Genomic DNA, 51,497 nt, shown 5'->3' on the forward strand with positions numbered 1-51,497 from the left:
TGCGGACGACGCCCCATCGGCGTCACGGCCATGGGCCCTCACCAACGACACACAGCACAGGAGGCTTCGCGATATGGAGAAGAAGATGGACATGCGGCGCAGGGATCGGCAGTTGAGCGAGGAGGAGACCCGCGAGGTCCTGCAGCAGGGGGAGTACGGCGTCCTCTCGACCGTCTGCCCGGACGGGACGCCCTACGGCGTGCCGCTCAACTTCGCGCTGGAGGACGGGCGCATATACCTGCACTGTGCCAACGCGGAGGGGCAGAAGATCGTGAACCTCCGGCACTGCCCGGACGCCTGCTTCACCGTCGTCAGCAGCACAAAACTTCTGCCGGAGAAGTTCAGCACGCTCTATCGGTCCGCCATCGTCTGCGGACGGGTCTCTACCGTGGAGGACGACGAGGAGAAACGTCAGGGCCTTGAAGCGATCCTTCGCAAGTACTCGCCGGAATTCATCGAGAGCGGGCTGAAGTACATCGAGGCCGCCTTCAAGGCGGTGCGCGTCCTGCGCCTGGACGTCGCGTCCATCTCAGGCAAGGGCCGGAAGCAGTAGTCCGGCAGGAAGGGAACACAGCCCTCATGAACCGAATCGCACCGGAAGAGAACGCGGCGCAGCCGAGGGGCGGCGAGGGCTTGGGCGCGCTCTGCGCCATCCTGTCCGCGGTGTTGTTCGGCACCATGCCGCTCATCACGAAGTTCGCCTATCAGCACGGCGGCAACGCCTGCACGGCCGTCTTCGGCCGCTTCGGGACGGGAGCCCTGATCTCCCTCCTCCTCCCGCTCTTCATTCCGGGCTTTTCGCTGCGGATCACGCGCCGTCAGATGCTCGATGTCCTGAAGCTCTCGATTTTCTACGCCTTGACGCCCATCTTGCTCTACCTGTCCTACAACCACATCGGTTCGGGGCTGGCCACCACGCTCCACTTCACCTACCCCATCATGGTCATCACCCTGATGGCGCTGTTCTTCCGTTCGCCCCTCACGGGGCCGAAGTTGCTCTGCGCCGCGCTCTGCACCGCCGGTGTGCTCCTCCTCTACAGCCCCTCAGAAGGCGTGAAATCCGAGGCCATGGGGATGGCGCTCGCCGTCGCCTCCGGCCTCACCTTCGCGCTCTACATCATCCTCCTAGGGCACAGCTCTCTGGGCTCCCTTCCCGCGACGGCGGTCACCTTCTGGCTCTCGGTCTTCGCTGCGGCGGAGGTCGGGGCCTTCGGCCTGCTGACGGAGGACCTGCGCCTCTTTGCTCCGTGGCAGGCCTGGACGGCCTACTGGATGTTGGGCCTCTTCGCCACCGTCCTCGCCATCTCCCTCTTTCAAAAGGGCGTCTTCCTGTGCGGGGAGGTGAAGGCCTCGCTCCTCAGCAACTTTGAGCCCATGACGGGCGTCGCCATCGGCATCCTGCTCCTGGGGGAAACCTTGACATCGAGGTCCGCTGCGGGCATCGCCTGCATCCTGATCGCCGCCGCCCTGACGAGCCGCATCCGGCGTTAGGGCCGCTGCGTCAGGTATAATAGGCCCGGACAAAAAACAGCCTGGGAGCCGAGGATGAAGGGGGAGACAGCGTGAACGAACGTATTGCGGTGCTCTGCGGCGGGGACGGCGCAGAGCGCGAGGTATCGCTGAGGAGCGGGGCTGCGGTGACCGCGGCGTTGGCCGAAGCGGGGTACCGGGCGGAGGCCGTGGACCTGCGAACCCTCGAGGAGGCGCGCCACTCCCTCAGGGGGTTCGACGCGGCCTTCGTGGCCATGCACGGCAGCTGGGGCGAGGACGGGCGGCTTGAGGCACAGCTTGAGGCGATGGGGTTGCCCTACACGGGGTCCGACCCCAACGTCTGCGCTCTGGCCATGGACAAGGGACGGTCGTGCGCCGCCCTTCGCGCGGCGGGCCTGACCGTGCCGAAGGGAATCCTGCTGCCGAAGGGCGCGCCGGACCTCGAGGCCGTGCGGGCTGAGCTGGGTGACGCCGTCGTCGTCAAGCCCTGCTCCGGCGGCAGCACTGTGGGGATCACGATCCTGCGGCACGTCACGGCGGACGCCCTGAGGGCGGCCGTGGCTCTGGCACGACAGGAGTACGGCCCTGCGGTCCTCATCGAGGAGTACATCGGCGGGCGCGAGCTCACCGCGGCCGTGTGGGAGCGGGACGGATCGCCCGAAGCCCTCCCCGTCATCGAGATCATCCCCCACGCCGGGTTCTACGACTACCGGAACAAGTACACGGTCGGGGCCACGGAGTACCTCGTGCCGGCGCCCCTCGCGCCGGCCGTCGCGGAGCGCGTCGCCGGCTCGGCCGTGGCGGCCCACCGCGCCCTGGGCTGTCGCGACTACAGCCGGGCGGACTTCCGCCTCTCAGAGGACGGCACCCCCTGGATCCTGGAGGTCAACACCGCCCCCGGCATGACGGCGACGAGCCTCGTGCCTAAGGCGGCGCGGGCCGCCGGGCTGGAGTTCTCGGAGTTCGTTTCGCACCTCGTCCGCGCCGCGCTGAGGCGCGGGGAGCAGGCATGACGACGGCCCAGCCCCGTCTCCTGGTGGCCGCAGCGGCAAGCGGGTCCGGCAAGACAACAATAGTCTGCGGCCTCCTGGCGGCGCTGTACCGACGGGGCCTGCGTGTCATGGGATACAAGGTCGGGCCGGACTACATCGACCCGGGGTTCCACCGCGCAGCAGGGCACTGCGAGGTCCTGAGCCTCGACACGTGGCTGACGCCTCCCGCGGTCATGAAGGGCCTCTTCGCCCGCACCTCCCGTGGGGCGGACGTGGCCGTGGCAGAGGGCGTGATGGGCCTCTACGACGGCGGTCGCGGCGGCGTCAGCAGCAGCGCGGAGATCGCGAAGCTCCTGGGCCTGCCCGTCGTGCTGGTCGTTGACGCGCGCTCCATGGGCCAGAGCGCCGCGGCCGTGGCATTGGGGTTTCGGGAGTACGACAGGTCGGTGGACCTCCGCGGCGTCATCCTGAACCGCCTGGGGTCGGCCTCGCACCGAGACACGATCGCGGAGGCGCTGGAGCGCGTCGGCATCCCTCTGCTGGGGGCCGTGATGCGCGACGAGGCCCTCGCCCTGCCGGAGCGCCATCTGGGCCTCGTGCCGGAGGCGGAAACGCACGACGCCGCACACCTGGACCGCATCCGCGAAGCGGTGGAGCGCGGCGTGGACGTCGACGCGCTCCTCGCCATCGCACGGTCCGCACCGCCCCTTTCCCTGCCGCCGGAGGGGACGAGGTCCCGCGCCGCAAAGGACGTGCGGATCGCCGTGGCGCAGGACCTGGCCTTCTCCTTCTACTACCCGGACAGCCTGTCGGCCCTGGAGGATCGGGGGGCGGAGCTGATCCCCTTCAGCCCCATGCAGGACGAGGCGCTGCCGGAGGCGGACGGCGTGATCCTGGGCGGAGGGTTTCCGGAGCGATTTGCGGGGGAGCTCGCGGCCAACGCCGCCATGCGGCGGAGCGTGGCCCGCGCCGCGGAGCGCGGCGTCCCCATCCTGGCGGAGTGCGGCGGGATGATGTACCTGTGTCGCTCCATCACCGACATGGAGGGCGCCGCCTTCGAGATGGCGGGCGTCCTGCCCGCGTCCTGTCGGATGCAGCACCGCCTCGAGGCCGTGGGCTACGTGGAGGCCCGCGCCCTCCGTGACACCGTCCTCGGCCCGGCGGGGACGCTCCTGCGAGGGCACGAGTTCCACTTCTCCGCCATGACGCCGGAGGCGGAGGACTTCCCCTGGGCCTTCCGCATTGAGAGGAAGCGCACGGGCGCGGCCCACAGCGGTGGGTACGCCCGCGGGAACGTCCTGGCCTCCTACCTCCACCTCAACCTGGCAGGCCTGCCGGACGCGGCAGAGTCGTTCCTCGCCCGCTGCCGTGCCTTCCGCGGCGCGTCGGCGGGCGGACGGTGACCTAGGCCAACCCCTCTCGAATCCAGTCCGCCAGGGACAGGGCGAAGTAGGTGACGACGATGTCCGCGCCGGCCCGCGCCAGACAGACGGCCGACTCGCACACGACGCGCCGCTCGTCCAGCCAGCCGTTGGCCGCCGCAGCCTTGATCATGGAGTACTCGCCGCTGACGGAATAGCTCCCCACGGGCACGCTCACCCGCTCCTTCACCGCGCGCAGCACGTCCAGGTAGGGCAGGCCCGGCTTGACCAGGATCATGTCGGCGCCCTCCTCGACGTCCAGCAGCGCCTCCCGTATCCCCTCGCGCACATTGCAGGGGTCCATCTGGTAGCCCCGCCGGTCCCCGAAGGAGGGGGCGGACTGCGCCGCCTCGCGGAACGGCCCGTAGAACGCGGAGGCGTACTTCACCGCGTAGGAGAGGATCGCCGTTTCCGTCAGGCCTGCGTCGTCCAGTGCCGATCGGATGGCGCCCACGCGCCCGTCCATCATGTCGGAGGGCGCCACGATGTCCGCGCCGGCCTGGGCCTGAGACACGGCCGTTCGGGCCAGGAGCTCGACCGTCGGGTCGTTGTCGACCGTCTTTCCCTTCAGCACTCCGCAGTGGCCGTGGGACGTGTACTCGCAGAGGCACACGTCCCCGATGACCGTCAGGTCGGGGAACTCCCGCTTCGCCGTGCGCATCGCCCGCTGGACGACGCCGTCCTCCGCCCAGGCCTGGCTCCCCGTCTCGTCCTTGTGGTCCGGAATGCCAAAGAGCAGCACGCCGCCGATGCCGGCTCCCGCGGCCCGCTCCAGGATGCGGGGCAGCGTGTCCGGGCTCCAGCGCATCTGGCCCGGCATGGCCGAGAGCTCCTCCACGACGCCCCTGCCCTCCCGGACGAAGATCGGGTACACCAACATCGAGGTCGCAAGCCTCGTCTCCCTCACCATATCGCGAATGGCTGCCGTTCGGCGCAGCCGCCTTGGACGAACGATCACGATGATCCCTCCCCTGCGCCGCCCCTCATCGGGCGGCTGCGATTTGACCCCGCGCGGCCACGGCCGCGGCGAGAAGCGCCTCGAGCGTCGCGGAGCCCGCCGTGAAGACCCGCGCGAAGCCGGCCTCCCGCGCAGCGCGCGCCGTCTGGCGCCCGATGCAGAGCGCCGCGACCTCGGTCCAGCCCCTCCAGCCCGCCGGAGCGCAGGCGGCGAAGGCCCGGACGGTCGAGGCGCTGGTGAAGAACGCCATGTCCAAGTTCTCCGGCAGTTCCGGGCGAAGGCGGCAGGTGCGATACAGCGGCACCTCCCGAAGGGAGACGCCGGCAGCCCGAAGCCCCTCCGTCAGCTCCGGTCCGTGCTCCTCCGCCCGCAGCAGCAGGACCTTCTCCCCCGCCTTCACGCGCCCCGCCAGGGCAATGGCCAGGTGCTCGCCGTCGTAGATGTCCGGCATCAAGTCAACCCTCAGGCCACAGACCCTCAGGGCCTCCGTCGTCGCCGGCCCGATGGCCGCGAGGCGCGCGCCTCCCAGCTCCCGAACGTCCCGCCCCTCGCGGGCCAGGCGCACCGTCAGGGCCTCGATCCCCGCCGCGCTGGTGAAGACGGCCCAGTCCGCACCCCCGATGCGCGAAAGGGGCTCCTCCAGCGGCTCCGTGGCGATGCAGGGGACCTCCAGGACCTCCGCTCCCGCGTCCCGGAGCATCCGCGACAGGCGCCCCGCGCGCTCCCGAGGCCGCGTCACGGCGGCGCGCACCCCGGAGAGCGGCAGGGCGGCCCGCCAGTCGAAGCGCTCGCCCAGCGCCGCCACGGCCCCAACGACGAGGACCGCTGGAGGGCAGACCCCCGCGTCGCGCATCGCCTCCGCCAGCGTCCGAAGCGTCGCGAACACGCGGCGCTGGCGCGCGGAGGTCCCGCGCTCCACGGCTGCGGCGGGGGTCTCCGGGGCCATCCCCGCCTCCATCAGTCGGGCGCAGAGTTCGGGCGCACCCTCCACCCCCATGAGGAAGACCAGCGTCCCCTCCAGGCGGGCCAGCGCCTCGAAGTCCAGGTCCGGCAGGCCCCCCTCGCGGCTGTGCGCCGTGACGACGTGGAGCGACGAGGCCAGGCCGCGGTGCGTCACCGGGATGCCCGCCCAGGCCGGAGCGGCCACGGCGGAGGTGACGCCAGGCACGACCTCGAAGGGGACGCCGTGCTGCCGAAGCGCCTCCGCCTCCTCGCCCCCGCGGCCGAAGAGGAAGGGGTCGCCCCCCTTCAGGCGCACGACCCGCCTGCCCGACAGCGCGAGGCGCACCAGCAGCGCCTCGATCTCCCGCTGGGGCACCGGATGACTGCCGCCGCTCTTGCCGACGTCCACGCGCTCCGCGCCCGACGGGATCATGGCCAGGACGCCGTCGCCCACCAGCCGGTCGTAGACCACCGCCTCCGCGTCCTGCAGGACCTCGCGGCCCCGCAGCGTCAGGAGCCCCGCGTCCCCCGGCCCCGCGCCCACGAGCCACACCCGGCCAACCCTTCCCTCGTTCATGCTCCGGCCCCCTCTCTCAGTACCGCGTTCGGCGCGAGGCGCGCGGCCAGGCGCCGGCCCAAAGCCTCCGCCCTGTCGCGGGGCCCCACGATGCTGCCCCGCCGCTCCCCCACCCGGGCGTCCAACAGGCAAAACCCCGTGAGCGTCAACTCCTCGCCCCTCACGGAGGCGAACGCCCCCACGGGCTGCGTGCAGCCGCCCCCCAGCGCAGCGGCGAAGCTTCGCTCCGCCCGCGCACAGTCCTCCGAATCCCGGTCCCGCACGGCGTCAAGGAACTCGTAGGCCTCGTCCGCACGCCCCTGACACGCCAGGATGCCCTGTCCCGCCGCCGGGACCATCTCCTCCACGCCGAGGATGCGCGACGCGCGCGCCTCAAGCCTGAGACGCTTCAGCCCCGCCGCGGCCAGCACCAGCATGGAGAACTGCCCCTCGTCCAGCTTGCGCAGGCGCGTCGACACGCTGCCCCGCACCGGCTCCGTCGCCCGCCCCGGAAAGAGGCGTGCCAGCTGCAGGCGGCGACGCAGCGAGGAGCACCCGATGGCCCCGCCCCCGTCCTCCAGCGCCCGACCGTCCGCGCCCACGGGCAGCACCAGCGCGTCGCGCGGGTCATCCCGCCGCGAGTACGCCACGATGGGCAGGCGGGGGTCCTGAACCATGGGCAGGTCCTTCAGGCTGTGTACCGCCAGGTCGATGGTTCCGTCGAGCAGGGCCCGCTCCAGCTCCAGCGTGAAGAGCCCCTTGATGCCCGCCGGATCCGAGGCCTCGGCGAAGGGCTTCATGTTCACGTCCCCCGTTGTGCGGAACGTCACCAGCTCCAGCTCCAGCTCCGGGTGCGCCGCGGCGATGGCGGACATCACCAGACGGCTCTGGGCCACGGCCAGATGGCTGGCCCGCCCGCCAACGCGCAGCTTTCGTTTCGTCGACATCAGTCGCACCCTTCCGTCCCGCCCTTCTCCCGCTGCAGCGTCGCTCTCTCCTCCGCCACCCAGCCCTCCCACACCGCCCGCAGGCGGTCCGAAAGCCGTCGGGTGAGGGAACAGGAGAGTCCGGCGCTGGAGACGGAGGCCGCCGCCGCGCCCGACGCGATGAGGGACGGGAAGAAGAAGTCCCCCTCCGCCGCGTTGTCTGCGACGCTGACGGGGATGCCGCGCTCCCTGGCACGGCGGGCCGCCTCGCGGTTCGTCGTGCGGCTGCTCGAGGCTGCCACCGCCAGGAGGGCGCCGTCCAGGTCCTCCGGCGCGAAGGTTCGCTGCAGGCGCTCTGCCACCTCGGGGAAGTCGTCGCAGAAGCGGGGGCTGACGGCCCGCACCCGCGCGCCGCACCGTAGGAGCGTCTCCGCCCTGCGCCGCGCCACGGCCCCGCCCCCCACCACCAGGACGAGCCGCCCCTCGATGTCCCGCATCACGGGGAAGAGGGGGGGCCGGCTCAGTCCCAGAATCCGCCGCGCCCACAGGAGGGCCTCCTCGACGGAGACACCGCCGTCCACCGGCCGCGCCACCAGAATAACCTCGACGCCCAGCCGGCGTGCGGCCGTCAGCTTCGCCTCCATACCGCCCGCGGGGCCGCCGTCCTTCGTCACCAGCGCGGTGGCGCCGACGTCCCTCAGCATGGCCAGGTTCATCTCAAGCGAGAACGGCCCCTGCATGGCCAGGACGTGGGCGGGGTCGAGGCCGATCGCCGCGCAGGCGCGCAGCGACTCCTCCGCCGGAAGGACCCGCGCGAAGAGGCGCCGCCCGCCGTCCCGAACGGACGCGAAGGCCGGAAGCTCCTTGCTTCCCACCGTCAGCAGGACGGCCCCCTCCCTCGCGTTCAGGAGCTCCGCCGCCGCAGCACAGGAGGGGACGCGCGTGACGCCCTCCGCCCCGGACGGGACCCCGCTCGCCCGCAGCACGCGCAGCAGGGGCGTGCCCGTGCGCTCACAGGCGGCCCGGACGTTGGCCGTGACCTCCCTGGCGTAGGGGTGCGTGGCGTCGATGACGCAGGGGACCCCTTCGTCCCGGATCAGGGCCGCGATACCCTCCACGTCGAGCCGCCCCGGCCTCGCCTCGACGTTCGGCAGGCCGCGGACCAGGTCGGCGCCGTAGTCCGTGGCCGCGCAATAGATCGCGGGCAGTCCGCGCTCCAGGAGCTCCCGCGCCTCCGTCGTCCCGCCGAACAGGAGGAGGCGTCCGCCGCTCAACGCTCCGCCTCCTCCGCGCTTCGGTAACCGCGCCGCGTCACCATGCGGCCGCCCTTCACGAAGGTCGCGGAACAGCCGATGACGGCCGTGCAGAACATGTCAAGCTCCACGTCCCGGATCGCCCCAAGCGTCGTGACGCCGTGTCGCTCCCCGCTGCGGCCCGCGTTGCGGACCCAGCCCGCGGGCGTCTCGGGCGGCCTGTGCCGCAGGACCAGGTCGCAGGCGCGGCGAAAGTGCTCCGGTCGGCCCCGGCTCGCGGGGTTGTAGAGGCAGAGGACGAAGTCGGCGCAGGACGCCGCATCGATCCGCTTCTCGATCGCGTCCCACGGCGTCAGGAGGTCGCTCAGGCTGACGACGGCGAAGTCGTTCATCAAAGGCGCGCCCAGGACCGCCGCGGCCGAGACGGCCGCCGTGATGCCCGGAACGACCTCCACCTCCACGTCCTCCCCCGCCAGCTCCAACAGGAGGCCGGCCATGCCGTAGACGCCCGGGTCCCCGCTCGAGACGATCCCGACGGCGCGCCCCGACGCGGAGAGCGCCAGCGCCTCGCGACAGCGGTCCGCCTCCTGCCTCATGGAGGACGCGCGATACTCCTTGCCCGGCAGCACCGGCTCGATCAGCTCGACGTACGCCCTGTACCCCAGGATCACGTCGCAACGCGAGAGCGCCTCAAGCGCCCTCGGCGTCATCTCGTCCCGGCCTCCCGGCCCCAGCCCTACCACCCGGATCATTCTTCAGTGCCCCCCAATTCTTTCGCACCCCTGGCCCGCGCCAGGGCAAAGGTCATGCCGGGGTACCGCGCCTTACTCCGCAAGAGCACGGCCCCGCCGCCCTCCGACGCGGCCAGCACCGCCGCCCGCTCACAGACGTTGTCCACACCCGTGACCTCGCGCACCCTCTCCGACGAGGAGAAGCGCCCCGGCACCGCGGCAAGCTGGTCCGCGCCGAACGTCAGGAACGGGACGCCGTAGGCGTCCGCCAGCGACAGCAGGGCCGCCTCGTCCCGTTTCAGGTCGATGGAGGCCAGGGCCCGAAGCGACAGGGGCGAAACGCCCGCGCCGTCCAGGAAGTCCCGCGCCGCCTCCCGAACCTCCCCGGCATCCGCGCCCCTGACGCACCCGACGCCCAGCGTCAGCACCCGGGGCCGAAGCCACAGCGTCACGGGCCAGGGGGCGGGCTGAAGCTCATCCGTCACCGCCACGCCCACCCTCTCCCCGGCCAAGACGGCCGCGGACACCGCCTTGATGGCGCGCGGGTTCTGGATGGCGCACCGATTCTCCACGGCCCACTCGTCCACGGCGGTCACGCCGTTCACGTCCGTAGCCGTCGTCACGACGGCCGCACCGCCCGTGAGGTCCGCGACGCGGCGGGCCAGCCGGTTCGCCCCGCCGATGTGCCCCGACAGGATGGGGATCACGAAGCGCCCCGCCTCGTCCGTCACGACCACGGCGGGGTCCTGCGTCTTAGCGCGCACCCAGGGCGCGATGGCACGCACCGCGATGCCGCACGCACAGACGAAGACCATCGCCCCCGCGCGCTGAAACCAGTCCCCCGCCCATCCCCTCACGCCGCCGTCGGGGTCGAGCCGCTCCGCGCCCGGCACGAGGCAGCGATCCGGCGCAAAGGCCCTCCCCCCCAGCCGTTCAGCCAGCCGCACGGCCAGGGTCGCCCCCGCCTCGGTGAAGGCGACCAGCACGACGGGACCGTCCCTCATTGGGAGGCCCTTCGACAGCCGTGGGAGAAGGAGGCGTCGTAGAGCCGCGAGAGGTCGTACTCGTCCCCCAGGAAGCCCCCCACCAGGACGAGGGCTGTCTTGCTGATGCCCGCCTCCTCCGCCATGGCCGGGATCGACGCCAGGGGACCGCGCAGCACGCGTTCGTCGGGCCAGGAGGCCTTGTACACCAGCGCGGCCGGGGTCTCCGGCGGATACCCCCCCGCGATGAGTTCACTGGCAAGCTCCTTCAGCATGGCGCTCGACAGGAACAGCACCATGGAGGCCCCGTGGGCGGCCAGAGAGCGGATGCCCTCGCGCGCCGGGACGGGCGTCCGGCCCTCCATGCGGCTGATGATGAGAGTCTGGCTGACGCCGGGCAACGTGTACTCCGCCGGAATGGCCGCCGCCGCCGCGCAGAAGGAGCTCACCCCCGGCACGACGCTGAACTCGACGCCCTCCGCCCGAAGCCGGTCCATCTGCTCTCGGATGGCGCCGTAGAGCGACGGGTCCCCCGTGTGGAGGCGCACCGTCGTCAGCCCGCGCCTCTCCCCGTCCAGGAGCTTCTCCATCACCTCGTCCAGCGTCATGAGCGCGCTGTCGTACACCTCGCAGCCCTGGGGCGCGTAGTCCAGAAGCGCCGGGTTGACGAGCGAGCCCGCGTAGACGATCATGCCCGCCCTCCTCAAGAGCTCCGCGCCGCGCAGGGTGATGAGGTCCGGCGCACCGGGCCCCGCCCCGATAAAGTAGATCATCTCACAGCCTCCGTATCCGTATCATCAACAGCGCTTCCTCCGGCGGAGGGCACGGGCCTCAGCGCGGCCCGGACCAGGCGCCGAGGAGCGTCACGGGGTTGCTCCCCGCCATCAGAAGGCCCTGCCCCAGGGGCCGGCTCGCGGCGACGGCGACCTGCACGGCCTCAAGCCCATGCCAGAGCGGCCCCCTCAGGATCGTCGCGGCCTGCGCCAGCGTCTCAAGCGTCACGGCGGACACCAGCACGCGACAGCCGTCGAAGGTCGAGAGCCGGTCCAGCAGGCCCTCCAGCTCACCGCCGCTGCCCCCGACGAAGGCGTGGGTCGGGCGGGGCAGCCCGTCGAGGAGGGCGAGGGCCCGACCGGCGTGGATCGTCACGTTGTGCAGGCGAAACCGCTCCCGGTTGCGCTCCAGGAGCTCCAGGGCCTCCGGGACGCACTCCAGGGCGTGGACCTCCCCGTCGGGGCAGGCCAGCGCCGCCGCGACGGAAACGGAGCCCGTGCCCGCGCCCACGTCCCACAGGACGGCATCCGGCGTCAGCTCCAGCCGGTCCAGGACGACGCTTCGCACCTCCGCCCTCGTCATGGGGGGCCGGCCCCGCACGAAGTCCTCGTCCTTCGGCCGGCCGAAGGGCGGCGTCCATGGCTCGGAGTTGCGCAGCAGGACGAGGGAGAGCGGGTCGAAATCCCGCCCCGTCAGCTCCGCCGGACGGCCCCGCGTCACGCGCTGGTCCGGGTAGCTCAGGCGCTCCCCCACGATGGCCTCCACGCGCTCCCCCAGGCCGCCCACGGCACCCGCCAGCGCCTCGCAAGCCCAGCGGGGCGAGCACTCGTCCCCGCAGAAGAGTGCGGTCAGACGACCCCGCTCCACGGCGTTCAGGAATCGGGAGGCCGTCAGAGGCCGCCCGTGCCCCGACAGGATGGCCGCGTCGGCCCACGTCTCCCCCGCTGCGGCACACAGGCTCTGAAGCGAGCTCACGCCGGGGAGGACGCGCAGCGGCGCGGCAGGGAAGCGGCGCTTCAGCAGCGGCAGAAGGCTGTAGAGCCCAGGGTCCCCCGAAACCAGCACCGCCACCGTGCCACGCTCCAGCTCCTCAGCGACGCGGTCCAGCGTCTCCGAAAAGCGCCCCAGCGTCAGGACGTTCGCGTGTCCCGCGACGAGGGGCAGGTGCCTCGGTGCGGCGACGGCACAGCCCGCGCCCCGTACGGCCTCCGCCGCCGCGGGCGTCATCTGGTCCGCAGCGCCAGGCCCCACCCCAACCACGATCAGTTCATGCTGCATTGCATCGCCTCCACCGTCGGGCGTCACACCGCAGGCCCCTGCAGTCCGCGGAAGGTCCCGGCGCCGGACGTCTCGCCCAGGATCGCGCCCTCGTTGTCCACGAACGCCGCCTCGATGGGGAGCTCCCCGAAGGAGCGATCCGTCGCGCGGCGGGCCGCGACGGCCGCCAGCGTCGTCCAGAGGCCCTTCAGCCCGAATTCCTCCAGGAGGTCCATGGCGTTCTCCGTCGTGCGGCACTCGTAGAGCCGCCGCACCGTTTCAGCGGGCGCGCCCGCGATCGCCGCCTGAGTGCAGAGCGCCTCGAGCCGTCCGTCCGCGTCGCGGTTGTGCGTGCGGAACGACCCCGCCGCCACCTTCAGGAGCTTGCCGGGATGCCCTCCCAGCAGGCCGCGCTCGAACCCCATGCGGTGCGCCTCGTCCAGCACGAAGCCCGGATAGTTCCCCGCCTGAACCACGCAGCGCCCCTCGAGGCCGAAGGCGCGGCGCAGGGCCTTCTCCCCCGTGCCGCCGAACGTGATGACCAGCCGCCGCACCCCCAGGGACTGCATGACACTGAGCTCCATGGTCATCGACGCCAGTAGCGCCCCCTCGTCCATGGGGCGCACGACGCCCGTCGTCCCCAGGACGGAGAGCCCGCCCACGACGCCGAGGCGCGGGTTGAAGGTGCGCCGCGCCACCTCCTCGCCGCCGGGGATCGAGATCGTGACGCGCACGGCGCGGTCGCCCAGAACCTCGCGCAGCGCGTCCGCGATCATCCGCCGGGGTCCGGGGTTGATGGCCGGCTCGCCCGGCGGGACCTTCATCCCCGGAAGCGTCACCGTGCCCACACCGGGGCCGGCGACAAAGACGACCTCGCCCGGCTCCTCCGACACCTCAAGCGACGCGCACACCGTCATCCCGTCCGTCGCGTCGGCGTCGTCCCCCGCGTCCTTCACCACGGCGCACCCGCCCGGCACCGCGTGGACATCCAGGGTAAACTCGCGCCCCGTGGGGCCCGTCACCGTCACCCGCTCCGGCAGGCCCTCCGTCAGCAGGAGGGCCGCCGCCTTCGCGGCCGCCGCGGCGCAGGTTCCGGTCGTCACTCCTTCCCGAAGCCCTGCTGCGTTCACCGGTCCTCCATGCCGTAGAACAGGGCGTTGAGGATGGCTGCAGCCACGGTGGAGCCGCCCTTGCGCCCCATGGCCACGATCTGCGGCACGTCCATCGCGGCCAGGACCTCCTTGGACTCCACGACATTCACGAAGCCCACCGGAACGCCCACCACCAGCGATGGGCGTGCGCGGCCCTCGCGGATGAGCTCGCACAGGCGCATGAGGGCCGTCGGTGCGTTGCCGATGGCGAACACCGCGTCGGGCGTTGCCTCGACGGCGCGCTCCATGCAGACGACGGCGCGCGTGACGCCCCGACACCGGGCCTCCTCCCCCACCTCCGGGTCCGCCATGCGGCAGACCACCTCCACGCCCCAACGGGCGGCCGAGGGCTTGCTGACCCCCGCCGCGGCCATGGCCGTGTCCGTCACCACCGAGGCGCCGCGCCGCAGCGCCTCACGCCCCAAGTTCACCGCGCCCTGCGAGAACGCGAGCGTCCTCACAAAGTCGAAGTCCGCCGTCGCGTGGACGACGCGCTTCACCACGGGCAGATCCTCCGCCGCTCCGCGCCATTCCCCCATCTCGCGCGCGATGATTTCCATGCTGGCGCGTTCGATCTCCTCAGGCCTCATGCCCTCGCTCCCCTTTCTCCAATCCTTCATGCCCGCAGGCCCGCCCGGTGGCGCCGCGCCGCAGGGCGATCATCCAAGCGGCACCGCGGCCAGGAGCAGGCTCAACAGCACGAGCGGCAGCATCGTCCCCACGTTCCAGAACAGCATCGACCGCGCCAGGTCCGGCGGGAAGAGCCCGAAGTAGTACCCCGCGTTCTGCCGCACGGCGCGGGTGAGTATCCCCAGCCCGTTGCCCAGAAGGAGCGCAAAGACGGCCTGCGCCGGGCTCAGGTCCCCGGACGCCAGGCCGCCCCCCGCCAGCGACAGCGCGGCGGAGACGTGAGCGATGGACGCCGCCGCGACGGCCCAGCCCGAAAGCGGCAGGAACGTCCCCCCCATGAACCAACGCTGGAACGCGCCCTCCAGCCAGGGGACCAACGCGTAGGCCGCGGCGAAGAGCGCCCAGGCCAGGGGCAGCGTCCGCAGGAGCTTGGCGCGAAGGTCCCTCAACAGGCTCCCGCGCCGCGCCGCGCGCCCCTCCGCCGTCCATTCGTCCGGCTCCGTCTCGCAGCCTCCACCCCGGCGCAGTAGGGCCAGGGCCAAGGCAAAACGGGCCGCGCTCCGCAGGAGGAGCACGACCGCAAAGACGGCGCCCGCGCCCCCCGCCATGGAGGCGCAGAGCGCGAACGTCGCCGGCCAGCGCCGCAGGTAGGCGGGAAACGCCAGGGCGAGCGTGCCCCACAGCGCCGCCCTTCGGTCCAGCCGCCCCTCGTCCAGCGCGGAGGCCAGGATGGCCGCGCCCGCCCTGGAGGAGCCGAGGCTGACGGTGAGGGACAGGCCCACCAGCGGCCCGATCCCGTGCCGCCGCAACCAGGGCGTGAGGCGGGCCATCAGCCGGTCCGCCAGCCCCCAGCGCAGCACGGCTCCGCCGATGGCGAGCCCCAGCAGGATGTCCACCGTCAGCCACGCCTCGCCCTCAAGGAGAGCTGCCAGGTTCATTCCCCCGCCCTAAGCCTCCAGAGCAGCAGCACCGACAGGTACTCCTTTGCCGGGGCGAGGGCCTCGGCGCCGCGCAGGATGCGCTCCTCCGGCAGCCCCGCCCGATCCACCCGGATCGCCTCGCACCACGGGCCGGATTGCGCCACCAGGCCGGCCAGCTCCTCCCCCAGGGCGCTCGGCTTGTAGAGCGCCGCGGCGTCCGCGGCCTTGAGAGCCGCCTCGATCTTGGAGGGCTCCGCCGTGCCGGGGACGACGCAGAGAACCTCCTCGCCCAGCGCCAGGAAGCGCCGTGCGCAGGACGCGGCCAGCGAGTGGGCCGAAACGCCGGGGACCAGCTGCAGCTCCAGGTCCGGCACGAGCTCCCGCCAGACGCCGTACAGGTAGGCCCCCGTGGCGTAGAGCGCGGAGTCCCCGATCACGGGCAGGGCAACGGTTCGGACGCCCTGCCACCGGGGCCGAAGCCCCTCCAGCTGGACCCGCAGCTCCGCGTCGCGCCGCGCCGCGTCGTAGACCATGGGGAAGACGATCGGCACGGGGTCAAAGGCGTCCCCCAGGCGCTCCGCCAGCGCCCCTTCCGCCACGCCGGGCTTCCCGACCCCTGAGCGGGGCACCAACGTCAGTTCCGCCTCCTGAACGGCCCGCAGCGCTCCCACCGTCATGTGGTCCACGCCTCCGGGGCCGACGCCGACGACGACGAGCTTCATTGGGCCGCTTCCCCGTAGAGGACGTCCATCAGGAACCGTCCACCGCGCTCCAGACCCAGGAGGGAGGGCCGGCTCAGGAGCCTCTCCGGCATGGCCGCCAGGCGGGTGCGCTCCAGGGCCCCGGCCCAGGGCCGGGCCCGCACCGCCTCCAGCGTCGAGGCATTCATCGCGCCCTGCTGGACGAGGTAGACGTCCAGCCCATCCTCCAGGAGCTTCAGCACCCGCTCAAGCCCCCAGGGGGCCAGCGCGCTGCCCTCGCGAATGGGCTCCGCCTCCCGCGCCGCGTTCTCGCCCCCGGCCAGCTCGATGAGGTGTGCCGCCCAGGAGCCCGGCGCGCAGGTGTGCAGCTCGCGTGCCGTGGCCTCCAGGAAGACGCGCGGCGCCCTCCCTCCGGCGGTTTTCCGCCTCGCGGCGGCCTCCTCCTGGATCGCCGCCCTGGTCGCCTCGAGCCGCTCCACGCCCGATTCGGGGTCCAGGCCGAGGATGCCGGCCAACGTCCGCAGGTAGTCCGCAAAGCCGTCCCAGGAGGGCGGGTCGATGGACTCCACCCGGACGCCCGCCCGCTGCAGCACGTCCGCGAGGCCGGGGTTCGCGCGCTGCGTCAGGCCCCGCATCAGGACGACGTCCGGCGAGAGCGCCAGGATGGCCTCAGCCCCCGTTTCCTTTGAGAAGCGCGGGAGGTTCGGGAGCAGGTCCGGGTCGTCGTTCTCCGACAGCCCCACCAGCGACTCCGCCCCACCGAGGGCCACCACGTTGTCCGAGTGCCCCGGATAGAGCGAAACGACGCGAAGGGCCAGCGCAGGCGCGGAGAGGCCTGGGGACAAAACAAGGGTTAACGTCAGGAAAAAGAACAGCAGGGACCGTGTCATCACTCGCAGAGAGCGCGCCACATCACGTCCCCCCTTTCTGATCGGTAAGATAGAAACGGCGCGCCGTAGAGGGACTCCAGGACGCGCCCGTCCAGGGCCTCGACGGGCCCCTGAGAGCAGAACCGCCCTTCCTTCAGGGCCAGGTAGTCGTCGATGAAGGGAAGCGCTGCGTTGACGTCGTGCACCGCGGCGGCCACCGTCCGCCCCTCCCGCGCCAGCTCGCGCAGCAGGCCCAGGACGCGGGCCGCCTGATGGGGGTCCAGGGCCGAGGTGGGCTCGTCCAGCAGCAGCACGGGAGGGTCCTGGACCAGCACACAGGCCAAGACCGCCCGCTGCGCTTCGCCGCCCGACAGCGACGTCACGTCGCGCGACAGGAGGGAGCGAACCCCCACGCGCTCCGCCGCCGCCTCGATGAGCGCCTCGTCCTCCGCGTTCAGCGGCCGGGCGGGAAAGCCGCGGTGGGGCAGCCGCCCCATCCCGATGACCTCCCAGACGGAGAAGGGGTAGAGCGGGCGAAAGTGCTGTGGCACGACGCCCACCAGCCGCCCGAACTGCCGCCGGGAAACGCCCCGCACCTCGCGCCCCAGGAGCGTCAACCCGCCGCCGTAGGGCAGGAGGCCAGCCATCGTGCGCAGGAGCGTGCTCTTGCCGCTGCCGTTGGGGCCGATCAGCGCGGTGAACCGCCCCGAGGGCAGGTCCGCGGTGAGGCCCCGCAGGACCTTCCGGTCCCCGTAGCCGGCGGTCAGGTCCGCGAGGCGAAAGCAGGGGGCGCTCATGACCGCCGCCCTCGCCGGATCAGGAGCCAGCAGAAGAAGGGCCCGCCGATCAGCGCGGTGAGCACGCCGACGGGCAGCTCCCCAAGGGCCTGAGCCACGCCGTCCGCCGCCGCCAGCAGGCAGCCTCCGGCCAGGAAGGAGAGCAGGATCAGCGGACGGTGCGCCGGGCCGACGGCCAGCCGAAGCAGGTGCGGCACCACGAGGCCCACGAAGCCGATGATGCCGAAGAAGCTCACCGACGCCGCAGCGCCCAGGGAGGCCGCCAGGAGCAGAAGGCACCGGAGGCGCCCCTCGTTGACGCCCAGCATCGCGCCCCGGCCGGAGCCCAGGGACATGGCGTCCAGCATGGGGGCACAGAAGAGCCCCGACGCCAGCACCAGGGCCGCCGCGCCCCACACGGCCGCCCCGCCGGAGGCTCCGGCCCCCGAAAAGCTCCCCATCATCCACAGGACGATCGCGCCCAGCTTGTCGTCCGCCACCGCCTTGACGAACGTCACGCCCGCAGACAACACCGCGTTGGCGACGATGCCCGCCAGCACCAGCTGTCCTCCGCCCGCCCGCCAGGCGATGAGCCCCACGAGGCACAGGCCCCCACGGCCCCCGCGAAGGCCGCGGGGATCACCGCCGCAGTGCCCAGCAGGAGCCCCAGCGCCCCGCCGAAGGCCGCTCCGGCGGCGATGCCCAGCGTGTAGGGCTCCGCCAGGGGGTTCGCGAGGATGCCCTGCAGGAGCGCGCCGGAAACGCTGAGCAATCCGCCCGTCCCCAGTGCCGCAAACAGGCGGGGAAGCCGCACGGAGCGGATCACGAGCGCCTCCGGCAGGGAGGCCTCCGCCTCCGGCAGGCGCGGGGACAGCAGATACAGCACGCGGGGAAGCGGGATATCCCACTCCCCCAGCGTGACGCGCCACACGACCGTGCAGGCAAGAGCGAGGAGAAGCGCCCCGCCGACGGCCCAGGCCCTGCGGCTCTGCGCCCTGCGGCAGGCCGCGATCTCAGTCATCGAGGAAACGCGCCCGCGCTACATCATCTCGCGGATGCGCTCAACGAAGCTCTTCGCGATGTTCTCGTCCTGTCCCAACCCCACCAGGTAGGGTGTGATGTCCTTGTAGCCCGCCTTCTTCAGCACGTTCAGCCAAGACTCCTCGTCGTCCGCGCCGGCCAGGTCGTTGTTGGCGTGGTCGCCCGCGACGATCATCAGCGGGGAGATCACCAGCTTGCGGACGTCCTTGTGGCGCTTGAGGGCGCGGATGACGTCCTCCACCTTGGGCTCGGCCTCCACGGTGCCGAGGAAGAAGCGACCGTAGGCGACCTTGTCGAGGGAGAACTGCAGCTGGCTGTACATGGCGTGGGCAATGTGCTCCGGCGTGCCGTGCCCCATGAGGACGATGGCCGTCCCCTTGTCCTTCAGCTGCTTCTCAAAGCGGGTCATCAGGAGCTTGGCCATCTTGTCGCAGTCCTCCACGCCGTTCAGGCAGGGGGCGCCAAGGGCGATCTTCTTGAAGCCGTACTTGCCCTTCAGGGACGCAAAGGCGTCCACGACGTTCTGCATCTCGTCGTACTCCTCGCCGGGGATGATGTGCGTCGGCATGACGTACACGTGGGTGAAGCCCTCGTCGTTCATCGCGGCAAGCGCCTGCACCGGCGTCGGCACGACCTCGTTGCGCTCGTGGGCGATCTTGCGGCGGATGATGTTCGACGTGAAGGCGAGGCGGACCTCCGCGTCGGGGAAGGCCTTCTTCGCCGCCTCCACCAGGTTGTCGATGGCGGGACGGGCCTCCGGCATGGACGTGCCGAAGGACGACACCAGGATTCCCACCTTGTCGGGCTTCGCGTCGTCGTGGCCGGACCACGCCGGGGAAGCCGAAAGCAGCGCCGCAGCGACCAGCATTACGCAGACAAACTTGTTCATGACACATACCTCCATCGTGATAAGGATACCCCTGCCCTCGCAGGGTAGAGCACAGCCTGGTGAAAAGGCGTGAAAAAAGGAGGCACGGCATCGCGCCGGGCCTCCTTCGCCGTATGCGGTTCGCAGTCTGCGTCCTGCAGCAGCACCGGAGGGTTGCCCACGCAAATGCCCATCGGTCCTCGTGCAGGGTCAATATCCTGACTTCCCTTCCTCCTCGTCCGCGCCCTTCCCAAAGGGTTTTCTTCAGTGGGCCTTACCTGCGGACTCGTCCGGGTCACAGTGGCGGGGCCGCGCGGGGTTTGCACCCGCTTCCTGGCCCTGCGACGCCTTATTTAAGGCTATTTAAGCACATCGCCCCTCCGCTGTCAAATCCCTGCGGGGGCCACTGGCGCGGCTTTTATTTTTCCTCCCCTCGTGTTAAGATGACGGCACAGTTCAGGTCAAGGCCGTGCGGCAGCGCGCAAGCGCTCCAAGAGGGAAGGGGGTGCGAGTCCCCCGCAGCTTCCACTACTGTAAGCGAGGACGAGAGGACATCACGCCACTGTTCCGGCAGGACGCCGGGGCGGGAAGGCGTCCTCGAGGAGGAATCGCAAGCCAGGAGACCTGCCCCACGCGCCGCAGCAGGAACTCCCGGGACAGGGGAGCGGCGGCTTTTTTCCAGGATCTTTGCGTTCGCGCGCCGAGGGACCCCGTCCGTGGAGGGCGGGGCCTTTTTGTCGTGCGCTTCGCGCTTATTTTTATAAGAAGGGGGGTGGCGGTGGAGGGAGGGTCCGCGGCGTCTGCGTTTTTCCGTTTGCGTTTATGATCAGCGAATCGAGGAGGAAATCTTGATGAAAAACAGGTTCTTTGCTTTTGTGCTCTGCGCGGCGGCCGCGCTCCTGCTGGCTCTGTCCCCGGCGGAGGCCGCGCGGACGGAATACCCCGTCACGATCGACAACGGGGACCGGCAGGTGACGTTCGATAAGGCGCCGGAGCGGGTCGTGACCAACGGCGACGGCAACATCATCGAGCTGATGTTCGCCCTGGACCTGGACGACAAGCTCGCCGGCTACGCGGGCTTCCCGGAGTACGGCGGCCAGGTCGCGCCGGATCACCAGGAGAGGCTCAAGAAGATTCCCGTCGCCGCGCCGGGCTACATCACGCTTGAGGTGCTGCTGGGGCAGAAGCCAGACCTTTTCCTGTCCGGCTACCAGTACGGGACGAGCGTTCCGGGTGACACGTCGGCCGGGGCCATCACGCCGGACGAGCTGGAGAAGCACGGCGTCAAGTGCTACAACATCACGGAGTCCCTGATCCGCGTCATGAAGAAGCCGCCGGTGAGCCTCGAGGACACCTACACGGACCTGAGGAACCTGGGCGTCATCTTCGACGTGCAGGACCGCGCGGAGCAGCGCATCGCCGCCATGAAGGAGCGCGCCGCCGCCGTGGAGGCCAAACTGGCGGACGTGGACGCAGCGAAGCCGATCGGCGTCTTCATCTATCAGACGTGGAACGCGCCGGACCAGCCCCCGCGCACGGTGGGCGGCCAAGCCATGCCAAGCGCCCTGATGAAGATGGCGAAGGCCCGCAACGTCTTTGACGACATCGACGACAGCTACGTCAAGGTCACCTGGGAGGACGTCGTGGGGCGCAACCCGGACGTCATCCTGATCCTGGAGTGCGGAAACGCCAACGGCGCGGAGCGGAAGAAGCTCCTGATGGAGGACCCCGTCCTTCAGGGCGTGAAGGCGATCCAGGACGACCGCGTCATCGTCATGCGGGTTGAGGAAACGTATCCGGGCCCCCGGGCCGTCGACGGCCTCGAGGCTATCGCCCGGGCGCTCTACCCCGACCGGTTCTAGCCGCACCCAGCCTGCGGACCCCTCATGAGCCCTCTCTCCCCCTTCAGGAGGACGGGCGCTCCGGCGCTCGTCCTCCTCGCCCTCCTGCTCCTGACGATGACCTTCGGCGTTTCCATCGGCCCGGTGCCCATCCCCTTCGGAAGGGTCTGGGGCATCGTCCTGCATCAGGTCTTCCCCGACTGGCAGGCCGTGGCTCAGGACTGGCCGCAGAACGAGGTCAGCATCGTCTGGCAGCTCCGGCTCCCCCGCGTGCTCCTGGGGGCCATCGTCGGGGCCGGGCTGATGATGGCCGGCGCGGCCATTCAGTCGCTGGTGCGCAACTCCCTGGCGGACCCCTACCTGCTCGGCATCTCCTCCGGCGGCTGTGCGGGCGCGGTGGCGGCCATCCTGCTCCTGGGGAAGGTCTTGGGCAGCAGCTACACCGGCCTCTCCACCGTCTTCATCCTGGCCTTTCTCGGCTCCCTCCTGGCCTTCGGCCTCGTCCTCCTCATCGCCGCGCAGGGGGAAGGGCTCACGCCCATGCGCATGATCCTGTCGGGGCTGGCCATCAGCTACATGTTCACGGCCCTCACGAACTTCATGGTCTACCTCAATCAGCGGAGCGGGGCGGAGAGCGCGATGTTCTGGATGCTGGGCGGCCTGGGCGGCGCGCGGTGGGACCGGCTTCCGATCCCCCTCGCGGTCACTGCGGCCTGCCTCGTCCTCCTCGTCCTTCAGGGGCGCTCCCTCAACGCGCTGATGCTGGGGGACGAGAGCGCGGCGGCGCTGGGCGTGGACGTCCGGCGCTTCAGGCGCTTCCTGTTCGCGCTCACGTCGCTCCTGACGGGAACGCTGGTCGCCGTCAGCGGCTCCATCGGCTTCGTCGGGCTCGTGGTGCCGCACGTCATGCGCATGACCGTCGGCGCGGACCATCGGCGCATCCTGCCCCTGGGCGCGCTGGTCGGCGCCATCTTCCTCATCCTGGCGGACGCCTTCTCCCGCGCGGTCCTGGCGCCCCGTGAGCTCCCCCTCGGCGTCGTGACGGGCTTCGTCGGCGCGCCGTTCTTCATCTGGCTCCTCAGGCGGAGCGGGCGGCAGGGCCGGCCATGAGCGCAAAGCTCGAGGTCGAGGCCCTCCGGTGGGGCGCGGAGGGTCGCCCCATCGTCCAGGGCGTTTCGCTCACGGTGGAGGAGGGCGAGTTCGTGGGCGTCATCGGCCCGAACGGCAGCGGGAAGTCCAGCCTGCTGCGCTGCATCTACCGCGCCAACCGGCCCCAGGGCGGCACCGTCCTCCTGGACGGTCGCGACCTGTGGCGGATGCCGGTGAAGGAGGCCGCGCGGCACGCTGCCGCCGTGCCGCAGGAGATGCCGACGCAGTTCGAGTTCACCGTCCGCGAGATCGTGGCCATGGGGCGTTATCCCCACAAGGGCCCCTTCAGCGGCGCCGACGCACGGGACGAGGAGCTCGTCGAGCGGGCGCTCGATTACGTCGGGATGTCCCCCTGCGCCGACCGGACGTTTGCGTCGCTGTCGGGCGGCGAGAAGCAGCGCGCGCTCATCGCGCGGGCCATCGCCCAGGACGCCGGCCTTCTGCTCCTGGACGAGCCGACGAACCATCTGGACGTCTACTATCAGCTGGAGATACTGGACCTGATCCGCAGCGCCGGCGTCAGCTGCCTCGTCGTGATGCACGACCTGAACCTGGCCGCGCAGCACTGCGACCGGCTGTACGTCATGCACGACGGGCGCGTCGTCGCCGGCGGAAGGCCGCGGGACGTCCTGACGCCGGAGCTGATCCGCCGCGTGTACCGCGTGGAGGCGGAGGTCACGACCGCGCCGGGCGGCGCGCCCCACGTGCTGTTCCTCCGCGCCCTCAAGCCGCAGGGACGGATGGAGCGTAAACCCAATCGCGTTTAAGCGTGCCCTGCCTCCCCTGAAAGAGGAGGCTCCCCTTACCTGGACACGCGGATGACGCCGCCGCGCCGGTCCTCGCCTGAGTTCCACATCCGCCGCAGGCTCAGCCAGTGCGGCTTGCCGTAGGTGACGGCCTCCACCATCAGGTCGTCCCCCGCCTCCTCGTACCCGGCCAGGTTGAACCAGTGCCACTCAAAATCCTCCAGCGCATCGTCCTGGTGGCGCAGCATCAGGTAGGGGACGGGAAGGCCGCTCCTCAGCTGCTCCCGGATCACCCCGCGCGCCTCCTCAAAGGGCACCGTGCCGGACAGCCCCTCCAGGCGCCGGCCGCTGCCGCCCGTGTCGCGCCAGTACTGCGACAGCCCCTCGATATAGATTTCGAGGAAGTCGATCCCGTGGGAACGCGGCGACAGGTAGGGCTTCATGTCCCTGGCGAAGCGGACGAAGTCCTCCCGGTTGAGGTGGCGCAGGTCGTAGGGGTAGAGGCTCGTGGCGTCCTCGCGGAGCGCCAGGTAGATGCACAGGTCGCACGCCGTCACCGCGGCGCACCCGCCGTGGTACATGTCCCACTCCGGAAACCAGTCCTGATTTCCCCCCAGCCCATCCTCGATTTGAATGTAGTCCAGCTCGTTCTTCATCGTCCACCTCCGGCGCGCGGCGTGCCCCCTGAATTTTTTGCAGTATTTTTTTATTGTATCTCTTTTTTCGTCCTTTTGTCCCCCACGCTCCGGCTTTTTCGCTCTTTAATCCCCTGCCGGACGTGCGACGCCTGCCGCCCTCCCCAACCCTTCACCTTCACTGCGCGCTATACTATAATACGAGCGTTCGCCGCGGACGGACGAGGGAGGAGCGTGGAGGCATGGCAGGGGCGGTGTCTTTCGTGATGACAAGTCGGGAGGCGCGCCGCTTCGGGGACGGGCCGGTCTTTTGTCGTACGCCCCGCGCCACGCGGCGGATGAAGGCTGTCCGCCGCGCGTTCTCGCTGGCGGAGGTCCTGATCGTCCTCGCGATCCTGGCCGCCCTGGGGGGCTCCGTGCTCTCGGTGGGAGCGATCTGGGGAAGGCCGACGGCGGCAAAAGAGGCGGACCGCGCCATGCGGTGGCTCTACAGCGTCGTCGCCAGGGCGGACCTTGCGGGCCGGCCCTTCGACCTGAGGGTCGACGAGCGCGCGCAGCGCCTTCAGGTGCGCTGGGAAAAACCGATGGACGTGGAGCAGCTCTCCGCGCGCAGCGGCTGCACCCTTCAGCGGATCGGGGCCAGCAGCGCGGCGGGGCACGCCCACTACGCCCCCCAATGGGGGACCTTCAGCGCCGCCCTGACCGTCCTGGTCCGCGACGCGGAGGGCAGACGCCACTTCCTGATCCTGTCGGGACAGGGGCAGATTCGGACCTCCGCCCACCCTCCGGCCGCGAGGTGAGGGCGGGCACGCCGGCCCCGATCGGGGCGCCCTATCGGACGTGACTCTTTAAAACAAGGGGGGAGCTGCATGATCTCGGTCCTGAGGACGAACACCAACCAGAAGAACCCCGGACACGAGGACCTCAGCCTCGACACGCTGCGCCACGGAAGCTGGATCAACCTGGTGGCGCCCACGCGCCAGGAGCTGGAGGACGTGGCACGCATCGCCTCGGTGCCCCTCGACTTCCTCACGGCGGCCATGGACGTCGAGGAGTCGAGCCGCATCGACGTGGAGGAGGCGGACGAGGACAGCGGGTGCGACACCTCGCTGCTGATGGTCCTCAACATCCCGAAGCACCCGAAGAGCTTCAGCTTCGACACGCTGCCTCTGGGCATCGTCATCACGGAGTCCGCCTTCATCACCGTCTGCCTCGAGGAGAACGTGATCCTGCCGGGAGCCGCCGGCGGGGTCAGGGGCTTCTGCACCTGGAAGCACACGCGGTTCCTGCTGCAGATCCTCTACAGGACGGCGGGCGCCTACCTTCAGTACCTGAACGAGATCAACCGCATGTCCAACAGCATCGAGCAGGCCATGCGCCAGTCCCTGCAGAACGAGGAGCTGTTCCGTCTGATGGACCTGGAGAAGGGACTGACGTACTTCACGGGGTCCATCCGCAGCAACCGCGTGGCCATCGACAAGCTGCTGCGCGTGCTGAAGAACCCGCAGTATCAGGAACTGGTGAAGATGCGGGAGGAGGACGAGGACCTGCTGGAAGACGTGATCGTGGAGTACGATCAGGCCTACGACATGGTGCGCGTGTACAGCGACGTGCTGGGCGACACGATGGACGCCTTCGCCTCCATCATCTCCAACAACCTGAACATCGTCATGAAGTTTCTGGCCTCCGTGACGATCATCCTGGCCATCCCCGCCGCCGTCTCCAGCTTCTGGGGGATGAACGTGCGGCTGCCGCTGATGGACAACCCCAACGGCTTCTTCTGGGTCTCCCTGATCGCCCTGTTCCTCAGCGTCGTGGCTACCCTGTGGCTCTGGAGGCGAAGGATGCTGTGAGGCACGGCCCCGCGGATGGGGAGGACGGGACGCGGGACGCATTGGGGCGCAGAGGAGCCGCTTGGCTCCCTGCGCCCCAATGCGTCCTTGAGCGTCAAAAAAGTCGTGGACCGGCCTTCAGCGCGCCCTTCGGGTGAAGATCCAGACGGCGGCCAGCAGGGCCAGCCCAACCGCCGTGACGGCGGGCCACACGGAGAGGACCAGCACTCCCGCGACGCACAGGACGACGCGCGTCGGGAGGTTCAGCGGTCCGTTCATGTACCCCATCCACATGCTGGCGAAGGCGACGACGGCGGAGACGCCGCTCAGGAGCCCCCAGCCGACGGCAGCCGGACCGCCCCGCATAAGGAGCCCCGGATCGTAGCAGAAGGCAAAGGGCACGACGTAGGCCATAAAGCCGAGCTGCATGGCGTGAAAGCCGGTCCTGTTCGGGTCTGCGCCGGCGATGGAGCTGGCCGCGTAGGCCGCCAGGGCGACGGGGGGCGTGATGTTGGAGATGATGGCGTAGTAGAAGACGAACATGTGCGCAGCGATGGGCAGGAAGCCCAGCTTCACCAGGATGGGTGCGCCCAGGGCCGCCGCCAGGATGTAGGCGCCCGTGGTGGGCAGGCCCATGCCCAGAAAGGTGGCGATGAGCATCACGAGCACCAGCGCCAGGAAGGGCGCGTCCCCGGCGAGAGAGATGATGAAGCCCACCAGCTTGCCGCCGATCCCCGTCAGGGACACGGCCCCCAGCACGATGCCCGCCGAGGCGCAGGCGACGCACACCAACGGGATGCCCCGCGCGCCCCGTTCCACCGCGTCGATGACGTCGCGCACGTTCATGCCGGGGTTGAACCTGGAGGCCACGAGGAGGAAGGCGCCGATCAGGACGAAGAGCAGGTTGGCGTTGACCTTCGCGACGAGCTCGGGCCGCAGGGCCAGGAGCGCCGCGAGGGCCGCGGAGATCGCCGCCGCGACGCAGGCGGAGCGCTTCTCCGAAGGCGTGCTGTCCGGCCTGAAGTTGAAGAACGCCACGAACCAGGCCAGCCCGATGCCGATCAGGGCCGCCCTCATGGGGGTGTAGCCGGCCAGGAGGAACGCCACGAGGCCCACCAGGGGCGCGATCATGTAAAAGCGTTTCAAGACCTCGCGCTTTGAGGGCAGCTCGTCGGGGGAAAGCCCCTTGAGGCCCCTCTTCAGCGCGCGCAGGCGCACCATGACGAAGAGCGCGCCGTAGTAGAGCAGGGCCGGAAAGAGGGCCGCGATCATGACGTCGCGGTACGGCACGCCGAGGAAGGACGCCATCAGGAACGCGCCCGCTCCCATGATGGGCGGCATGATCTGACCTCCCGAACTGGCCACGGCCTCCACCGCTCCGGCGAAGTAGGGAGCGTAGCCGATCTTCATCATCAGCGGGATGGTGAAGGTCCCCGTGCCGTAGACGTTGGCCACGGCCGAGCCGCTGATGGAACCAAAGAGGCAGGAGCTCACGACGGCGATCTGAGCCGGTCCCCCCGGCGTGGCGCCGGTGAAGGCCTGGGCCACGCTCATGAACCAGTCCCCCGCGCCGCTCTTCTCAAGGAAGGCACCGAAGATCAGGAAGATCATGACGAAGGTGGCGGAGACGCCCAGCGGCATGGAGAAGATGCCCTCGTCCGTCAGAAACAGCCCCTCGACGACCTCCGAGTAGGAGAACTGGAAGCCACGCATCAAGCCCGGCAGCTTGTAACCGTAGAGCATGTAGACGGCGAACAGGCCCGCGATGAGCGACAGGGGCAGCCCCACGATACGCCGCGTGCCCTCCAGGAGCAGGACGACGAGCAGCGACCCCAGCACGAGCTGCGTCGTCGTCAGCGGGTCGATCTGCTGGATGCGCTCCGTGATGGCGGTGTAGTTGATCATGGAGTAGAGCCCCGGCGCAGCGGCCAGGGCCGCGAGGGCCCAGTCCCAGAGCGGCACGCGGTCCATCGGCGAGCGCTTCGTCATGGGGTAGAGCACGAAGGCCAGCGGCAACACCCAGGCCAGGTGGATGCTGCGCTGAAGGTAGGCCTCGAAGTTCCCCGCCGCCGCCGTGTAGAGGTGGAACAACCCCATCAGCAGCACGTAGAGGTAGACGAACGTCCTCGTCCTTCCGCTTAACTTTCTCAAGGTATCATCCCCGTTCGGCGGGCGACGCCCCCGACAGGGCGGGCCCGCAGAAAATTTCGGGAGAGGGGAAGAACGAGCGCTCTCCCCCTCTCCCCTTCGGCCCCGACTCGGACGCAGGCCGCGCTATTTTGTCACGGTCTTCCAGAAGGCCTCGGAACCAGGGTGCGACGGCACCCGCGCCGGAACGGCCGCTGCCGGGTCCAGCTCCTCCATGTCCTTCACGGCCGCGACGAGGGAGTCCTTGTGCTCCCACAGGGCACGGTTGAGCTCGGACACCAGGGAGTCCGGAAGGTCCCTGCGGATGACGATGCAGGTGTAGTCTCCAACGGTCTTGACGGGCTCAGCCCCCTCCGGAACGGCCTTGTAGATGCCGGGGTCGATAGTGAAGGTCTCCGTGCCGTAGGCGGCGGACAGCTTGTCCAGCGCCTCCTGCCCCACGGGCAGCAGCACGACGTCCAGCTTGCTCTCGATGTTCATGACGATCGAGGCGATCTTGCCCACGGAAAACGCGAAGCAGTCCAGGTGGTTGTCCGCCAGGAGGTCCGCGCCGCCCTCGTAGGACGCGTACTCCACCGTGCCACCCCACTCCTCGAAGGTCTTCTTGTAGTCAAATCCATACCCCTTGTCGAACAGGGCTTTGACGATGAACTCCGACGACGTGCCGGGCTTCAACGTGGCGAAGCGCATCTTGAGCTTCTTGTCGATCACGTCTCCAAGGGACTTGACGCCGTTCTTCTCGGCGAAATCCCGGCGCATGATGAAGTAGGTGTACTGGGTGTAGAGGTTCGCCATGATGACAGCGTTTTCCATCTTCTGGCCCTTGGTGAAGTCCACGCCCCCCTCCTGGGTGGCCGCCCCGACCATGGAGGTCACGGAGAAGCCCAGGTCCCCCTTGGCGTTGTTGGCGTTCACGATGTTGGCGACGCCACCGCCCGAGCTGCTGGTGGTCTGGGGCAGGCCCGCGCCCGTCCACATGTCCGCCAGGGCCGTGCCCAGCGCAAACCAGTTGCCCCCAGGAGGTCCGGCCATGAAGCGCAGTTGGTCGGGCCAGCCGGCCTTATCGGCACCGGCCGCCGGCCCCACGGCAAGGGCCAGGGTGGCCAGGATCAGGAAAGCGAAACGAAAAGACCTTTTCATCGTGCGATCTCCCCTCTCTTGCGCGGCGACGCGCGCACCTTTGCCGAATCGGCCCTCCTCTCCCCTGCGGGGACTTTCGCCCGCGAGGGAGGTCGGCCCGAACGGCACCAACGGATGGAATCGACAGCATCAGGATAAAGCGTTTCTATTTTATCACAGTGCGGGCGCGCGCCGGCCTTTCGGGCTGCTCCGATGACCCGCTCAAAGGTAACAGAACGCGGGGGCCCTGCCTAAGCAGGCGCCCCCGCGCTGCAATATCCCCTCCTGTCAGTATTTTAAAGAGTACGTCACAGCCCGTTGACGACGTTCACCGGCCTGCCCTCCAAATAGGCCTTGACGTTCGAGACCGTACACTCCATGATGCGCCGCCTGCTCTCGATGGAGGCCCATGAGATGTGGGGCGTTATCACGCAGTTCTTCGCTGACAACAAGGGGTTGTCGCCGCGTATGGGCTCGCTCGACACGACGTCCAGGGCCGCACCGCCCACCTTGCCGCTGTTCAGCGCGTCGGCAAGGTCCTGTTCGTTGACGAGCTGGCCGCGCGCGTTGTTGACGATCAGCACGCCGTCCTTCATCTTTGCGATCGTATTTCTGCAGATGAGGCCGACGTTCTCGGACGTCAGGTTGCAGTGCAGCGAGATTGCGTCGGATTGGGCAAGGAGTGCGTCCAGCTCGACGTACTCCGCTATCCTCCTGCCTGAGTCGTTTGGGTAGAGGTCGTAAGCGAGGACCTTCATGCCCAGCGCCCTCGCGATCGCGCCCTCCCGCTGGCCGATCCTGCCGAAGCCGATGATCCCGATCGTCTTGCCGTCGAGCTCGATCTGCGGGGTCTCCCAGTAGCAGAAGTCGGCGCAGCGCTCCCATCGGCCCTCGTGGACGGTCTTGTCGTGGAGCCCGATCCTGTGGCAGAGCTCAAGCAACAGCGCTATCGAGAACTGGCTGACCGAGGCCGTCCCATAGGCGGGGACGTTCGACAGCGGGATGCCGCGCTCCTTCGCGTAAGCCGAATCGACGACGTTGTAGCCGGTTGCGAGCATGGCGATGAACTTCACGTTCGGACAGACGTCGATGACCTTCTCCGTTATCGGCGTCTTGTTGGTCAGCACGATCTCCGCTCCGCCGATGCGCGCAATGGCCTCGTCTTCATCGGTCAGGCTCGTGCGGTCATAGACCTTCAGCGCGCCAAGCTTCTCCAACTCTCCCCAGCTCAGGTCTCCGGGGTTTTCCGTGTATCCGTCAAGGACGACGATTTCAGGGGACATGGAATCGGAACCTCCGTTCTTTTTCATTATCTCTTAATATTATCTTATATTGCTGCTCGGCCTTGGAAATTGCAGACCGCTATCCCCTCGCGCTCAAAGGCTTTGCGGATTTTTCTGACGAAATCGAGAGCCTTCGGACCGTCGCCGTGCACGCACAGCGTGTCGCCCTTGATCTCGAGCTCGCGGCCGCTCAACGCCGTCACCCTTCCCTCCTTGACCATGCGGATGCACCTCGCGATCGCGACGTCCTCGTCAGTGATCATCGCACCCGGCGTCTTGCGCGGCACGAGACTCAGGTCATCCTGATAAGCCCTGTCCGCAAAGATCTCGGCCTTTGCTTCGAGCCCCGCGCTCTCCGCCTCCTCGCCAAGGACCGCGCCGGCGCAGTAGTAGACGATCAGCGAATCGTCCACCTCGCGTACGGCCTCGCAGATCGCCCGCGACGCGTCGCGGTCGTATTGGCATAGATTGCCGAGCGCACCATGCGGGGCGACGTGCTGGAGCTTCATCCCTTCGGCCTCCACAAACGCCTTCAAAGCGCCGATCTGATATTTCATATCGTTCTTTATCTCAAGCGGGGAGAGCGCCATCTTTCTTCGACCAAAGCCCTGGAGGTCGGGATAGCCGGGGTGCGCGCCGACCGCAACGCCCCGCTCCCTTGCCATTTTAACCGTGCGGTCCATCACCATCGGGTCGCCGGCATGGAAGCCGCAGGCGACGTTCGCCGAGGTGACAAATTTTATCACCTCCTCATCGCCGCCGATGGTGTACGCTCCGAAGCTTTCACCCATGTCGCTGTTCAAGTCTATCCGAAACATCGCTTCAATCCTCCTTTCTTTCGATGGTGACGTTGTACGCCCTGCCGTCCACGGTGACCTTGAAAGAACGACGCGCCGGACGCCTGGAGCTCTTTTCAATCCTTGCGGCCAAAGCATCCAGCTCACGACGGCTCGCCTCGGCCAGGCGTTCCGCCTCCTCGACGCTCGTCCTCACAAAGCGAACCGCGTCACCTGCCTTGCACTGTCCGAGGACCGGCAGGTCCACGGTGATGACGGTCGCTATCTTCGCGTAGCCGCCGACGGTCTGGTGTTCGGCCATCATGACGATCGGGTCTCCGGAGGTCGGCACCTGAACGGAGCCGAACACGATGCCGTCCGAGATGATGTTGCCGTCGGTAACGTGCCGAATCTTCGGCCCCTCCAACCGATAGCCCTGCCTGTCGAAGTCCGCTCCAATCGTGTAGCGCGAGCTCAGGAACGTTGCGATCCCCTCTTCGGTGAACCTGTCGTCCTGCGGCCCCAAGATCACCCTCAAGGCGCGCTCACCGGATGGGATCAGGTCCGGCTCGGCGACCCGCCCGGACAGGTCGGGGAAGCAGGCGGCGTCCTTTAGCAGGCCGACCTCGTCTCCCTGCCTCAGCCTGCGGCCCCTGTACCCGCCAAAGCCCTTGCCGACCATCGTGCTCCTGCTGTTCATCAGGAGGGGGACATCCAATCCGCCCGCAAACGCCAGATAAGCGCGACATCCGACCCCAGCGGCGCCCAACCTCAACGTGTCGCCGGGGCACACGGCGAAGGCGCGGTAATTGAGAACCGGAGCGCCGTTCAGGAGCGGGCGCATATCGGCCCCGGTAATGGCCACGACCGCGTTCTCGGCGAATGAGATCAAGGGCCCGATCACGGTTACCTCAAGGCACGCCTCGTTTCGATCGTTGCCGACCAGGACGTTGGCTATCTCAAACGATCGCCTGTCCATCGGACCTGACGGCGAAACGCCGAACGCTTCGTACCCGAACCGCCCGCCATCCTGGACCGTGGTCAAAATTCCTCCATTCTCGATGATCACGGGGTCCCCTCCTTCTCGTATGTCCTGCAGACGTACTCGGAGAGCTCAACTCGGCGTTTGATGTCGAAGTACTCGTCGCGACCGATCGGGATATGGCGGATCCATTGTCCCGCCTTCAGCAGAAAAGGGTTTTCCCTGCGATAGTCGCAGACAAGGACCGGCGTTGTCCCGATGATGTTCCAGCCGCACGGCTGGTCGAAGGGGATTATGTTGCTCAGCGCGAGTTGAACGACAACGCTGCCCCCGTCGATGCGCACGCGCGGACTCTCACGGCGCTTGAACGAGAACGGGTTCTCGAAACGCGCCGTGTACGGGTGTCCGGGCGCGAAGCCCAGCATGTAGACGAAGTAATCGCTGCCGCTGTGTATCCTTATGACCTCCTCGACCGTCTTGTCCTCAATCCTCGCTATCTCCTCTATGTCGGGCGCAAACTCCGGGTCATAGATCACCGGGATCTCCGTGATCACCGGCTTCGGAAGCGTCACACTCCGGAGGTTCGCAAGGCTTTGACCTACGAACTCCCTCACCGCACCGCTCTTTACAGCGCAGGGATCGTACTGAATCAGCAGAGAGCGATAGGCCGGAGTCAACTCGCGCATCCCGGCGAAAGGGCGCCGTTCGAGCGAGAACATCAGCGAGCGGACCTTGGCGTTGGTCTCGATCCCAATCTCGTTCTCGAACTCAACGAGGACTGCGGAATCCCCTGCCTGTTTTATCGCAACGTCCTGCATCTTTCACTCAGTCCACGAACTCGAAGCCGACTTCCCTGAGTTTTTCGTCAACCCACGGGCGCGGCCATCCGCCTCCGGAACGGATCCCCTCGAGCTGGCGAGCCTCTCCGGCATGGTACTCGCGCGCCCTTCCAGCGATCTCCCTCGCGATCTCCGGGGGCACGACGATCACGCCATCTCCGTCGCCGATGACGATATCGCCGGGATGGATGACGACACCGGCAAAGGAGACGGGAAAGTTCATCTCGCCCGGACCGTTCTTGTAGGGGCCGTTGGGCGTCACCCCCTTCGCGTATACCGGGAAGTCGAGTTTCGCGAGGGCGCGGCTGTCCCGGACGCAGCCGTCGATGATGATCCCCGCAAGCCCGCGGCTCCTGGCGTAGCTGCTCATGATCTCGCCGCACAGCGAGCGGCTCATGCTGCCCTTGTTCGCGAGGACGATCACATCGCCCAGCTCCGCCATGTCGAGAGCCTTGTGAAACAGCAGGTTGTCGCCGGCCGGAGCGTTGACGGTGAACGCCACGCCAAGCAGGCTGACGTTTGGGTTCAACGGATAAACGCCCGCGTCCACGGCCGCGATCCGCCCCATGTTGTCGTCGATGTTCGCCACCGGTATGCCGCGAAACGCCTCGACCAACTCCCTGGAAGGCCTCACAAAATTTCTCCTGATCCTGCAACCTGCTGGCATAACCCGTCCCCCCGTGCAATAGAATTGGCGGCGGCAAGAAGCCTGCCGCGGTATCGATGCAGATATAATATAGTGAAAGTTTTTGATTGCAAAATGAATAAATTTTACTATGATAATAAATGAAATTTATGTTTGGGATGGGGAGGCGGATCGAATGAACCTTGCGGACATAGAGACCTTTCTCACGGTCGTCAACACAAAAAGCGTTACGCAAACCGCAAAGATGCTGTTTTTGACCCAGCCGACGGTCACGCACAGGCTGAACTCCCTCGAGGCGGAGCTGGGCTTTCCTCTTATGATTCGCAAAAAAGGATGCAAGCAAGTCGAGCTGACCGAGCGAGGGCTGGACTTCATCCCGGTCGCCGAGCGATGGGTCTCGCTGTGGAAGGAGACGCAAAACCTCAGCGGTGCCGAGGACAGGGTTCCCCTGTCGATCGGCTGCACGGACAGCATGAACGTCGTCCTCCTCGCGCCCCTGTACGAGGGGTTTCTCAAGACGAAACCGCAGGTGAACCTGACCGTCCATACCCATCAGTCCAGGGAACTGTACGGGCTCCTGGCCAATCACGACATCGACATGGCATTCGTCTACCACAACCTGCCGTACAAGAACATCCGGTCCGACAAGATCTTTGAAGAGAGGCTCTACCTCGCGCAAACGGACGAGCCGGTCGTCTCGAAGCCGGTCGTTCGCATGAACGAACTCGATACCTCAAAGGAGATCTTCATGAGCTGGGACGACAATTACCAGATTTGGCGCGGGATCTGCGCAGGAGGCGTGTACCGCCCAAGGGTTTCGGTGGATACGGTGGCGATGCTCGACAGGTTGTGGAGCCAGCCCGACCATTGGGTGATCGCCCCGGAATCCGTCATTGCCGAGCTGGCGAGGGGGCGGCGCCTCTACGTCAGCGAGATAGAAAGCGCCCCTCCCAACCGCAGCGTTTACAAAATAAAGCGGCAGGCTCCAAAACTGACGCGCCACAGGGTCGTAGCCCTCTTTGAGAGCGCCGTCGAGGAATACCTGGGGGACCTGAAATTCCCGATAAAGATCGGGGAGGTCTTTGGCGGGAGGGACTGACGGCCCGTGAGCGAGAGCGAACGGCTGCCGGAAGGCTCTCCAAAGGGGGCGCGCGGCCCCACCGCCGCGCGTCGCTCTCCCCTGGGTGGCCAAACGACTAAAATCAGAACCACTATATACCGCAGTTACGCAGGCGTTCCCCTGTTTTCCTGAAAATATCCCCCACTTTTCCTCCACATTATCCCCCACATGTGGTAGGATAAGCGGCAGGGGTCAACAGGACAACCCAGGAGCGTGAACATGAAAGATTACAGGAAAATTGTCAGGGAGCTGACGGCTCATCCATAAATAAAATGGCGAGGAGCGAGGAACCTGAAAAGATAAAATCGTTGCAATGAACAGCTTAGCGAAAGTTGCTACTGCTCCGCACTGCGGGCTTGATGATGATATCGTGGAAATCATAGACGAAACAGAGAAAGGCGGCGCGGAGTCATGACAAAGAAGAAAGTTAGCGAAACGATAACGGAAAATATTTTTCGCGACTTTTATGGAGCAAGCACTTTCATAGAAAAATCAGCTATACCGTCCGGCTATGGCTTTACTTCAAAAAAGGGTACGTCTTATAGTGGATACCCTGATTTTTTCTGTGATAGCGGAGACTATTGCATTATAGTTGAGGCCAAAGCTACAGATCACGCAGCAGCACAAGACGAAGTACAGTATTACATGATAAACAATAAGATACATAAGGATATTATCGGTATAAGTGTATCTGGACAGTCACAGGAAAACATCCTTGTGACTTATTACTTGAAACTTATGGGAATGACTGAAATTAAATCGTTCCCACAAGAAAACACTCTGCTTTCTATTCCGGCGATCAAAAAGCAGTATGTCAAGACAAAATACGGCAAAAGTGTTACGACTGAAGCCCTTATAACAGTGTTAAAGGACTTAAATAAGCGTTTTAACAATAATAATAAGGTTCGCGATACCGACCGTAGCTTGTTCTTTTCCGGACTGATGATAGCGTTAAAAAATAATAATTTCAGAAGTACCTACAAGAACATTCAAGCCCCGTCAAAAGAGGAAGTTGCTACAACAAAAGCAACAGTTCTTGAAGCGCATAATCTTAATAAAGCTATCCTTGAAGCTATAACGACTGAACTTGAAAGCAAAATCAACAGCCTGTCTAAAGAGTTTAGCTGGCGCGACAAGTTTTCGTTTATCAAGAATATTGACTATACCCTTGAAGAATACAAGAAAATCATAGATATTATTGAAAAAAAAATTTTCTACCCTTTTCAAAATGAAGAAAAGCAGGATATTTTAGCGCGTGCATATAAAATCTTTCTTTCCCGTGCGGGGAAAGTAGATAACAAGAACATTATCTTAACACCCGACCATATAAAGGAACTAATGGTTAGATTAGCGCGACTGTCTGTAAATGATGTGGTATTAGACACTTGCGCAGGTTCTGGCGGTTTTCTTATGGAAGCTATGGAAACAATGATCGCGCTTGCAAAAGGCGATGAAAGGAGAATTACAAACATCAAAGAAAAGCAACTTATCGGCTTTGAAATTGACTCTGTTCTTTTTGCCCTTGCGTGTTCAAATATGTTCCTGCATGGCGATGGCAGAACTAATTTGCTATACAGAAGTAGTCTGCTTGATGAAACGCAAGGCGGAATTGTAAATAATAGAGACAAAGAACTACTTGAATACATTTGGAGCATGAAGCCAACAAGGGTTATTATCAATCCACCTTATGAGAATAACAACCCTATCAAGTTTACAATTCAAGCATTGAAGTACCTTGAGCCGGGCGGCAAACTTGTTATCATTATGCCCACACCTACCATGACACATAATCAAGGAGATCTGACTGAAAAAGTTTTATCTATGGCAAAGCTGGATTATGTTATTAAAATGCCTGACAAGTTGTTTTCTGAGCAAAAACGGACTGTGAACACGTCTATTTTTGGTTTTACGAAAACGCCGCATATTGAAACTGATGACGTGCTTTTCTACAACCTTGACGATGACGGTTTTGTAAGCATTCAGCATAAAGGGCGCATTGATAAAAATGGAACGTGGCCTGAAATAGAGGATACAATCTTTGACGCAATATCTAATTCAAGAGAGATAATGGGGGTTTGCCAAAAGAAGAAAATATACAAAGACGGTATTTTGAATTGTGCAGGCGTTCAAACGCGGCGAAACAGCAATTACGAAATGGTAAAAGTTAGCACGCTATTTCATGTTACTAAAGGAACGCTTGCGAGTGAAAGCAATATTGACGGCGACTATCCCTTCGTAACTGCAGGCGAAGAATGGAAAACACATACAGATTATGCGCTTGATACAGAAGCGATTGTTTATGCAGTTAGCGCAGCGGGTTCTTTAGGTCGCAGTCACTATGTCAATGGAAAATTTATTGCAAGTAATCTATGTCTTGTTTTGACAAGTAAACATGACCCAAAATATCCGATTAGCTTAGAGTTCTACAATTGCTATTTTGCTTCAATTAGAAAACAAATCGTTTCTGACTTAGCGGACGGAACATCAAAGTTGACTATATTGCCGAATATGTTCAAGGATTATTATGTTGATTATATTCCCTATGACGAACAGCAAGCCTTTGTTCAAACAAAGTTGAAAGACTTCCTGACACTTCAAGAGAAGTATAGAAAAGCGCAGGAACAGCTTTCACACGATATAGCTAATCTATCAGATTAAAGTCTGCATCGTTTGTTATCGTTGAGTAACCCCAAGCAGATTTAAGCGACAAATAAGTGGTGCTATACTAGTCGTGTTAACACAAAAGCAAGAGATCGAAAACAAAAACAAAAAACAGGAAGCCCAGGAAAATAACATCCAAATCCAACTTAATCGTACCGCGTAGCAATACGACGAAACCTCTTGTCCCTGCAGAAAAGACGTTCGACCTCGTTCCGTTTCTTGTAAAGCCCTACACCATACGACCATGGTTTCTTCGCGTTGCTCTTGGGCGGAACGACCGGCTCCAACCCACATTCTTCCGAAAGACGACGTGTCACCATTCCACAATAGGCCTTATCCATGACCCCTTTGACATCTTGCGTGAAGACAACTTAGATAAATTTCTTGAATATTTCACAAAGAAAAAATCAATTTTCCTTAAACCAAAAACCCTGTTATATTGGGCATTACGGTCACAAAACCATATCCAAGGGGGATGCGGCAAATGAAGGGAAAAACCACTATCGTTCACAGGATGCTCATTGCGCTCGTTTGTGGTCTTGTCGTCGGCATCGGGTGCCTGTTCCTGAGGGAATACCTGTTGTCAAACGGCGGCGAGGGGACGTGGAAGCTCATCAACGGCCTGCTGTTTCAGGACATCACGCGCCCCGAAGGCGTCCGATCGCTCGGACTGTTCTACATCATCGGCCAGGTGTTCATGAACGGCCTCCAGCTTGCCATCGTTCCGCTGGTCCTCGTTTCGATCAGCCTCGCGATGTGCAGCATCTCCGAGGCCGCGAAGCTTGGACGCATTGCCGTCCGTTCGTTGATCGGCTTCTTAGGCTTTTACGCCGTCGGGTGCCTGATAGCGGGAGCGATCGCCTACGGGGCACGGGGGATGGGGTGGTTTACGGTGGTTCTTCCGGGCGGCGAGGTCACGAAGACGGCCCAGATCGCTCCATACAACCCGCTTGGCGTCATCGTCGATGCCATACCAAACAATATCGTCAACGTCATGGGCGTCAACACGCGAATCCTTGCGGTCGTGGTCATCGCCATCATCCTGGGAATCTGCATGAACAAGCTTGGAGAAAAGGCCCAGGCGCTCAAAAACGTTCTGGAGGGCCTCAGCGACGTCATCAACATGTGGCTGACCTTCCTGCTCAACAAAGTGGGGCCGTTTGCGATCTTCTGCATGATCTCCCGCACGTTCGCCGTCTACGGCGTTGAATACCTGAAACCGGCCGCCGCCTACATGGGGACCGCCATCTTCACGCTCTTCCTGGTGCTCTTGACGGTCTACCCGATAGGGATTTTTCTGCTGACCGGCCTGAACCCGTTCAAGTTCATCAGGAAGATGGCGAAGGTCGGCGTGTTCGGCTTCGCGATGAACTCGTCGGCGGCGACTCTGCCGATCAACATGCGCACGAACCTCGATGAACTCGGATGCAGCGAAGAGATAACGAGCTTCGTGCTTCCGCTGGGCATGACGATCAACATGAACGGAACCTCGATCATGCACATGGTGGCGGTGACGTTCATCGCAACGAGTGCAGGCATCCCGATAACGCCGGCCACGCTCGTCATCATGGCGGTCCTGACGATATGCGCAGCCGCGGGGACGCCGGCCATTCCGGTCGCAGGAACGACGATGATCTTCACCGTCATGGCCGGCCTGGGGTTTACGACCGAGGCGTGCCTGGTCGGCTACGCGCTGGTCGTCGCGATCAACCGCCCGGTCGAGATGTCGCTCCTCACGCTGAACGTCATCGGTGACGCGGCGGTCAACGTGATCGTGAACGCCAAAGAGGGAGCGCTGAACCGCGATGTCTACAATAGCTGACGGCAAGGAGGAGACGGCAGTGAACTACGTTACGGCAGAACGGATGAACTTTTTGCCCTTCTCCGGCATACGCAAGATGATGGAGAAGGCGACGAAGATGCAACAGGCGGGTGAGCGCGTGATCCACCTGGAGATCGGCCGTCCGGATTTTGATACGCCGGAGAGGATCAAGCGCGCAGCGGCCGAGAGCCTGGCTCAGGGACACGTCTTTTACACGTCGAATTATGGGACGCCAGAGCTGAGGACGGCAATCGCCGACAAGATGCGCGAGAAGAACCACGTGAGGTACGACCCGTCCGAAGTCCTGGTTACCGTCGGCGTCGGAGAAGGAACCTTTGCCGGCATGGCGGCGTTTCTGAACCCGAGCGACGAGGTCCTCGTCCCCAATCCGGTGTGGCTGAACTACATCCACGTTCCGGAATCCCTGGGAGCGGTTCCATCGACGTACAGCCTCAAGGAGGAAAACGACTATCAAGTGGACTTCGCGGAGCTCGAGAGCAAGATAACGAGCCGAACGAAAATGCTGGTCATCGTTGATCCCAGCAACCCGACCGGAGGCGTTTTTTCGCGCGAAACCCTGGACCGCCTTGCCGAGACGGCACGGAAACACGATCTGCTGGTCCTGTCGGACGAGATCTATGAACGGCTCATCTACGACGGAGTGGAGCACGTGAGCATCGCTTCGCTGCCAGGAATGAAGGAGCGGACGATCACGTTGGGCGGCATGTCCAAAGCGTACTCGATGACGGGATGGCGCCTTGGCTATCTGTGCGCCCCGCGCGAGATCGTTCAGGCGTGCGTGCGCGTTCATCAATACACGGTGACGTGCGCGCCGTCGTTCGTCCAGGATGCGTCGGTCGTCGCCCTTCGCGAATGCGACGAGGACGTCGAGGCGATGCGCCGCGAGTATCAAAGGCGCAAGGATTACGTCGTCAAGGCGCTCAACGCGATCGACGGCCTGAGCTGCAACAATCCGAAGGGCGCGTTCTACGTTTTCGTCAACGTCAAGAGCTTGGGCCGCTCGTCCGCCGAGGTCGCCGAGTACATGCTCGACCACGCAAAAGTGGCGCTGGTTCCGGGAAGTGCGTTCGGGTCGGAGGGTGAGGGCTACCTGCGCCTCTCGTATGCGGCCGCTTACGAAGAGCTCGTCGAGGCCTGTGAGAGGATCGAAAAGGCCGTCCAGGAGCTGCGGTAAGCCGTTGAGTGCCCGCTGATCCGCTCAGAAAAAAATCAGCCTGACGAAGGCCCCGCACCGATGCGTGGAGCACGCAACGGGATGTCGCGCGTGTCCTTGTCATTGCAGGCTATAATGAAGAAACGTGGGACGCTTCGTCCCAAGCCGTCGGGGAGGTGCGCGGGATGGATAAGCTGCGGGAGGATGCGCTGGAGATCGTGAGGCAGGCCATTGACGCCGTGCTGCCCGAAGCGGCGGTGAGAGAGGCGTTGGGGCGTGGAGAGCTCGCTGCCCGGCTGAGGGAGGCGGGGCGAGGACGGGTGGTGCTGGCCACCATCGGCAAGGCGGCGTGGCGCATGGCGAAAGCCGCCTCGGAGCTACTGGGAGACAGGCTGGCCGGCGGCGTCCTCATCACCAAATACGGCCATTCGCTGGGGGAGATGCGGGGCATTGAGGCCTTTGAGGCGGGGCATCCGGTGCCGGACGAGAACGCGGTCCAAGGGACGGAGGCGCTCCTGAGGCGCGTGAGGGGCCTGTCGCCGGAGGATACGGTGCTGTTCCTCGTATCGGGCGGCGGGTCGGCGCTCTTCGAGCTGCCGGCGGAGGGCGTGACGCTGGGGGACGTGGCGGGCGTGACGGGCCAGCTCCTGGCCAGCGGAGCGGACATCGTGGAGGTCAACGCGGTCCGCAAGCACCTGTCCGCCGTGAAGGGAGGGCGCTTCGCCGAGCTCTGCGCGCCGGCCCGCGTCCTGACGGTGGCCCTGTCGGACGTGCTGGGGGATCGTCTGGACAGCATCGCGTCGGGGCCGGCCTGTCCCGACGCCTCCACGTCGGAGGACGCCCTGCGCGTCGTGGAGAAGTACGGGCTGGCACTCCACCCCCGCCTCACGGAGGCCATGAAACGCGAAACGCCCAAAAAACTGGACAACGCCACGGCCGTAGCGGCGGGCAGCGTGGCGTCGCTCTGCGCGGCGGCGGGGAGGGCCGCCGCAGCCCTGGGCTACGCGCCGCTGCTCCTGACCTCCACGCTCTCCTGCACGGCGCGGGAGGCCGGCGCGTTCCTGGCCGCCGTCGCGCGGGAGGTGCGCGCCAGCGGTCGCCCCATCGCAGCGCCCTGTGCCGTCATCGCGGGCGGCGAGACCGTGGTGCGCGTGACGGGAAAGGGCAGGGGCGGACGCAATCAGGAGCTGGCCCTGTCGGCGTGCCGCGGCATACGGGGGCTTCGGGACGTCGTGGTCGTCTCCGTGGGATCGGACGGCACGGACGGCCCCACGGACGCGGCCGGGGGCATCGTGGACGGGACGACGGCGGAAGCGCTGGAGGCCAGCGGGATGGACGTCGAGGCGGTCCTGCGGGACAACGACGCATGGACTGCGCTGAAGGCCGTGGACTCCCTCATCATCACGGGCCCCACGGGGACCAACGTCAACGACGTCTCGTTCGCCCTGATGGGCTAGGGCCGCACCGCCGTGATGAGCGCACTGGCGGAGAGCCCCGCAAGGGCCGCCTCGTCCTCCGCGCTCAGGCTTCCCGCCTCCTGTCGAACGACGTCTGCATTGATCTCATGGGGCTTCGTCGGTCTGACGCTGACGTGGACGAACCCCGCCGCCTCAAGTTTTCGCCTATACTCTTCCGACGGAAGAGCTCCGGCGATTCACCCGCTCCAGGCCGTCTTGCTCCTGCGCAGCATCTCCGGAACGGGGCGCAGCAGCACGACGTCCGACACGCAGAAGCGGCCGCCGGGCGCCAGCACCCGAAACGCCTCGGCGAACACCGCGTCCTTATCCGGGGACAGGTTGATGACGCAGTTGGAGAGCAGCACGTCCACCCCGCCGTCGAAGATCGGGAGCGCCTCGATGTGGCCCTTCAGGAGCGTGACGTTCTTCAAGCCCAGCTTCGCGAGGTTCTTTCGGGCGCGGGCCAGCATGGCGGGGGTCATGTCCAGGCCGTAGACCTGGCCCGACGGCCCCACGTCCCGGGCTGCCAGGATCAGATCCAGCCCTGCGCCGCACCCCAGGTCCAACACGCGCTCCCCCGGCTTGAGGAGCGCCGCGCGGACGGGGTCCCCGCACCCGAAGGACTGCTCCGCCGCTTCCCCCGTCCCTGCGAGGTCCGCAGCACGGTAGTTGCCCTGAGTCATGTCCGTGACGGCATCGGGGTCCGTGCAGCACCCCGCTTCCCGTCCCTCGATGGCCGCGCTGTACGCCGCGCGCACCGCCTCCCGAATGTCCTCCACAGCAGCCCCTCCGTCCTTCCTCATGGGACCGCTCCTCAGGGCGGCCCCTACGCCTCCTGCCACGTCAGCGCCAACTCCGCAAAGGTCCCGGCCCCCGTCCAGAGCACGTCCTCGTTGACGGTGAACTTCGGGTGGTGATGGGGAAAGTCCAGCCCGCCGCCGAAGGTTGCGGGGTGCGAGAAGAACACGCCCGGCACCTTCTCCATGTAGAAGGCCATGTCCTCGCTCACCATGGCCGGCTCGTCGATGGGGCGAACGTGTTCCGGCCCCACGACCGCTCCCGCGGCGCGGACGAGCTTTTCCGTCATGCCGGGGTCGCAGACCACGGGGGGCGGTCCATACCTGAAGGCGACCTGAGCACTGCCGCGCATGGCTGCGGCGACGCCCTCGGCAATGGTCCGGATGCGGTCCTGCAACGAGCTGCGCGTCTCCTTCGAGAGGGAGCGGATGGTGCCCTTCATCGTGCAGGAGTCGGGGATGACGTTGGGGGCGGAGCCCGCCTGGAAGCTCCCCACGGTCAGCACGGCGGGGTCCAGGGGCGGCGTCTCCCGGCTGATGACGGTCTGGAGGGTAGCGTAGATCTGGCAGGCGATCGAGATGGGGTCCACCGAGCGGTCCGGCTGGGCCCCGTGGCCGCCCTTCCCACTCACCTCGATGGTGAAGACATCCGCCGCGGCCATGACGGCTCCTGATTTGAAGCCGATCTCGCCCGCATCGGCACCGTTCCAGAGGCTGCCCGTGTGCAGCCCGGCGATGGCGTCCACGTCCTCGAGGACGCCGTCCTGGATCATCGCCATGGCTCCCATCCCGATCTCCTCCGCCGGCTGGAAGATCAGCTTCACGGCGCCCCGCAGGTCCTCCCGATGCCGCCCCAGCAGGACAGCCGCCCCCAGCAACATGGCCGTGTGCGCGTCGTGCCCGCAGGCGTGCATCCGTCCAGGGTGCGCGGACGCGAAGGGCAGCCCCGTCGCCTCCGCGACGGGCAGGGCGTCCATGTCCGCGCGCAGCGCCAGCGTGCGCCCGGGCCGGGCACCCCGAATCATCGCGGTGACGCCGCTTTTCCCGACCCCCGTCCGGACCTCCTCGGCCCTCGCCTCCTTCAACCGCTCAACGACGAAGGCCGCCGTGTCCCCGACGTCGAACCCCACCTCCGGATGAAGGTGGATGTGCCGACGCCAGCTCACCATCTCTCCGTTCAGCTCCCGCGCCTCATCCCGAACGCTCACGCCCTCCATTGCAACATCCTCCACCTTTCACAAAATTCAGGTGAACTCAATTTTATATCATCCGGGGCAGATTGCCTCCTGCGTTCTATTGTATCTTGCGCGAATATGTTATAGAATTGTATATCCTGTAAAGGTGGCATGGCTTGCTTCGTAACGTTTTACGAATGCGGCGGTCGCGTTCGGCTGCAGGCTTTGCAAAGGGGGTGGAAATCATGAGCGACTGTATTTTCTGCAAGATCGCAGGCGGCGAGATACCGACGGACTTCGTCTATCAGGACGAGGACGTCGTGGTCTTTCGTGATGTTGCACCCCAGGCTCCAACGCATCTCCTGGTGATCCCAAGGTGTCACGTAGCATCTTCGGCCGAGGTGAAGGATTCGGCCGTCTGGGGCGTCCTGATGGGCGCCGCCGTGAAGGTCGCGCTCTCGCTTGGCCTTGAGAAGGATGGCTATCGTATGGTCATCAACACGGGAGAAGGAAGCGGTCAGACGGTACCTCACCTTCACATTCATCTGCTGTCGGGACGCAATTTCGGCTGGCCTCCGGGCTAGTCGGAGAAGAGGAAGGGGGGATCTGTTCATGACGACTGTCACCCGCAAAGAAGGAGAGAACATTGAGGATACGCTGAGGCGCTTCAAAAAGGAAGTGGCCAAGGTGGGGACTCTGCGTGAGGCCCGCAAGCGCGAGCACTACGAGAAGCCCAGCGACGCCAAGAAACTCAAGCGAGCTGAGGCGGCGCGGAAGCGCAAGAGCATGAGGCACAGGAACGCAGGTTAGTTTGCGTGTCGATGGGGGCTGAGGCCCCCATTTTTTCTTTTCGCGAAAGGAGAGTGTGATCGCGATGAAGCTGACGGATCGGATCGCGGCCGACCTGATGGCCGCCATGAAGGCGAGGGAGGAGAGGCGCCTCTCCTCCCTGCGGATGCTGAAGACGGAGCTGCAGAAGCTCGCGGCCGACAAGGGGCGCGACGCGGAGATCGCGGACGAGGACGTGCACGCGGTGATCCGACGCCTGATCAAGCAGCGCAGGGAGGCCGCGGAGCAGTACGCTGCCGGCGGAGCGCGGGACCGCGCGGAAGCGGAGCTGGCGGAGGCGGCGATCCTGGAGCCCTACCTCCCGGCCCAGTTGGAGGACGCAGCCCTGGACGAGATGGTCCGTCAGGCCGCCCAGGACACGGGAGCCTCCGGACCCCGCGACATGGGCAGGCTCATGAAGGCCGTGCTGGCCCTGGCGGCGGGCCGCGCCGACGGCGGGCGCGTCAAGGACCGCGTCACGGCGTACCTGAACCGTTAAGAGGGGCGCAGTCCATCTCCCGCCCGTTTCGTCAGGAGGCGCCCCAGGGCGCCTCCTTCATTATTGTCGCCTTTTTGTCGCTCTTTCGCCGCCGTCAGAGCCCCTTCCCGCCCTCCACTCGGAGACGGCGAGGCCCCCCAGGATCAGCACCGTCCCCAGAAGGGACAAAGGCGTCACGGGCTCTCCCAGGGCCAGGGCGCCTGCCGCCACGGCCACGACGGGGATCAAATAGGCGGAGACGCTGGTCCGCACCGGCCCCAGCGCCTCGACGGCAAAGTTCCACGCGAAGAAGCACAGGGCCGACGCCCCCAGTCCGAGGTAGAGGAAGGGGAGGAGAAACTTCGGCCGCGCCAGGAGGGCGAGGTTCGGTCTGAGGCCCAGGAACGGCGACAGGATCGCCAGGAACAGGACGCCGTAGAGGAAGATGCGCTGCGTCGCCTGAAGGGTGCTGAGGCCGAAGCCGCCGGCCCGCCGCACCAGCACGGAGTAGAGGCCCCAACTGGCGGCCGCTCCCAGGGCCAGCAGGTCCCCCAGAGGCGAGATCTGCATCCGGACCCCATTGAAGCTGATGAGGCCGATGCCCGTCATCGCGAGGGCAAAGCCGACGAAGAACCGCACCTGGAGCCGGTCCGAACGGTAGAAGAGGCGGTTCAGGGTCGCCGTGAAGAAGGGGGCGGCGGAGATGATGACCCCCACGTTGGAGGCCAGGCCGTACGTCAGGGCCGTGTTCTCCAGCAGGAAGTAGAGCACGATGCCGCAGAATCCCGCGACGGCGTAGGAGAGCTCCTCCGGCACCGTCCGGACCCGCGGGAGGCGGGGGGACGCCAGGAAGAGCGCCATCAGGCCCAGGACCATGCGGATCAGGATGACCTCCACCGGCCTGAAGTCCTCCAGGATGACCTTTGATACGATGAAGGTCGTGCCCCAGATCAGGATGCTGGTCAGCGCGGCGGCGTAGCCTGCGATGGCACTGTGCTTCATCTTCCCGCACCTCCGGCAGCCGTTGCCCTCCTGCGCTCCACCCTTCCAAACCTCATTGCGCTCCGTCCCCCCTTCAAAAATAAGGCCCGCGTTCGGCCGGAGCGGAGCGCGAGCCGCATCAGCGTACGGGGGTATTATACGACGAATCTTCCCCTCAGCGGCGCGGGAACGCAGGGGGCAGGGAGGCCAGCAGCTCCTCGATGACGGGGTGTCCCGTCGCCGCCAGTTCCTTGACGGAGCACCCCCGCGCGGCGATCATGCCGTCCGCCATCAGCGCCACCTCGCGACAGAGCCCGGCCACCACCCTCAGGTCGTGGGAGATGAAGAGAAACGCCAGCCCCTGCTCGTCGCGGATGCGCTCGATCAGTTTCAGCACCCGCGCCTGCACCAGCATGTCCAGGCTGCTGACCGCCTCGTCAAAGACCACCACGCGCGGGTTCGGCGCCAGGGCGCGGGCGATACAGACCCGCTGGAGCTCGCCCCCGCTGAACTGCGAGGGGTACTTGTCCGCGTCCGTCGCCTTCAGCCCCACCTGCTCCAGCAGGGGGCGGGACCGCTCCACGGCCTCTCTCTTCGTCAGGCTGAAGAAGTTGCGCAACGGCTCCGCGACGATCTCCCCGGCGGTCATCCGCGGGTTCACGGAGTCCCGTACGTTCTGAAACACCGCCTGCACGCTGCGCCGAAACTCGGCGCGCCGCGCGGGAGAAGCCACGTCCTCCCCGAGGAACCGCACGGTCCCGGCGTCCGGGCGCTCCAGGCCCAGGATCACCCGTCCCAGAGTGCTCTTGCCGCACCCGCTGCGCCCCACAAGCCCCAGGGAAGCCCCCTCCGAAAGGTCCAGGTCCACGCCGCGCAGCACGTGCAGAGCCTCCGCCCGGGAGAAGAGCCCCCCGCGCCGGTAGGTGCGGCAAACGCCCTCTAAAGACAGAAGCGCGCTCATCGTTCGTCCCCTCCCTCCTGCAGCAGGCCAAGGCGCGCGCAGAGCGCGCGGTGCGCCTCCACCAAGGCGACCGTCACCGGATGCCGCGGGGAGCTGAAGATCTCCCCGACGGGGCGGGCCTCCACCACGGCGCCCTCCTCCAGCACCACCACGTCGTCGGCCACGCGGGCCACGACGCCGAAGTCGTGCGTCACCAGGAGGACCCCCATGTCCCGACGGCGCCGTGCGGCGTCGATCAGGTCCAGTACCCGTCGCTGGGCCACGGTGTCCAGGTCCGTCGTCGGCTCGTCCGCGATCAGCAGGCTGGGGTCGTTCAACAGGGCCAGGGCCAACATCACCCGCTGGAGCATCCCCCCGCTGAGCTGAAAGGGGTAGGCGCGGCATATTTTACCGGCGTCCTCAAGCCCGACCTCCCTCAGGGCAGCCTCGGCCCGCCCGCGCCAACCGAAGTCCCCTCCGTGGGCCGCCAGGGTCTCCCTGAAGTGGGAGCCGATGGAGAACAGGGGGTCGAAGCAACTGATGGGGTCCTGCAGGACCATGGCGATGCGCGTCCCGCGAAGCTCGCGGAGCTCCCTGGCGGGAAGGGCGTCGATCGGGCGCCCCTCGAAGCGGATCGCCCCCCCCGTGCGCCTCACGCCCTGTGGAAGCAGGCCCGGAACCGCCGTGCAGGAGAGCGACTTGCCCGATCCGCTGGCCCCCACCAGACAGGTGACGCGCCCGCGGCAGACCGCAAAGGAGACGTCCCGGACCAGGGGCCTTGCGGCTCGCTCCGACGTCTCGATCCGGAGGCCACGCACCTCCAACAGCGGCGCGCTCATGACTCTGCCTCCACGAAGTCGAAGTCGGACGCATCGCGCATGGCGTCGCCCAGCAGGTTGAAGGCCATGACACTGACGAAGATGGCCAGCCCCGGATAGAGCAGCAGTTGCGGCTGGGTCCAGAGGTACTGGCGCGCGTCGTTGATCATGCTGCCCCACTCTGGTGTCGGGGGCTGGACGCCGAGCCCCAGGAAGGAAAGCCCCGCCACGTGCAGCATCATGTGTCCGATGTCGAGGGTGGAGAGCACCAGCAGTTGCGGGGCCAGGGCCGGCAGGATGTGGCGCGCCACGATGCGCCACCGGCTGGTCCCGGCGACCCGCGCGGCCAGCACGAACTCGCGGTTCTTCAGGGAGATGACGATCCCCCTCACGATGCGGGCGTACCAGGCCCAGTGCGTGAAGAAGATCGCGACGATGACGTTCGTCAGCCCCGTGCCCAGCACCGCGACGAAGAACATGGCCAAGATGATCGTGGGGAAGGTCAGAAACACGTCACAGGTGCGCATGATGGCGGAGTCCAGCACCCCGCCGAAGAAGCCCGCGACGCTCCCGGCAAAGGTGCTGAAGGTCACGATGAGCAGCAGGATGAGGAAGACGGACCCCAGCGAAACGCGGGAGCCAAAGATCAGGCGGGACAGCACGTCGCGCCCCAGGTGGTCGGTCCCCAGCAGGTGTCCCGCGCTCGGCGGCAGCAGCTTGGCCGCCAGGTCCACCTCCTGCGGGTCCGGCAGCCCCATCCAGGGGCCCAGGAGCGCCGCCAGACCGATCAGGAGGAGCAGAGCCGCGGCCACCCAGAAGACCTTGTTGCGCAACAGTCGGGCGGTCATCGGGCCTCTCCTTCCAGTCGGACGCGCGGGTCCACCAGCGCGTAGAGGATGTCAACGCAGAGGTTGCAGAAGACGAAGATCACGGTCATCAGGAGGATGAAGCACTGGAGCACGGGGTAGTCCCGATTCAGGACCGACTGGACCGCGTAGCGTCCCAGTCCCGGCCAGGCGAAGACGTTCTCCGCGATGACGGCCCCTCCCAGCATCTCCCCCAGGTGCATGCCCGTAGCGGTGACGATGGGGATCATGGAGTTCTTCATGACGTGCGCCCACACCACCCGCCGCTCCGTCAGGCCGCGGGCGCGGGCGTAGAAGACGGAGCGGGAACGCATGTGCTCCAGCAGGTTCGCCCGCAGGAAGCGGACGTTGACGGCGATCGACATGGCCGACAGCGTGATGACCGGCATGACCAGGTGCGCCGCGCCGCCGCGCCCCATAGGGGGCAGCCACCCCAGCTTGACGGAGAAGAGGTACAGGAGCAGGTAGCCCAGCCAGAAGCTCGGCATGGAGACCCCGACGAAGGCCAGCGCCCGCGTGAGGTGGTCGGCCAGCCGGTCCTTGTAGAGCGCTGCGGCCACCCCCAGGGGAACGCTGACCAGGAGAGTAAAGAGAAGCCCCCACCCGGCCAGCGTCAACGTGGCGGGAAGGTAGTATAGCACCTCCTGGAGCACCGGCTTGCCCGTCACGTAGGAGCGGCCGAAGTCCAGCCGGACGGCCTTCGCGGCCCACGCAGCGTACTGCTCCGCGATCGGCCGGTCCAGTCCCAGCTCGCGCCTCGCCTCGGCCAGAGCCTGCTCGGTGGGGGGGATGTTCGACATCCTCAGGTAGGCCATGGCCGGGTCTCCTCTGGCCAGCCTCAGGACGAGGAACACCAGGATCGAGACGCAGATCAGGATGGGAATCAGGACGAGGAGGCGCCTGACGATGAAGCGGAGCATCGCGGGCCGCCTACTCCCAGGACATCGCGTCGAAGGGCACCGAGTTCACGAAGGCGGGAAATTCGACGCCCGCCAACCCCTTCCTGTACACCTTCACCAGCGTCTTGTAGGAGATGGGGAAGTAGACGGCCTGGTCGTGCAGGGTGGTCAGGATGTCCCTGTACAGCGCGGACCGTTCCGCGTCCGTCGTGGCCCGAAGCGCCCGACCGATCTTCTCGTCGAGCTCCTTCTTCATCGGCAGGCCGGACTGGGCCTGACAGTCCGCGTGGGCAGGAACCCGCATGGAGGCGCACATCGCGTGGGGCTCATAGGGGGCGCCCCAGGTGTCGTTGAAGATCATGCCGAACTCCCCGTCCTGCTGGCGCTTGAAGTAGGAGTCGCTCTCCTCCCCGATCAGGCTGACCCGAATCCCGGCCTTCCCGAGGTTGGACTGCACCACCTCGGCGATCGTCTTCTGCACGGCGTCGCTGCCGATGAAACAGAGGTCGAACGCCAGCTCCTGGCCGTCCTTTGAGCGGTAGTCCCCCTCCTGCTTCCAGCCGGCTTCCTCCAGGAGCGCCTTCGCCCTTTCCAGGTCGTACTCGTAGGGGACGAGCCCCACGTTGCAGTAGGGCATGGCCGTGCTGAAGAGGAAGGGCGCGGGGGGCTCCACCTCCAGGAACACCCCCTTGACGATGGCGTCGCGGTCGATGGCGTGCTGAACGGCCCTGCGCACCGCCAGGTCCCTGCCCGCCCCCCTCGCGGAGTTGACGGCCAGGGTGCGGGTGGCCCTGGGGTTCGAGACGCCCGTCTCGAAGCGTCCCGTCGTCTCCAGGCGCTTGAAGGCCTCGAGGCTGATCTGGGCAGCCCCCTGACCGCTGGCCCCGAAGATCAGGTCCAGGTCCCCCGTCTCGAGGGCCGCCACGCGCGACTCCCCCTCCGGGACCACCTTGACCAGCACCTCCGCAAGCTCAGGCTTCCTGCCCCAGTAGGACTCGTTGCGCTTGAACAGGTCGTACTCCCCCTTTCGGCCCTCGGCGTGGACCCACGGTCCCGTTCCGACGGGGGCCTTGATCCCCCTGGCCGTGCCCCCGTCCGCCCCGAACTGCGCGGGGCTCAGGAAGCGGAAGGGGCGGATGAGGGAGAGGTCCGCCAGGGTCGGCCCGTAGGCGTCCTTCAGGACGAGGCGCAGCGTGTGTTCGTCCGCCGCCTCCGTCCCCTCGATCTCCCCGGTCAGACCCAGCCATTCATGGCGTCCCGCGTTGGCCATCACGGCGTCGAAGTTCGCCTTCGCGGCCCGTGCGTTCCACGGCGTCCCGTCGGAGAAGGTCACGCCCCTGCGGAGGTGAAAGGTGTAGACCTTGCCGTCCGGGGAGACCTCCCAGCTCTCGGCCAGGCAGGGCTCGATCTCGCCGGACCCGGCATAGCGGACCAGCGGCTCGTAGATCATGTCCTGAGCGTACATCTGGTTTGGAGAGTACTGGTGCGGATTCAGGTCCCCTCCCGCGTTGCCGCCCCACGAGTAGACCAACCTTGACCTCTCCGCCGCGCCGGACGCCCCGCAGAGCGACAACAGGCACAGCGCGCAGAGCCACCTCGCAAATTGCCTCATAGAAAAATTCCTCCATCGTTAAATCAATTGAGCCATCGGGATTCCCAAGTCGGTGCCCCCGGCGAAGCCTTTCTCAGTAGAGGATATGGTAACATATTTTATGATAAAAATAACACTAAGGCGTTCCCATAGACGAAGGGCCGGTCCCCGGGGGGGCCGGCCCTCCGTGCCGCGCACGAGGCAGCGTCGCTTACTTGAGCGTCCCCATCGCCGCGTGGGCTGCGGCCACGCGTGCCACGGGCACGCGGAAGGGCGAGCAGCTGACGTAGCTCATGTGGATCGAGTGGCAGAAGGCGATGGAGGACGGGTTGCCGCCGTGCTCGCCGCATATCCCCACCGAGAGCCTGGGGGCAACGCTCCGGCCCTTCTCCACCGCGATCCGCATCAGGGCGCCCACGCCATCCCGGTCCAGCTCGCTGAAGGGGTTCTCCTTGAACACGCCCTTGTCGATGTACTGGAACAGGAACTTGCCCTCGGCGTCGTCCCGCGAGTAGCCGAAGGTCGTCTGGGTCAGGTCGTTGGTTCCGAAGCTGAAGAACTGCGCGTACTCGGCCAGCTGGTCGGCCACGAGGGCCGCGCGCGGCACCTCGATCATCGTCCCGACGAGGTAGGTGAAGTCCGTCCCGGAGGCCT

The 51,497-nt window shown here is 66.3% G+C and carries 51 protein-coding genes and 2 riboswitches; of the genes, 17 read left to right on the forward strand and 34 right to left on the reverse strand.

Features of this window, described 5'->3' with window-relative positions:
- From Q0629_RS03435 to Q0629_RS03450, 4 genes are all read left to right on the forward strand, one after another.
- Positions 1–553, forward strand: a 553-nt coding sequence (locus tag Q0629_RS03435) for a pyridoxamine 5'-phosphate oxidase family protein (RefSeq protein WP_298778973.1), incomplete at its 5' end; no start/stop codon positions are given.
- A gap of 26 nt (positions 554–579) precedes the next feature.
- Positions 580–1,491, forward strand: coding sequence for a DMT family transporter (locus Q0629_RS03440; RefSeq protein WP_298778975.1), 912 nt, complete (start codon positions 580–582; stop codon positions 1,489–1,491).
- Between the two features lie 71 nt (positions 1,492–1,562).
- Positions 1,563–2,504: a D-alanine--D-alanine ligase gene (locus tag Q0629_RS03445; RefSeq protein ID WP_298778977.1), complete on the forward strand. Its 942-nt coding sequence runs from the start codon at positions 1,563–1,565 to the stop codon at positions 2,502–2,504.
- Positions 2,501–3,886: a cobyrinate a,c-diamide synthase gene (locus Q0629_RS03450; RefSeq protein WP_298778980.1), complete on the forward strand. Its 1,386-nt coding sequence runs from the start codon at positions 2,501–2,503 to the stop codon at positions 3,884–3,886. Before Q0629_RS03445 ends, Q0629_RS03450 begins: the two co-directional genes overlap by 4 nt.
- Position 3,887: 1 nt before the next feature.
- Here the strand turns inward: Q0629_RS03450 and hemB are convergent, their stop codons facing one another.
- From hemB to Q0629_RS03535, 17 genes are read right to left on the reverse strand one after another with little or no spacing between them, the layout of a single operon-like run.
- Complete coding sequence (gene hemB / locus Q0629_RS03455) at positions 3,888–4,862, reverse strand: porphobilinogen synthase (RefSeq protein ID WP_298778983.1); 975 nt, start codon at positions 4,860–4,862, stop codon at positions 3,888–3,890.
- A gap of 25 nt (positions 4,863–4,887) precedes the next feature.
- Positions 4,888–6,381 (reverse strand): uroporphyrinogen-III C-methyltransferase, encoded by a 1,494-nt coding sequence (gene cobA / locus Q0629_RS03460; RefSeq protein WP_298778985.1) that lies wholly within the window; start codon positions 6,379–6,381, stop codon positions 4,888–4,890.
- A complete protein-coding gene (gene hemC / locus Q0629_RS03465) occupies positions 6,378–7,307 on the reverse strand; it encodes a hydroxymethylbilane synthase (protein ID WP_298778987.1) in 930 nt (309 codons plus the stop codon). Before hemC ends, cobA begins: the two co-directional genes overlap by 4 nt.
- A complete protein-coding gene (gene cobK, locus Q0629_RS03470; protein WP_298778989.1) occupies positions 7,307–8,560 on the reverse strand; it encodes a precorrin-6A reductase in 1,254 nt (417 codons plus the stop codon). Before cobK ends, hemC begins: the two co-directional genes overlap by 1 nt.
- Entirely contained in the window at positions 8,557–9,291 is a 735-nt protein-coding gene (gene cobJ, locus Q0629_RS03475; RefSeq protein WP_298778991.1) for a precorrin-3B C(17)-methyltransferase, read from the reverse strand. Before cobJ ends, cobK begins: the two co-directional genes overlap by 4 nt.
- Positions 9,288–10,274: a cobalt-precorrin 5A hydrolase gene (locus Q0629_RS03480; RefSeq protein ID WP_298778993.1), complete on the reverse strand. Its 987-nt coding sequence runs from the start codon at positions 10,272–10,274 to the stop codon at positions 9,288–9,290. The genes cobJ and Q0629_RS03480 overlap by 4 nt, the downstream gene beginning before the upstream one ends.
- The gene (gene cobM, locus Q0629_RS03485) at positions 10,271–11,026 is read right to left on the reverse strand and encodes a precorrin-4 C(11)-methyltransferase (RefSeq protein ID WP_298778994.1); all 756 of its coding nucleotides are present in this window, start codon (positions 11,024–11,026) and stop codon (positions 10,271–10,273) included. The genes Q0629_RS03480 and cobM overlap by 4 nt, the downstream gene beginning before the upstream one ends.
- Positions 11,027–11,084: 58 nt before the next feature.
- Entirely contained in the window at positions 11,085–12,305 is a 1,221-nt protein-coding gene (cbiE, locus tag Q0629_RS03490) for a precorrin-6y C5,15-methyltransferase (decarboxylating) subunit CbiE (protein ID WP_298778996.1), read from the reverse strand.
- Between the two features lie 23 nt (positions 12,306–12,328).
- Positions 12,329–13,414 (reverse strand): cobalt-precorrin-5B (C(1))-methyltransferase CbiD, encoded by a 1,086-nt coding sequence (gene cbiD / locus Q0629_RS03495; RefSeq protein ID WP_298778998.1) that lies wholly within the window; start codon positions 13,412–13,414, stop codon positions 12,329–12,331.
- Complete coding sequence (locus Q0629_RS03500; protein ID WP_298779004.1) at positions 13,411–14,055, reverse strand: precorrin-8X methylmutase; 645 nt, start codon at positions 14,053–14,055, stop codon at positions 13,411–13,413. Before Q0629_RS03500 ends, cbiD begins: the two co-directional genes overlap by 4 nt.
- Positions 14,056–14,094: 39 nt before the next feature.
- Positions 14,095–15,003 carry a hypothetical protein gene (locus tag Q0629_RS03505; RefSeq protein ID WP_298779008.1) on the reverse strand — a complete coding sequence of 303 codons (909 nt, stop codon included), beginning with the start codon at positions 15,001–15,003 and terminating at the stop codon, positions 14,095–14,097.
- Complete coding sequence (locus Q0629_RS03510; protein ID WP_298779010.1) at positions 15,000–15,707, reverse strand: precorrin-2 C(20)-methyltransferase; 708 nt, start codon at positions 15,705–15,707, stop codon at positions 15,000–15,002. Before Q0629_RS03510 ends, Q0629_RS03505 begins: the two co-directional genes overlap by 4 nt.
- Positions 15,704–16,579 carry an ABC transporter substrate-binding protein gene (locus Q0629_RS03515; RefSeq protein ID WP_298779012.1) on the reverse strand — a complete coding sequence of 292 codons (876 nt, stop codon included), beginning with the start codon at positions 16,577–16,579 and terminating at the stop codon, positions 15,704–15,706. Before Q0629_RS03515 ends, Q0629_RS03510 begins: the two co-directional genes overlap by 4 nt.
- Positions 16,576–17,352 (reverse strand): ABC transporter ATP-binding protein, encoded by a 777-nt coding sequence (locus Q0629_RS03520; protein ID WP_298779014.1) that lies wholly within the window; start codon positions 17,350–17,352, stop codon positions 16,576–16,578. The genes Q0629_RS03515 and Q0629_RS03520 overlap by 4 nt, the downstream gene beginning before the upstream one ends.
- Positions 17,349–17,930, reverse strand: coding sequence for an iron chelate uptake ABC transporter family permease subunit (locus Q0629_RS03525; protein ID WP_298779016.1), 582 nt, complete (start codon positions 17,928–17,930; stop codon positions 17,349–17,351). Before Q0629_RS03525 ends, Q0629_RS03520 begins: the two co-directional genes overlap by 4 nt.
- Positions 17,846–18,352, reverse strand: a complete 507-nt coding sequence (locus Q0629_RS03530; protein WP_298779018.1) for an iron chelate uptake ABC transporter family permease subunit — start codon at positions 18,350–18,352, stop codon at positions 17,846–17,848. The genes Q0629_RS03525 and Q0629_RS03530 overlap by 85 nt, the downstream gene beginning before the upstream one ends.
- 18 nt (positions 18,353–18,370) lie before the next feature.
- Positions 18,371–19,261, reverse strand: a complete 891-nt coding sequence (locus Q0629_RS03535; RefSeq protein WP_298779020.1) for a sirohydrochlorin cobaltochelatase — start codon at positions 19,259–19,261, stop codon at positions 18,371–18,373.
- Between the two features lie 169 nt (positions 19,262–19,430).
- Positions 19,431–19,607, reverse strand: a riboswitch (cobalamin riboswitch).
- Positions 19,608–19,695: 88 nt separating this feature from the next.
- Positions 19,696–19,887: riboswitch (cobalamin riboswitch) on the forward strand.
- A 204-nt stretch (positions 19,888–20,091) separates the two neighbouring features.
- Between Q0629_RS03535 and Q0629_RS03540 the strand changes: the two genes are divergently transcribed.
- Genes Q0629_RS03540 through Q0629_RS03550 form a run of 3 tightly spaced genes read left to right on the forward strand, consistent with a single transcriptional unit; the run spans position 20,092 to position 22,997 of the window.
- Entirely contained in the window at positions 20,092–21,102 is a 1,011-nt protein-coding gene (locus Q0629_RS03540) for an ABC transporter substrate-binding protein (protein ID WP_298779022.1), read from the forward strand.
- Positions 21,103–21,126: 24 nt separating this feature from the next.
- Entirely contained in the window at positions 21,127–22,191 is a 1,065-nt protein-coding gene (locus Q0629_RS03545; RefSeq protein ID WP_298779024.1) for an iron ABC transporter permease, read from the forward strand.
- Positions 22,188–22,997: an ABC transporter ATP-binding protein gene (locus tag Q0629_RS03550; protein ID WP_298779026.1), complete on the forward strand. Its 810-nt coding sequence runs from the start codon at positions 22,188–22,190 to the stop codon at positions 22,995–22,997. Before Q0629_RS03545 ends, Q0629_RS03550 begins: the two co-directional genes overlap by 4 nt.
- Positions 22,998–23,032: 35 nt before the next feature.
- Here Q0629_RS03550 and Q0629_RS03555 read toward each other — a convergent pair whose 3' ends face one another.
- Positions 23,033–23,632, reverse strand: coding sequence for a hypothetical protein (locus Q0629_RS03555; RefSeq protein ID WP_298779028.1), 600 nt, complete (start codon positions 23,630–23,632; stop codon positions 23,033–23,035).
- A 221-nt stretch (positions 23,633–23,853) separates the two neighbouring features.
- On the opposite strand from Q0629_RS03555, the gene Q0629_RS03560 reads away from it, so the two are divergent.
- Together Q0629_RS03560 and Q0629_RS03565 are read left to right on the forward strand one after the other, a co-directional pair.
- On the forward strand, positions 23,854–24,411 hold the full coding sequence (locus Q0629_RS03560; RefSeq protein ID WP_298779030.1) for a prepilin-type N-terminal cleavage/methylation domain-containing protein: 558 nt from the start codon (positions 23,854–23,856) through the stop codon (positions 24,409–24,411).
- A gap of 69 nt (positions 24,412–24,480) precedes the next feature.
- The gene (locus Q0629_RS03565; protein ID WP_298779032.1) at positions 24,481–25,464 is read left to right on the forward strand and encodes a magnesium transporter CorA family protein; all 984 of its coding nucleotides are present in this window, start codon (positions 24,481–24,483) and stop codon (positions 25,462–25,464) included.
- A 117-nt stretch (positions 25,465–25,581) separates the two neighbouring features.
- Here the strand turns inward: Q0629_RS03565 and Q0629_RS03570 are convergent, their stop codons facing one another.
- The 7 genes from Q0629_RS03570 to Q0629_RS03600 all read right to left on the reverse strand — a co-directional run bounded on the left by Q0629_RS03570 (position 25,582) and on the right by Q0629_RS03600 (position 33,257).
- Positions 25,582–27,594, reverse strand: a complete 2,013-nt coding sequence (locus Q0629_RS03570; RefSeq protein WP_298779034.1) for a TRAP transporter permease — start codon at positions 27,592–27,594, stop codon at positions 25,582–25,584.
- 123 nt (positions 27,595–27,717) lie between these two features.
- Positions 27,718–28,731: a TAXI family TRAP transporter solute-binding subunit gene (locus Q0629_RS03575; RefSeq protein ID WP_298779037.1), complete on the reverse strand. Its 1,014-nt coding sequence runs from the start codon at positions 28,729–28,731 to the stop codon at positions 27,718–27,720.
- A 287-nt stretch (positions 28,732–29,018) separates the two neighbouring features.
- Entirely contained in the window at positions 29,019–29,993 is a 975-nt protein-coding gene (locus tag Q0629_RS03580) for a D-2-hydroxyacid dehydrogenase (protein WP_298779039.1), read from the reverse strand.
- Positions 29,994–30,037: 44 nt separating this feature from the next.
- Positions 30,038–30,811, reverse strand: coding sequence for a 5-oxoprolinase subunit PxpA (locus Q0629_RS03585; RefSeq protein ID WP_298779040.1), 774 nt, complete (start codon positions 30,809–30,811; stop codon positions 30,038–30,040).
- 4 nt (positions 30,812–30,815) lie between these two features.
- Complete coding sequence (locus Q0629_RS03590; RefSeq protein WP_298779042.1) at positions 30,816–31,838, reverse strand: biotin-dependent carboxyltransferase family protein; 1,023 nt, start codon at positions 31,836–31,838, stop codon at positions 30,816–30,818.
- A complete protein-coding gene (locus Q0629_RS03595) occupies positions 31,835–32,569 on the reverse strand; it encodes an allophanate hydrolase subunit 1 (RefSeq protein ID WP_298779044.1) in 735 nt (244 codons plus the stop codon). Before Q0629_RS03595 ends, Q0629_RS03590 begins: the two co-directional genes overlap by 4 nt.
- Positions 32,570–32,576: 7 nt before the next feature.
- Positions 32,577–33,257, reverse strand: coding sequence for an RraA family protein (locus tag Q0629_RS03600; protein WP_298779045.1), 681 nt, complete (start codon positions 33,255–33,257; stop codon positions 32,577–32,579).
- 154 nt (positions 33,258–33,411) lie between these two features.
- Between Q0629_RS03600 and Q0629_RS03605 the strand changes: the two genes are divergently transcribed.
- From Q0629_RS03605 to Q0629_RS03625, 5 genes are all read left to right on the forward strand, one after another.
- Positions 33,412–34,335: a LysR family transcriptional regulator gene (locus Q0629_RS03605; protein ID WP_298779047.1), complete on the forward strand. Its 924-nt coding sequence runs from the start codon at positions 33,412–33,414 to the stop codon at positions 34,333–34,335.
- Between the two features lie 432 nt (positions 34,336–34,767).
- Positions 34,768–37,014, forward strand: coding sequence for an N-6 DNA methylase (locus Q0629_RS03610; RefSeq protein ID WP_298779050.1), 2,247 nt, complete (start codon positions 34,768–34,770; stop codon positions 37,012–37,014).
- Positions 37,015–37,501: 487 nt separating this feature from the next.
- On the forward strand, positions 37,502–38,839 hold the full coding sequence (locus Q0629_RS03615; protein ID WP_298779053.1) for a dicarboxylate/amino acid:cation symporter: 1,338 nt from the start codon (positions 37,502–37,504) through the stop codon (positions 38,837–38,839).
- Positions 38,823–40,034, forward strand: coding sequence for a pyridoxal phosphate-dependent aminotransferase (locus tag Q0629_RS03620; RefSeq protein ID WP_298779056.1), 1,212 nt, complete (start codon positions 38,823–38,825; stop codon positions 40,032–40,034). Before Q0629_RS03615 ends, Q0629_RS03620 begins: the two co-directional genes overlap by 17 nt.
- Before the next feature lie 164 nt (positions 40,035–40,198).
- A complete protein-coding gene (locus Q0629_RS03625; protein ID WP_298779058.1) occupies positions 40,199–41,470 on the forward strand; it encodes a glycerate kinase in 1,272 nt (423 codons plus the stop codon).
- A 197-nt stretch (positions 41,471–41,667) separates the two neighbouring features.
- Here Q0629_RS03625 and Q0629_RS03630 read toward each other — a convergent pair whose 3' ends face one another.
- Positions 41,668–42,273 (reverse strand): methyltransferase domain-containing protein, encoded by a 606-nt coding sequence (locus tag Q0629_RS03630; protein WP_298779060.1) that lies wholly within the window; start codon positions 42,271–42,273, stop codon positions 41,668–41,670.
- A 23-nt stretch (positions 42,274–42,296) separates the two neighbouring features.
- Positions 42,297–43,484: a M20 family metallopeptidase gene (locus Q0629_RS03635; protein ID WP_298779062.1), complete on the reverse strand. Its 1,188-nt coding sequence runs from the start codon at positions 43,482–43,484 to the stop codon at positions 42,297–42,299.
- Between the two features lie 203 nt (positions 43,485–43,687).
- Between Q0629_RS03635 and Q0629_RS03640 the strand changes: the two genes are divergently transcribed.
- From Q0629_RS03640 to Q0629_RS03650, 3 genes are all read left to right on the forward strand, one after another.
- Positions 43,688–44,026, forward strand: coding sequence for a histidine triad nucleotide-binding protein (locus Q0629_RS03640; RefSeq protein ID WP_298779064.1), 339 nt, complete (start codon positions 43,688–43,690; stop codon positions 44,024–44,026).
- Positions 44,027–44,054: 28 nt separating this feature from the next.
- Positions 44,055–44,252: a 30S ribosomal protein S21 gene (gene rpsU / locus Q0629_RS03645; RefSeq protein ID WP_298779067.1), complete on the forward strand. Its 198-nt coding sequence runs from the start codon at positions 44,055–44,057 to the stop codon at positions 44,250–44,252.
- A gap of 64 nt (positions 44,253–44,316) precedes the next feature.
- A complete protein-coding gene (locus Q0629_RS03650) occupies positions 44,317–44,769 on the forward strand; it encodes a GatB/YqeY domain-containing protein (protein ID WP_298779068.1) in 453 nt (150 codons plus the stop codon).
- A gap of 60 nt (positions 44,770–44,829) precedes the next feature.
- Here the strand turns inward: Q0629_RS03650 and Q0629_RS03655 are convergent, their stop codons facing one another.
- The 7 genes from Q0629_RS03655 to Q0629_RS03685 all read right to left on the reverse strand — a co-directional run.
- Positions 44,830–45,750 (reverse strand): DMT family transporter, encoded by a 921-nt coding sequence (locus tag Q0629_RS03655; RefSeq protein WP_298779069.1) that lies wholly within the window; start codon positions 45,748–45,750, stop codon positions 44,830–44,832.
- Between the two features lie 154 nt (positions 45,751–45,904).
- Positions 45,905–46,690, reverse strand: a complete 786-nt coding sequence (locus tag Q0629_RS03660) for an ATP-binding cassette domain-containing protein (RefSeq protein ID WP_298779071.1) — start codon at positions 46,688–46,690, stop codon at positions 45,905–45,907.
- Positions 46,687–47,508, reverse strand: coding sequence for an ABC transporter ATP-binding protein (locus Q0629_RS03665; protein WP_298779073.1), 822 nt, complete (start codon positions 47,506–47,508; stop codon positions 46,687–46,689). The genes Q0629_RS03660 and Q0629_RS03665 overlap by 4 nt, the downstream gene beginning before the upstream one ends.
- Positions 47,505–48,335: a nickel ABC transporter permease subunit NikC gene (nikC, locus tag Q0629_RS03670; RefSeq protein WP_298779077.1), complete on the reverse strand. Its 831-nt coding sequence runs from the start codon at positions 48,333–48,335 to the stop codon at positions 47,505–47,507. The genes Q0629_RS03665 and nikC overlap by 4 nt, the downstream gene beginning before the upstream one ends.
- Positions 48,332–49,273 (reverse strand): nickel ABC transporter permease subunit NikB, encoded by a 942-nt coding sequence (gene nikB, locus Q0629_RS03675; protein ID WP_298779079.1) that lies wholly within the window; start codon positions 49,271–49,273, stop codon positions 48,332–48,334. The genes nikC and nikB overlap by 4 nt, the downstream gene beginning before the upstream one ends.
- A gap of 10 nt (positions 49,274–49,283) precedes the next feature.
- Positions 49,284–50,864 (reverse strand): nickel ABC transporter substrate-binding protein, encoded by a 1,581-nt coding sequence (nikA, locus tag Q0629_RS03680; protein ID WP_298779080.1) that lies wholly within the window; start codon positions 50,862–50,864, stop codon positions 49,284–49,286.
- 190 nt (positions 50,865–51,054) lie between these two features.
- On the reverse strand, positions 51,055–51,497 hold a 443-nt coding region (locus tag Q0629_RS03685; protein WP_366123030.1), incomplete at its 5' end, for a putative PEP-binding protein.

Source organism: uncultured Fretibacterium sp., assembly GCF_938030725.1.
Classification (GTDB): domain Bacteria; phylum Synergistota; class Synergistia; order Synergistales; family Aminobacteriaceae; genus Fretibacterium.

Coding starts and splice junctions, on each gene's coding strand:
- Q0629_RS03440 (WP_298778975.1), top strand. CDS start 580: ATGAACCGAATCGCACCGGAAGAGAACGCGGCGCAGCCGAGGGGCGGC.
- Q0629_RS03450 (WP_298778980.1), top strand. CDS start 2,501: ATGACGACGGCCCAGCCCCGTCTCCTGGTGGCCGCAGCGGCAAGCGGG.
- cobA (WP_298778985.1), bottom strand. CDS start 6,381: ATGAACGAGGGAAGGGTTGGCCGGGTGTGGCTCGTGGGCGCGGGGCCG.
- hemC (WP_298778987.1), bottom strand. CDS start 7,307: ATGTCGACGAAACGAAAGCTGCGCGTTGGCGGGCGGGCCAGCCATCTG.
- cobJ (WP_298778991.1), bottom strand. CDS start 9,291: ATGATCCGGGTGGTAGGGCTGGGGCCGGGAGGCCGGGACGAGATGACG.
- Q0629_RS03480 (WP_298778993.1), bottom strand. CDS start 10,274: ATGAGGGACGGTCCCGTCGTGCTGGTCGCCTTCACCGAGGCGGGGGCG.
- cobM (WP_298778994.1), bottom strand. CDS start 11,026: ATGATCTACTTTATCGGGGCGGGGCCCGGTGCGCCGGACCTCATCACC.
- cbiE (WP_298778996.1), bottom strand. CDS start 12,305: ATGCAGCATGAACTGATCGTGGTTGGGGTGGGGCCTGGCGCTGCGGAC.
- Q0629_RS03500 (WP_298779004.1), bottom strand. CDS start 14,055: ATGAAGGATTGGAGAAAGGGGAGCGAGGGCATGAGGCCTGAGGAGATC.
- Q0629_RS03505 (WP_298779008.1), bottom strand. CDS start 15,003: ATGAACCTGGCAGCTCTCCTTGAGGGCGAGGCGTGGCTGACGGTGGAC.
- Q0629_RS03510 (WP_298779010.1), bottom strand. CDS start 15,707: ATGAAGCTCGTCGTCGTCGGCGTCGGCCCCGGAGGCGTGGACCACATG.
- Q0629_RS03520 (WP_298779014.1), bottom strand. CDS start 17,352: ATGAGCGCCCCCTGCTTTCGCCTCGCGGACCTGACCGCCGGCTACGGG.
- Q0629_RS03530 (WP_298779018.1), bottom strand. CDS start 18,352: ATGACTGAGATCGCGGCCTGCCGCAGGGCGCAGAGCCGCAGGGCCTGG.
- Q0629_RS03535 (WP_298779020.1), bottom strand. CDS start 19,261: ATGAACAAGTTTGTCTGCGTAATGCTGGTCGCTGCGGCGCTGCTTTCG.
- Q0629_RS03540 (WP_298779022.1), top strand. CDS start 20,092: ATGAAAAACAGGTTCTTTGCTTTTGTGCTCTGCGCGGCGGCCGCGCTC.
- Q0629_RS03545 (WP_298779024.1), top strand. CDS start 21,127: ATGAGCCCTCTCTCCCCCTTCAGGAGGACGGGCGCTCCGGCGCTCGTC.
- Q0629_RS03550 (WP_298779026.1), top strand. CDS start 22,188: ATGAGCGCAAAGCTCGAGGTCGAGGCCCTCCGGTGGGGCGCGGAGGGT.
- Q0629_RS03555 (WP_298779028.1), bottom strand. CDS start 23,632: ATGAAGAACGAGCTGGACTACATTCAAATCGAGGATGGGCTGGGGGGA.
- Q0629_RS03560 (WP_298779030.1), top strand. CDS start 23,854: ATGGCAGGGGCGGTGTCTTTCGTGATGACAAGTCGGGAGGCGCGCCGC.
- Q0629_RS03565 (WP_298779032.1), top strand. CDS start 24,481: ATGATCTCGGTCCTGAGGACGAACACCAACCAGAAGAACCCCGGACAC.
- Q0629_RS03575 (WP_298779037.1), bottom strand. CDS start 28,731: ATGAAAAGGTCTTTTCGTTTCGCTTTCCTGATCCTGGCCACCCTGGCC.
- Q0629_RS03580 (WP_298779039.1), bottom strand. CDS start 29,993: ATGTCCCCTGAAATCGTCGTCCTTGACGGATACACGGAAAACCCCGGA.
- Q0629_RS03585 (WP_298779040.1), bottom strand. CDS start 30,811: ATGTTTCGGATAGACTTGAACAGCGACATGGGTGAAAGCTTCGGAGCG.
- Q0629_RS03595 (WP_298779044.1), bottom strand. CDS start 32,569: ATGCAGGACGTTGCGATAAAACAGGCAGGGGATTCCGCAGTCCTCGTT.
- Q0629_RS03600 (WP_298779045.1), bottom strand. CDS start 33,257: ATGCCAGCAGGTTGCAGGATCAGGAGAAATTTTGTGAGGCCTTCCAGG.
- Q0629_RS03605 (WP_298779047.1), top strand. CDS start 33,412: ATGAACCTTGCGGACATAGAGACCTTTCTCACGGTCGTCAACACAAAA.
- Q0629_RS03610 (WP_298779050.1), top strand. CDS start 34,768: ATGACAAAGAAGAAAGTTAGCGAAACGATAACGGAAAATATTTTTCGC.
- Q0629_RS03615 (WP_298779053.1), top strand. CDS start 37,502: ATGAAGGGAAAAACCACTATCGTTCACAGGATGCTCATTGCGCTCGTT.
- Q0629_RS03620 (WP_298779056.1), top strand. CDS start 38,823: ATGTCTACAATAGCTGACGGCAAGGAGGAGACGGCAGTGAACTACGTT.
- Q0629_RS03625 (WP_298779058.1), top strand. CDS start 40,199: ATGGATAAGCTGCGGGAGGATGCGCTGGAGATCGTGAGGCAGGCCATT.
- Q0629_RS03630 (WP_298779060.1), bottom strand. CDS start 42,273: ATGAGGAAGGACGGAGGGGCTGCTGTGGAGGACATTCGGGAGGCGGTG.
- Q0629_RS03635 (WP_298779062.1), bottom strand. CDS start 43,484: ATGGAGGGCGTGAGCGTTCGGGATGAGGCGCGGGAGCTGAACGGAGAG.
- Q0629_RS03640 (WP_298779064.1), top strand. CDS start 43,688: ATGAGCGACTGTATTTTCTGCAAGATCGCAGGCGGCGAGATACCGACG.
- rpsU (WP_298779067.1), top strand. CDS start 44,055: ATGACGACTGTCACCCGCAAAGAAGGAGAGAACATTGAGGATACGCTG.
- Q0629_RS03650 (WP_298779068.1), top strand. CDS start 44,317: ATGAAGCTGACGGATCGGATCGCGGCCGACCTGATGGCCGCCATGAAG.
- Q0629_RS03655 (WP_298779069.1), bottom strand. CDS start 45,750: ATGAAGCACAGTGCCATCGCAGGCTACGCCGCCGCGCTGACCAGCATC.
- Q0629_RS03660 (WP_298779071.1), bottom strand. CDS start 46,690: ATGAGCGCGCTTCTGTCTTTAGAGGGCGTTTGCCGCACCTACCGGCGC.
- Q0629_RS03665 (WP_298779073.1), bottom strand. CDS start 47,508: ATGAGCGCGCCGCTGTTGGAGGTGCGTGGCCTCCGGATCGAGACGTCG.
- nikC (WP_298779077.1), bottom strand. CDS start 48,335: ATGACCGCCCGACTGTTGCGCAACAAGGTCTTCTGGGTGGCCGCGGCT.
- nikB (WP_298779079.1), bottom strand. CDS start 49,273: ATGCTCCGCTTCATCGTCAGGCGCCTCCTCGTCCTGATTCCCATCCTG.
- nikA (WP_298779080.1), bottom strand. CDS start 50,864: ATGAGGCAATTTGCGAGGTGGCTCTGCGCGCTGTGCCTGTTGTCGCTC.